At 48.0% G+C, this 57671-nt stretch carries 53 protein-coding genes, 2 tRNA genes and 1 rRNA gene (1 of these 56 running past the window's edge); 29 read left to right on the forward strand and 27 right to left on the reverse strand.

Translation table 11 applies throughout. The annotated features are described in order from the left end of the window. Positions 1 to 161: 161 nt before the first annotated feature. On the reverse strand, positions 162 to 2105 hold the full coding sequence (locus RIG61_07870; protein ID MEQ9619076.1) for a sigma 54-interacting transcriptional regulator: 1944 nt from the start codon (positions 2103 to 2105) through the stop codon (positions 162 to 164). Positions 2106 to 2226: 121 nt separating this feature from the next. Next, positions 2227 to 2310 (reverse strand) — tRNA-Leu (locus RIG61_07875). A 202-nt stretch (positions 2311 to 2512) separates the two neighbouring features. Between RIG61_07875 and aroF the strand changes: the two genes are divergently transcribed. Then, entirely contained in the window at positions 2513 to 3532 is a 1020-nt protein-coding gene (gene aroF / locus RIG61_07880; protein ID MEQ9619077.1) for a 3-deoxy-7-phosphoheptulonate synthase, read from the forward strand. A gap of 15 nt (positions 3533 to 3547) precedes the next feature. Here aroF and purN read toward each other — a convergent pair whose 3' ends face one another. Then, the gene (gene purN, locus RIG61_07885; protein ID MEQ9619078.1) at positions 3548 to 4150 is read right to left on the reverse strand and encodes a phosphoribosylglycinamide formyltransferase; all 603 of its coding nucleotides are present in this window, start codon (positions 4148 to 4150) and stop codon (positions 3548 to 3550) included. A 168-nt stretch (positions 4151 to 4318) separates the two neighbouring features. Continuing rightward, a 5S ribosomal RNA gene (gene rrf / locus RIG61_07890) occupies positions 4319 to 4435 on the reverse strand. Between the two features lie 86 nt (positions 4436 to 4521). On the opposite strand from rrf, the gene RIG61_07895 reads away from it, so the two are divergent. Together RIG61_07895 and RIG61_07900 are read left to right on the forward strand one after the other, a co-directional pair. Next, entirely contained in the window at positions 4522 to 5043 is a 522-nt protein-coding gene (locus RIG61_07895) for a phage integrase N-terminal SAM-like domain-containing protein (protein MEQ9619079.1), read from the forward strand. A gap of 144 nt (positions 5044 to 5187) precedes the next feature. After that, positions 5188 to 5379: a hypothetical protein gene (locus RIG61_07900; GenBank protein ID MEQ9619080.1), complete on the forward strand. Its 192-nt coding sequence runs from the start codon at positions 5188 to 5190 to the stop codon at positions 5377 to 5379. A 57-nt stretch (positions 5380 to 5436) separates the two neighbouring features. Here RIG61_07900 and rpoD read toward each other — a convergent pair whose 3' ends face one another. From rpoD to RIG61_07930, 6 genes are all read right to left on the reverse strand, one after another. Then, positions 5437 to 7029 (reverse strand): RNA polymerase sigma factor RpoD, encoded by a 1593-nt coding sequence (gene rpoD, locus RIG61_07905; GenBank protein MEQ9619081.1) that lies wholly within the window; start codon positions 7027 to 7029, stop codon positions 5437 to 5439. Continuing rightward, positions 7016 to 8791, reverse strand: a complete 1776-nt coding sequence (gene dnaG, locus RIG61_07910) for a DNA primase (protein MEQ9619082.1) — start codon at positions 8789 to 8791, stop codon at positions 7016 to 7018. Before dnaG ends, rpoD begins: the two co-directional genes overlap by 14 nt. Before the next feature lie 135 nt (positions 8792 to 8926). Then, entirely contained in the window at positions 8927 to 9118 is a 192-nt protein-coding gene (gene rpsU, locus RIG61_07915; GenBank protein ID MEQ9619083.1) for a 30S ribosomal protein S21, read from the reverse strand. A gap of 95 nt (positions 9119 to 9213) precedes the next feature. Continuing rightward, positions 9214 to 9390, reverse strand: a complete 177-nt coding sequence (locus RIG61_07920; GenBank protein MEQ9619084.1) for a hypothetical protein — start codon at positions 9388 to 9390, stop codon at positions 9214 to 9216. A gap of 32 nt (positions 9391 to 9422) precedes the next feature. Beyond that, the gene (locus RIG61_07925) at positions 9423 to 10736 is read right to left on the reverse strand and encodes a divergent polysaccharide deacetylase family protein (GenBank protein ID MEQ9619085.1); all 1314 of its coding nucleotides are present in this window, start codon (positions 10734 to 10736) and stop codon (positions 9423 to 9425) included. A gap of 14 nt (positions 10737 to 10750) precedes the next feature. Continuing rightward, a complete protein-coding gene (locus tag RIG61_07930) occupies positions 10751 to 11899 on the reverse strand; it encodes a S41 family peptidase (GenBank protein MEQ9619086.1) in 1149 nt (382 codons plus the stop codon). A 214-nt stretch (positions 11900 to 12113) separates the two neighbouring features. Here RIG61_07930 and RIG61_07935 point away from each other — a divergent pair, with 214 nt between their 5' ends. The 6 genes from RIG61_07935 (at position 12114) to RIG61_07960 (ending at position 17493) form a co-directional block, all read left to right on the forward strand. After that, on the forward strand, positions 12114 to 12338 hold the full coding sequence (locus tag RIG61_07935; protein MEQ9619087.1) for a hypothetical protein: 225 nt from the start codon (positions 12114 to 12116) through the stop codon (positions 12336 to 12338). A gap of 73 nt (positions 12339 to 12411) precedes the next feature. Further along, on the forward strand, positions 12412 to 13164 hold the full coding sequence (locus RIG61_07940) for an isoprenyl transferase (protein ID MEQ9619088.1): 753 nt from the start codon (positions 12412 to 12414) through the stop codon (positions 13162 to 13164). Continuing rightward, on the forward strand, positions 13161 to 14312 hold the full coding sequence (locus RIG61_07945) for a 1-deoxy-D-xylulose-5-phosphate reductoisomerase (GenBank protein MEQ9619089.1): 1152 nt from the start codon (positions 13161 to 13163) through the stop codon (positions 14310 to 14312). The genes RIG61_07940 and RIG61_07945 overlap by 4 nt, the downstream gene beginning before the upstream one ends. Positions 14313 to 14325: 13 nt before the next feature. Beyond that, positions 14326 to 15924 (forward strand): RIP metalloprotease RseP, encoded by a 1599-nt coding sequence (gene rseP / locus RIG61_07950; GenBank protein ID MEQ9619090.1) that lies wholly within the window; start codon positions 14326 to 14328, stop codon positions 15922 to 15924. Between the two features lie 90 nt (positions 15925 to 16014). Beyond that, the gene (locus RIG61_07955) at positions 16015 to 16923 is read left to right on the forward strand and encodes a DUF58 domain-containing protein (GenBank protein MEQ9619091.1); all 909 of its coding nucleotides are present in this window, start codon (positions 16015 to 16017) and stop codon (positions 16921 to 16923) included. 135 nt (positions 16924 to 17058) lie between these two features. After that, on the forward strand, positions 17059 to 17493 hold the full coding sequence (locus tag RIG61_07960; GenBank protein ID MEQ9619092.1) for a nuclear transport factor 2 family protein: 435 nt from the start codon (positions 17059 to 17061) through the stop codon (positions 17491 to 17493). Positions 17494 to 17694: 201 nt separating this feature from the next. On the opposite strand, the gene RIG61_07965 is transcribed toward RIG61_07960, so the two are convergent. Continuing rightward, a complete protein-coding gene (locus RIG61_07965) occupies positions 17695 to 18402 on the reverse strand; it encodes a phosphoadenylyl-sulfate reductase (protein MEQ9619093.1) in 708 nt (235 codons plus the stop codon). Positions 18403 to 18524: 122 nt separating this feature from the next. Beyond that, positions 18525 to 19538, reverse strand: coding sequence for an anion permease (locus RIG61_07970; GenBank protein ID MEQ9619094.1), 1014 nt, complete (start codon positions 19536 to 19538; stop codon positions 18525 to 18527). A gap of 186 nt (positions 19539 to 19724) precedes the next feature. On the opposite strand from RIG61_07970, the gene RIG61_07975 reads away from it, so the two are divergent. Beyond that, a complete protein-coding gene (locus tag RIG61_07975) occupies positions 19725 to 21131 on the forward strand; it encodes a sigma-54 dependent transcriptional regulator (protein ID MEQ9619095.1) in 1407 nt (468 codons plus the stop codon). A 17-nt stretch (positions 21132 to 21148) separates the two neighbouring features. Here the strand turns inward: RIG61_07975 and pyrE are convergent, their stop codons facing one another. Then, entirely contained in the window at positions 21149 to 21694 is a 546-nt protein-coding gene (gene pyrE, locus RIG61_07980; GenBank protein ID MEQ9619096.1) for an orotate phosphoribosyltransferase, read from the reverse strand. A gap of 123 nt (positions 21695 to 21817) precedes the next feature. Further along, a complete protein-coding gene (locus tag RIG61_07985; GenBank protein ID MEQ9619097.1) occupies positions 21818 to 24283 on the reverse strand; it encodes a glycogen/starch/alpha-glucan phosphorylase in 2466 nt (821 codons plus the stop codon). Positions 24284 to 24500: 217 nt separating this feature from the next. Between RIG61_07985 and glgB the strand changes: the two genes are divergently transcribed. The 7 genes from glgB to RIG61_08020 all read left to right on the forward strand — a co-directional run bounded on the left by glgB (position 24501) and on the right by RIG61_08020 (position 36334). Next, on the forward strand, positions 24501 to 26399 hold the full coding sequence (gene glgB, locus RIG61_07990) for a 1,4-alpha-glucan branching protein GlgB (GenBank protein MEQ9619098.1): 1899 nt from the start codon (positions 24501 to 24503) through the stop codon (positions 26397 to 26399). A gap of 50 nt (positions 26400 to 26449) precedes the next feature. Beyond that, positions 26450 to 28612: a glycogen debranching protein GlgX gene (gene glgX, locus RIG61_07995; GenBank protein MEQ9619099.1), complete on the forward strand. Its 2163-nt coding sequence runs from the start codon at positions 26450 to 26452 to the stop codon at positions 28610 to 28612. A gap of 37 nt (positions 28613 to 28649) precedes the next feature. Beyond that, entirely contained in the window at positions 28650 to 30149 is a 1500-nt protein-coding gene (gene malQ / locus RIG61_08000; protein ID MEQ9619100.1) for a 4-alpha-glucanotransferase, read from the forward strand. 107 nt (positions 30150 to 30256) lie between these two features. Further along, positions 30257 to 31729 carry a glycogen synthase GlgA gene (glgA, locus tag RIG61_08005; GenBank protein ID MEQ9619101.1) on the forward strand — a complete coding sequence of 491 codons (1473 nt, stop codon included), beginning with the start codon at positions 30257 to 30259 and terminating at the stop codon, positions 31727 to 31729. A 223-nt stretch (positions 31730 to 31952) separates the two neighbouring features. Beyond that, positions 31953 to 33206, forward strand: coding sequence for a glycosyltransferase (locus tag RIG61_08010; GenBank protein ID MEQ9619102.1), 1254 nt, complete (start codon positions 31953 to 31955; stop codon positions 33204 to 33206). A gap of 309 nt (positions 33207 to 33515) precedes the next feature. Continuing rightward, a complete protein-coding gene (locus RIG61_08015; protein ID MEQ9619103.1) occupies positions 33516 to 35741 on the forward strand; it encodes an amino acid permease in 2226 nt (741 codons plus the stop codon). Positions 35742 to 35920: 179 nt separating this feature from the next. Then, positions 35921 to 36334 carry a nuclear transport factor 2 family protein gene (locus RIG61_08020; protein MEQ9619104.1) on the forward strand — a complete coding sequence of 138 codons (414 nt, stop codon included), beginning with the start codon at positions 35921 to 35923 and terminating at the stop codon, positions 36332 to 36334. Positions 36335 to 36378: 44 nt separating this feature from the next. Here the strand turns inward: RIG61_08020 and RIG61_08025 are convergent. Beyond that, a tRNA-Ala gene (locus tag RIG61_08025) sits at positions 36379 to 36454 on the reverse strand. Positions 36455 to 36561: 107 nt separating this feature from the next. Between RIG61_08025 and RIG61_08030 the strand changes: the two genes are divergently transcribed. From RIG61_08030 to RIG61_08040, 3 genes are all read left to right on the forward strand, one after another. Further along, entirely contained in the window at positions 36562 to 37863 is a 1302-nt protein-coding gene (locus RIG61_08030; protein MEQ9619105.1) for a homoserine dehydrogenase, read from the forward strand. Positions 37864 to 38015: 152 nt separating this feature from the next. Next, positions 38016 to 39074: an ATP-binding protein gene (locus RIG61_08035; GenBank protein MEQ9619106.1), complete on the forward strand. Its 1059-nt coding sequence runs from the start codon at positions 38016 to 38018 to the stop codon at positions 39072 to 39074. Positions 39075 to 39150: 76 nt separating this feature from the next. Continuing rightward, the gene (locus RIG61_08040) at positions 39151 to 40587 is read left to right on the forward strand and encodes a sigma-54 dependent transcriptional regulator (GenBank protein MEQ9619107.1); all 1437 of its coding nucleotides are present in this window, start codon (positions 39151 to 39153) and stop codon (positions 40585 to 40587) included. A gap of 14 nt (positions 40588 to 40601) precedes the next feature. Here RIG61_08040 and rnc read toward each other — a convergent pair whose 3' ends face one another. Further along, positions 40602 to 41267, reverse strand: coding sequence for a ribonuclease III (gene rnc, locus RIG61_08045; GenBank protein MEQ9619108.1), 666 nt, complete (start codon positions 41265 to 41267; stop codon positions 40602 to 40604). 288 nt (positions 41268 to 41555) lie between these two features. Here rnc and RIG61_08050 point away from each other — a divergent pair, with 288 nt between their 5' ends. Next, positions 41556 to 42275, forward strand: coding sequence for an SIMPL domain-containing protein (locus tag RIG61_08050; protein ID MEQ9619109.1), 720 nt, complete (start codon positions 41556 to 41558; stop codon positions 42273 to 42275). Between the two features lie 4 nt (positions 42276 to 42279). Here RIG61_08050 and RIG61_08055 read toward each other — a convergent pair whose 3' ends face one another. Further along, positions 42280 to 42621, reverse strand: a complete 342-nt coding sequence (locus tag RIG61_08055; GenBank protein MEQ9619110.1) for a DUF971 domain-containing protein — start codon at positions 42619 to 42621, stop codon at positions 42280 to 42282. Between the two features lie 158 nt (positions 42622 to 42779). On the opposite strand from RIG61_08055, the gene RIG61_08060 reads away from it, so the two are divergent. The 5 genes from RIG61_08060 to xseA all read left to right on the forward strand — a co-directional run bounded on the left by RIG61_08060 (position 42780) and on the right by xseA (position 47032). Continuing rightward, positions 42780 to 43532 carry an NAD-dependent deacetylase gene (locus RIG61_08060; GenBank protein MEQ9619111.1) on the forward strand — a complete coding sequence of 251 codons (753 nt, stop codon included), beginning with the start codon at positions 42780 to 42782 and terminating at the stop codon, positions 43530 to 43532. A gap of 71 nt (positions 43533 to 43603) precedes the next feature. Then, on the forward strand, positions 43604 to 45088 hold the full coding sequence (locus RIG61_08065) for an FAD-dependent thymidylate synthase (protein ID MEQ9619112.1): 1485 nt from the start codon (positions 43604 to 43606) through the stop codon (positions 45086 to 45088). A gap of 8 nt (positions 45089 to 45096) precedes the next feature. Further along, on the forward strand, positions 45097 to 45279 hold the full coding sequence (locus tag RIG61_08070; protein MEQ9619113.1) for a hypothetical protein: 183 nt from the start codon (positions 45097 to 45099) through the stop codon (positions 45277 to 45279). Between the two features lie 34 nt (positions 45280 to 45313). Then, complete coding sequence (locus tag RIG61_08075) at positions 45314 to 45811, forward strand: pentapeptide repeat-containing protein (protein MEQ9619114.1); 498 nt, start codon at positions 45314 to 45316, stop codon at positions 45809 to 45811. A gap of 51 nt (positions 45812 to 45862) precedes the next feature. After that, entirely contained in the window at positions 45863 to 47032 is a 1170-nt protein-coding gene (gene xseA, locus RIG61_08080; GenBank protein ID MEQ9619115.1) for an exodeoxyribonuclease VII large subunit, read from the forward strand. Here the strand turns inward: xseA and RIG61_08085 are convergent. Beyond that, entirely contained in the window at positions 47029 to 48042 is a 1014-nt protein-coding gene (locus RIG61_08085) for an AMP-binding protein (GenBank protein MEQ9619116.1), read from the reverse strand. The genes xseA and RIG61_08085 overlap by 4 nt on opposite strands. Before the next feature lie 82 nt (positions 48043 to 48124). Between RIG61_08085 and RIG61_08090 the strand changes: the two genes are divergently transcribed. Then, positions 48125 to 49498 (forward strand): CCA tRNA nucleotidyltransferase, encoded by a 1374-nt coding sequence (locus RIG61_08090; protein MEQ9619117.1) that lies wholly within the window; start codon positions 48125 to 48127, stop codon positions 49496 to 49498. Between the two features lie 13 nt (positions 49499 to 49511). On the opposite strand, the gene RIG61_08095 is transcribed toward RIG61_08090, so the two are convergent. The 8 genes from RIG61_08095 to RIG61_08130 form a co-directional block, all read right to left on the reverse strand. Then, entirely contained in the window at positions 49512 to 49958 is a 447-nt protein-coding gene (locus tag RIG61_08095) for a hypothetical protein (GenBank protein MEQ9619118.1), read from the reverse strand. Positions 49959 to 50063: 105 nt separating this feature from the next. Next, positions 50064 to 50387 carry an ATP synthase F0 subunit C gene (locus RIG61_08100; protein MEQ9619119.1) on the reverse strand — a complete coding sequence of 108 codons (324 nt, stop codon included), beginning with the start codon at positions 50385 to 50387 and terminating at the stop codon, positions 50064 to 50066. A gap of 53 nt (positions 50388 to 50440) precedes the next feature. After that, entirely contained in the window at positions 50441 to 51139 is a 699-nt protein-coding gene (gene atpB / locus RIG61_08105; GenBank protein MEQ9619120.1) for a F0F1 ATP synthase subunit A, read from the reverse strand. Continuing rightward, complete coding sequence (locus RIG61_08110; GenBank protein MEQ9619121.1) at positions 51126 to 51515, reverse strand: ATP synthase subunit I; 390 nt, start codon at positions 51513 to 51515, stop codon at positions 51126 to 51128. Before RIG61_08110 ends, atpB begins: the two co-directional genes overlap by 14 nt. Before the next feature lie 217 nt (positions 51516 to 51732). Next, the gene (gene hemL, locus RIG61_08115; protein ID MEQ9619122.1) at positions 51733 to 53025 is read right to left on the reverse strand and encodes a glutamate-1-semialdehyde 2,1-aminomutase; all 1293 of its coding nucleotides are present in this window, start codon (positions 53023 to 53025) and stop codon (positions 51733 to 51735) included. A 212-nt stretch (positions 53026 to 53237) separates the two neighbouring features. Continuing rightward, a complete protein-coding gene (locus RIG61_08120) occupies positions 53238 to 54008 on the reverse strand; it encodes an OmpA family protein (protein MEQ9619123.1) in 771 nt (256 codons plus the stop codon). Between the two features lie 59 nt (positions 54009 to 54067). Then, on the reverse strand, positions 54068 to 54802 hold the full coding sequence (gene ybgF, locus RIG61_08125; GenBank protein MEQ9619124.1) for a tol-pal system protein YbgF: 735 nt from the start codon (positions 54800 to 54802) through the stop codon (positions 54068 to 54070). A 13-nt stretch (positions 54803 to 54815) separates the two neighbouring features. After that, entirely contained in the window at positions 54816 to 55526 is a 711-nt protein-coding gene (locus RIG61_08130) for an OmpA family protein (protein MEQ9619125.1), read from the reverse strand. 308 nt (positions 55527 to 55834) lie between these two features. Between RIG61_08130 and RIG61_08135 the strand changes: the two genes are divergently transcribed. Continuing rightward, entirely contained in the window at positions 55835 to 56497 is a 663-nt protein-coding gene (locus RIG61_08135) for a DUF3943 domain-containing protein (GenBank protein MEQ9619126.1), read from the forward strand. A 67-nt stretch (positions 56498 to 56564) separates the two neighbouring features. Continuing rightward, positions 56565 to 57146, forward strand: coding sequence for a flavin reductase family protein (locus tag RIG61_08140; protein ID MEQ9619127.1), 582 nt, complete (start codon positions 56565 to 56567; stop codon positions 57144 to 57146). Between the two features lie 100 nt (positions 57147 to 57246). On the opposite strand, the gene RIG61_08145 is transcribed toward RIG61_08140, so the two are convergent. Continuing rightward, positions 57247 to 57671: the final stretch of a M28 family peptidase gene (locus tag RIG61_08145; protein ID MEQ9619128.1), read on the reverse strand. The gene runs 1384 nt beyond the window's last position; 425 of the gene's 1809 nt are visible here — the last part of the coding sequence; its start codon lies off the right edge, out of view; the stop codon is at positions 57247 to 57249.

Genomic DNA, 57671 nt, shown 5'->3' on the forward strand with positions numbered 1-57671 from the left:
GCGCAAGGGGCGTGCCATCTCCCTTGAATTTATAAAATATCAATAGCAACAGTGTGTTATATACAAAGAAGTAAAGACTGAATGGTAGCGGTATCCCGCTAGTAGCGACTTGTCGCTAGTCTGTCCGGTGAAATCTCGATAGTAAGGTGGAATTTATCTTATCAGGAGGGAGGTTTTATTCCGAAAGATTTAATTTTTGAATTGAGGGTTGATGTCGGAAGGCCCAGAAGCGAAGCCGCGCCGTTTTTACCTGCCACTTTCCATCCTGTCCGCTGGAGAGCCCTTAGAATGTTATTTTTCTCAAGCTCTTTTAATTCTCTGTCTGACAGAACTGTATCTTTCGCCTCCATTGACTGTGATGTTTTGCCCGAATCCGCATCGTTTGCGCTACCGGGAAGCGGCCCTTCCAGATTCAAGTGCCCGTCGGTCGAAGTAATTACGGCGCGCTCGATAACGTTTTGAAGCTCCCTGATATTCCCGGGCCAGTTGTAAGATTTGAGACGGGAGACATCTTCATCCCTTAGCGGGCTTAATGCAATACCGTTCCTCTTTGAGAATTTATCAATGAAGGAGCGCGCAAGTTTTTCTATATCATCGGCGCGTTCTCTGAGCGGAGGAAGCTCCAGCTGAAAGACATTAAGCCTGTAGTAAAGGTCTTCCCGGAACCTGCCCTCTTTTATCTCTCTTAAAAGATCACGGTTTGTAGCCGCAATTACCCTGACATCGACTTTAACTGTCTTCGAGCTTCCCACAGGCTCGAACTCCCCTTCCTGAAGCACCCTGAGGAGTTTGGATTGAAGGTCAACAGGAAGCTCCCCTATCTCGTCCAGGAATATTGTCCCGCGGTCGGCTACGGAGAAACGTCCTTCGCGTTTTCTTGTCGCTCCCGTGAAAGCGCCCTGCTCGTGGCCGAAGAACTCGCTCTCTATTAGGTTGGATGGAATTGCCGGGCAGTTCACCTTTATGAAAGGTTTATCAGAGCGGCGGCTTGAGGAGTGTATGGACCTGGCGATAAGCTCTTTTCCCGTCCCTGTCTCACCCTGTATCAAGACCGTGGCTTCGGTACCCGCCACTTTCCTCACGTCCCCCAAAACCCTGAGCAAAGATTTACTGTCCCCTATTATGCCGTCCGACTCGGTCAGCGATTTAAGTTCTTCCTTCAAATATTCCGATTCTATTGTAAGAGACCGTATTTTTTGTTCAGCCTGAAGCCTCTCATTCACGTTTCTCAATATGAGCGTGTAAAAGCGTTCTTTCCCCATCTGAAAACTCGACAGTGTGGCTTCGGCGGGGAATTCAGCGCCCTTTTCGCTTACTGCCCTCAATCCCTCGGGTATCCAGATAAATTTCTCCCCCTCCGGTTTTGCGTCCAGAAACTCTGAAAGCTGAAGGAGCTTTCCGCTGCTCTCTTTAGTGAGCAGGCGATTAAAGAGCCTTCCCGTCACTTTTTCGCTTGCCGAGCCGAATAATTTGGATGCCGCGGGGTTCAGACGAGTTACTTTAAAATCCTTATCGAGCTCGATTATTGCATCCATTGCGCTGTCGAAAAGTCTTCTCAGCTTCTCTTCCCTTTCGAGAGTATCCCTCTCGGCACGCAAGCGTCTCATCTCGGCGCTCGCCCTGTTTGCGAAAATGCGGAATATGTTTACCACTTCCTGGTCTTCGGGAATCGGCTCCCGATCGATTACCGAAAGGTGTCCGAGAACCCTTCCATCCGTGTCCTCAAAGGGGATGCCGAGGTAGCTTACGGCGTTTGTCTGACGAAAGTCCTTCAGCTCCGGATTTCCTTTAAACTTACTGAACAGCTCGTCACGCACATGGACGAGTCTCTTTTCCTCTACAACCAATTCACAGGGCGTGCCGATAAGCGGATACTCAAAGTCCTTTATCCAGTGGTCGCCGAGATAAAAGGCCATGGAACGGAGACGCTTCGTCTCTTCCAGATACTCTGTCACCCATGCGCCGTAGGTATGGAGCACTTTAGAAAGGTTCTCGACAAGGGAAGCGAAGAATGCCTCTCCTATCGCTGTCGATGTGCCTTCCAGAATCGACCGTATAGCCTCGTTTTCCTCTACACCCTTAAAAGGGACTCTTCCTTTTTGCATTTTTAAATCTCAGCCCCGACTATTAAGTGCAGTGTGAAACCGCCCACGTGTCTATATTACAATAAAACAGGAGAAAATTACAAAGAGAGTGCCGGTGACTACAAGAAAGAAAATAAGGGACTGGGCAGGGGGGGAGTCGAACCCCCACGGGCGTGAGCCCAACGACTTTTGAGGCCGTCGCGTCTGCCGATTTCGCCACCTGCCCTCTGGAGTAGGAACATTATTATTCTATGCAATACAGAAAGAATCAATAGTATAAGGACAAATACCGCTTAGACATAATACATTCGGTGGAATATTAACGGTTTTCCGGTACTTTCAGGGCTGTTGACAACATTAGCCCTTCATGTAACATAAGCTTTTTATTCAACGTTATCGGGCTTTGAAAAGCCGAGGAGAATTTAGAAATGATAGTTGTAATGAAAAGCGGCGCTTCGAAGGATCAGATTGAAAAGGCCGTCGCCACACTCGACGAGCTTGGCTACCAGGCTCATCTTATCGAGGGAATGCTGAGAACCGTTATCGGAGCCGTAGGGGACGAAAGGGGTAAACCCCAGGATATAGAAACACTGAGCGTGCTCGAAGGCGTCGAGAAGGTTGTCCCGATTCTTCAACCCTACAAACTGGCAAGCCGCGAATACAAACCTGAAAACACTCATATTAACATCGGCAATACGGTAGTCGGCAACAATAAATTAACTGTAATCGCGGGACCCTGCTCTGTTGAAAACGAAGACCAGATTATGCAGGTAGCGCGGGCCGTGAAGGAAGCGGGGGCAAGCATGCTTAGGGGCGGAGCGTATAAACCCAGGACTTCACCGTATACTTTTCAGGGATTAGGAGTCGAAGGACTCAAGCTTCTCGCAAAAGCAAAGGAAGAGACCGGACTGCCAATAGTTACGGAGATACTCGACCCTCATGATCTCGACGACGTAATCGAGTATGCGGATGTATTGCAGGTCGGAGCCAGAAACTCTCAAAACTACTCATTACTAAAGCAGATCGGTAAATCGCGTAAGCCCGTTCTTCTGAAAAGAGGCATGTCCACTACCATAAAAGAGTTCTTGATGAGCGCAGAGTACATACTATCCGAAGGGAATGAAGATGTAATGCTCTGCGAGAGGGGAATCAGGACGTTCGAGACCGCAACCAGAAATACATTTGACCTGAACGCGATTCCTGTGCTCAAGGAAAAAACCCATCTTCCCATAATAGCCGACCCCAGCCACGGCACGGGGTACTGGCAGTATGTCACCCCTATGGCTCTGGCCGCGATAGCCGCAGGAGCTGACGGGCTTATTATAGAGGTTCATAATAATCCTGAAATCGCTATAAGCGACGGGGGGCAATCACTCAAGCCCAAGAAGTTCTCAATTTTGATGGAAAAGGCGGCCCCTGTCGCCCGCGCTGTAGGAAAGGAAATATAAAAAGCCCTCTGAATCCTAAGTCTTTTTGAGTACCCTTCGGCCTTCGATACTAATCATCCCTCCGGCGACAAGCCTTATTGCTTCGGGATAGATCCTGTGCTCCTCCTCATGAATCCTTTCAAGAAGAGCGTCTTCCGTATCGTCTTCGTGTACCGGCACCACTGACTGGAGTATTATGGGCCCGGTATCGACTCCTTCGTCTACGAAATGAACCGTTACGCCTGTGTACTTCACACCATACTCGAGCGCCTGCCCGGCAGCGTTTATTCCGGGAAACGAGGGGAGAAGCGCGGGGTGCAGATTTATAATCCTGTTCTTATAAGCCCTCACGAAAACGGGGGAAAATATTCTCATAAAACCCGCAAGCGCTATCAGCTCGATTCCGTAGGGTTCGATCGCGCTTAAAACGTCCCTGTCGTACTCCTCCCTGTTCTTATAACCCCTGTGGTCGATCACCTCACACTGAATTCCATGCTTTTTAGCCCGCTCCAGGGCATAGGCGCCGGGGTTGTTACTGAAAACAAGCGCAATTTCTACACAAGGAATATCGGCATCGATTATCGCCTGAAGATTTGTGCCGCTTCCGGAAACAAAAACGGCGAGTCTGGTCTTTTTCACCTGCAGGGCCTCATTGATAAAAGAATTAAAACGAGAAAGATACTACACAACAGCCTGGGACAAAACAAACAATCATTAAATTTTGAGGAGGCCGGTTCGGTATAATGAATCGAGTATGTTATGGAAAGTCTCGAGCAGGGAATCAAAAACGGCAAAAAAAAAAAAGAACCAAGGCAGCTACCTACTTTCCCACTCCCGTACAGGAGCAGTATCATCGGCCTTGAAGAGCTTAACTTCCGGGTTCGGAATGGGACCGGGTGTTCCCTCTTCAGCATTGCCACCCAGATTCTGCGATATAAATTACATCAGATATCAAATATGTCAATACTCGAATTTGAATAAAAACAATAAAAATGCTTTAATTTTTATGAATGGATAAACTTGTTGACAGCTTCATAGAATCGCTCAGGAGAAGAGAGACAACAAAGGAAACATACAGAAAGGCGCTGCGCGAGTTTTCAAAGTGGCTTGGCAATGTTTCCCCTGCGGGTCTCAACTCAAACGACATACAGCGCTACAAGGACTACCTAATCTCTAAAGATTTATCCCCGACGTCGATGTCCGCATATTTAACCGCGGTGAGGAGATTCTATGAATATTTAGTCTCGACGGGAAAAATAAACGAGAATCCGGCCAGAAGCGTCAAGGGAAGCTCGCGTCCCCAAAGGCATCTCACCGATTCGATTTCGCGCGAAGACATCGCAAAACTATTCAGCGTGATCGACCTTAATTCGCCTCTGGGGGTAAGGGACGGGGCTATATTAAATCTGATGGCGAGGTCCGGATTGAGCGAAATTGAAATAGTGAGGGCGAACCTCCAGGATCTTAAATCAAGAGACGGCACCAAAGTGATATACGTACAGGGCAAGAACAAGGATAAAAAAGATGAATAAGTAAGTCTCAGTCCGGGTGTAGAGCAGTCGGTTGAGAGTTATCTGGAGCAAAGAGGAGACTCGGGCGGGGAGGAACCGCTCTTCTGGGGGATCGGAAACAGGTCGATCAAGGAGAGAATTACGACCCGCGGGATCAGGGCGCGCGTGAATCATTACTTCGAGCTTTCGGGAATCAAAAAGGAGGGGATAAAACCGGTAAGCCTGAGGCACACAGCGGCAATGCTTGCGATCGAAGAAGGCGCTACCGTTTCGGAAATAAAACAGATGCTAAGGCTGAAGACTACCGAATCCGCTCTTGTCTATTTTGAAGAAGCAAAAGAGCTGATGAGAAAGTAAAAGATTCCTTGTAAACTATCAGGCAAAAAGAGCGCCGCCGGCTGTAAAAATCTGACGTCAAGCCTTTTCAAGATAGCTTTTTATCGGATAGACCCTGCCCGCGCGCTTTAATTTCTTTATAGCCTTTACCTCTATCTGCCTTATCCTCTCACGCGTAACGTTAAACTCATGGCCCACCTCTTCAAGCGTGTGCTCTTTTTCATCGTCTATCCCGAACCTGAGCCTCACAATGCTTTCTTCTCTCGTGTTGAGCACGGAAGAAAGGGCGTTGCTTATTATCTCCTTAAGCTCGCTCATTTCGAGCACCTTGACCGGAGAAGTGGTGTTTGAGTCCTCTATAAGATCAACGAGCTTACTGTCCTCTTCGTCCCCTATAGGAGTCTCAAGCGAAATGGGGTCTTTTGAAATTTTAAGCACGCGCGCGACCTTATCAGCGTGTATACCGACCTTTTCAGCTATCTCTTCAGGCAGCGGCTCTCTTCCAAGCTCCTGCACAAGGAGCCTCGAAGTCCTGACAATCCTGTTAATAGTCTCAGTCATATGGACCGGGATCCTAATTATTCTGGACTGATCAGCAAGGGCTCTGGTTATCGCCTGCCTTATCCACCACGTGGCATAGGTTGAAAATTTGTATCCTCTGTTATGTTCGAACTTTTCAACCGCTCTCATGAGTCCCATATTCCCTTCCTGTATCAAATCGAGAAACGGAAGGCCGCGGTTTATGTACCGCCTGGCGATACTGACTACAAGACGCAAATTTGACTCTATCAGCTTCCGCCTCGCACTTTGGGTCATATGCTCCCCCAGATCGATTCTTCTAAGAGACTTCTTGAGCATTAGGGTATTCGCTTCCGCTTCGGCAAGTAAATCCTGCATATTGTCCTGTAATTCCTTTTTTGCCCTCGAAGCCGGGGAGAGCTTCTTTTTACGGGGTCCTGCATACTGGTTCTTTACCCCTTCCAGCTTGTCTATGTGACTGCGGGCTACCGAGACAATTCTTTCCATCTGAAATCCGTTCAGGTTTATTTCTTCCATATAAGCCAGCATTTTGTTGTTATTTCTCTTTATTCTCTGGAGGAGGACTTTTTTCTTCTTTTCGCTAACGCTTTCCAGTTCCTTTCTGAATTGCTCGTTCTCTTCAAAGAGCCTGGTTATAGAGTTTATGGAGTTTCTTATGCCAAGATCCACCTCTTCCTCGACGGAATTATCGGCATCGTCGAGTGAACTCGTGATATCCCTTATATCCAAACTCCCTTTTTCGAGCTCTTCCGCAAGACTTATTATTTCCTTCAACAAAAGAGACGAACTCAATATCGCTCTTGCGACGATTCTCCTGCCGGTCTCAATTTCTTTGGCAATACGTATTTCCTGCTCCCTGGTCAGAAGGGAATGGTCGGCTATTTCATGGAGATAAAACCTTATTAAGTCATATTCGTTAGCGTTTTCCCTGGCGTTCTTTAAGTTAAAAACGTATTTATTCCCCTTCTCACTTATTTCCTCATCTTCGTCCGCGTTTTCATTCTCACTGTCCTTAAGGTAAACATTATCGCCCTTTAGCTTTTCGTCCTCTGAAGGTTCGACCGCCGAATCGGATAGCCTGTCCTCCGTGACGCTATCGATTTGAAAGTCGTTCTTTTTATTCTTTCCCATTAGGCTCTCCCTTCTTCCGGTTTTTTTGTTTCATTAAGTCCGAGTATTCCTTCAGAAGCTCTTTCTCAAGTAAAGAGTCTTTATTTTTCACCGCTTCATCCATCTTAAGACGTAGACCTTTTAACCCCTCTTCGAGCTTTAGCAGTTTTAATTTGCCTATGCATGAATCGATCATTTTGCCCGCCGTTTTCTCATCGGATATTCCCGAAGATGAAAACAGCGCTTCCGAAATAAGACTCTGCGCAGGATTGCCCTGAAAATTTTGTAAAAGTGACGACGGGTCGTGCACGCCTTTTTCGACAATTTCATCCAGTACGGACTTTACTTCAACGTTGGAAATCAAACCGTGCCAATCATATCCGGCGATTATCGAAGACAGTTGAGGAAACTTCAAGAGGATGGTAAGCAGCAATCTTTCATGGTTATTCGCTGCGCTGACGGCCCTGGCGTCCCCTATCCCGCCGGGCGCTTTTTTCCGCTTAATAAGCGAAGAAACCTCGTTTTCCCTGAGCCCGAGCCTTTCGGCTGTTTTTTTAATATAGCTGCTTTTGAGGAGAGGATCATTCACCATCATAAGTATAGCTGCAATTTCTCCTACACCGCTTTTTAAAGACATATTGCCGTTTCTGCATTCTCTTATTGTATTTTCTATGTAGAAATCAAGAAGACTCGGCGAGTTTTCCACCAGGCGAATAAATTCGTCCCCGCCATCCTCGGATAGGAAGGAATCAGGGTCTTTTCCCCCGGGCAATAAAACCACATTAGGCAACAGACCTTCTTCAAGAAAAATATCAAGCGACCTTACCGCGGCCTTAGTGCCGGATTCGTCCCCGTCGAACACAACAACAAATCTATCGGTATAACGCCTCAAAATCACCACATGATCGCGCGTGAGCGCAGTTCCCAGCGTGGCAACCGCATTTTTTATTCCTGCCGAGTAAAGAGACAAAAAGTCCGTATAACCCTCGACTATTATTGCCCTATTGTTTTTCCTTATGTGGTCTCTCGACTTATCCAGTCCGTAGAAATTCCTTCTTTTGTGATAGATTTCGGATTCGGGAGAATTTATGTACTTCGGCTGGTCGCCTTCGCCTTCCACAGTACGGCCGCCAAAACCTATAACCCTGCCTTCGACATTACCGATAGGGAACATTATTCTGTCTCGGAACCTGTCATAATAACCCTCGCCGTTATTCTTCTTTACGACAAGACCTGTCTTTTCGGCAAGCGTTAGCGGAATGTTGTGCTTTTGCAAATATTTTACAAGATGGTCCCAGCCCTCGGGTGCATAGCCGAGATTAAATTCTTCTATAGTTTCCGACGGGATTTTTCTGGATTTCAAATAATCCCTCGCAGCCCCGGCTTTCCCGCTTTTCAGTAAAACCCTTTTATAGAATCCGGAAACCACGGAATTAATTTTTAATAAGGCGCCGGCCTGGGATTTACGCTTGGGACCGACAGTGGGCTTTTCAACTTTTATATTCGCACGCTTTGCGAGCTCTGATACCGCTTCGGGAAATGTGATGGAGTTATATCTCATGTAAAATGCCAAAATATCTCCGCCGGCTCCGCAGCTGAAACAATGGAAAAAACCTTTTTCTTCATCCACATGCATAGAAGGATTGTGGTCGTCGTGGAAAGGACAAAGCCCTACGTAACCCTTTCCCACCTTTTTAATAGATGTGTAATTTTCTATGAGGTCTAAAATGCTCAACCTCCTTTTTATCTCTTTAACAACACCGTCATTGTTAAAATTTACCATCTATAAGTAATGCGGTTTCTTTCGTGATGTTCGGATTCTCAAAGGAAAGGGCCCCGGCCCTGATCTCGTGGAATATTGCATACAAAGTAGTGTCCCCCCTACCGGTATTGATCTGTATGTATATTTATTAAGATGCTAGTTTCTTCTCGAGCGTTTTACAATGCGCTTTTTCGCGGCGAAAAGCTTTTTCTTTTTCTTCTCGCTCGGCTTTTCATAGAACTCCCGTCTTCTGACCTCGGACAGAACACCTCCTTTTTCAACCTGCTTTTTAAATCTTTTAAGCGCACTGTCTATGCTCTCATTGTTTCCGACCACAATTCCTGGCATTAATAAATCCCTCCTGATATTCGAAACTCTAACTAAAACAAGCTAAAGGATTAGCGCTAAATTGTCAAGTGCGCTAGACGCAGAATCTGATCCGTTCAGTCGTCCTGATCCTTTTTGGGAAAGACCCCGACTTTTCTCCGGTTTTCCATGATCCTTTTCTCTTCCTTTTCCGGGTCCGTGTTACTGTCTGTCTCATATTCTTCCTGACGGTGTTCCTCGAATCTCTTTATCCAGGAATCCCGTCTCTTTCTTACATCGTCAACAAGTCCCATTGTTATTATCCCTCCGGGGAGAATATATTGTTCTATCTTTCACTGACCTCTCTCCTGTCGTCTAAAATATTGGAAACTGTCGTTAATTCAACCTTGTTTTTAATTTGGGGAAGCATCTCGGAAAGCGCTTTTATCGTATCCGGATACGGGTGACAAATTCCGATCGCGTAACCCTTTTTTTCGGAAATCTTTACCAGTTTCTCAATCTGGGATTTAACGTAACCGGACCCCTTGGATGAATCATCCAGGAACAGGTCTCTTTTTGTGGTTTTCATCCCCATTTTTGCCGCTGTTTCGTAACCCACGCTGTCGCTCGAAGTCATACTGTCCACAAAAAACAGCCCCTTGCCCTTTATTTCCTTCAGAACCAGCTTCATGAGTTCTTCACTTTGCATGAACTTTGACCCCATATGGTTATTGACTCCTCTGACATAAGGCACGGATGACAGATTCTCATTGAGCTTTGCCAGAATATCCTTCTTTGAGACACCAACAAGCAGAACGCTCTCCCCGGCGTCTGCTGCGACGTAACCGGAAGACTCCTTTGGCTCCATGGGCAAATGAAGAATCACTTCCCAACCCTCGTTCCTGGCCATTTCCGCCGCATAATCCGAATAAGAGAGATTGGGCAGAACGGCAAACGTGACGGGTCCCGGCAATTCGAGAAGCGCGTCGATCTGCTTTTTGTTTACACCGATATCATCAACTATAATTACGACCTTGGGCCTGATTGACGTACTGTATGGCAGCACTTTCGAGCTATCCGGGGTCTCCCCGACGTCCGCACTTTTCGGCTCGGGAATCGCCCCGTCTTTTACAATCTTTTCCGGTGCAGGTTTCTGCGCGGGAAACGCAAATGTGATTCGGTGGGTGTCGTAATCATTAATTTTTATTTCGGCAGTCAGCGAATTTCCGGCACTGCCGAACTTCTGCTGCAAAGCAGGCGTCTTCGATAGATATTTACTGAAAACTGATTTTAATTCCTCTTCGGAAGGCCCCTGCGGAACCCCTACTCTAATTTCTTTATATTCCCAGCTGACCCCTTCCTTCTCTTTTTTATAAACCTTTTTGGATTTGACGTCTTTGAGGGAAATCCCCAAATCGAAAAAAGCTCCGGCTATGTTGTCGTCGGCATCGCCTATAAGTCCGCTGATTTGTGAAGCGGAAGGCCCTCCGGGATCGGAGGACGTATTATTTTTTAGATAATAAAACCCGTATAAGCTGAGCGAGATCAGGACGATAAATCCGAATGTGAGCGCGAATATTCTTCCGGTTCGGCTACCCTTGCTTCTTCTCCTTTTGTACGGTCTTGTTGTCTTATTCTTCTTTTTGGGCGTTTTAGGCAATATAGGGGAGCTCCCTATCCCTTGGGAATCGCTGTATTTACACCGGAGGTTTTTAAAATATTGACCGCGCGCTCAAGCTGCTTGTCGTGGTCGTTGTCATTCTGGACGGTGATATCGGGCGTAACTCCCACTTCATTTATCGATCTACCGCTCGGCGCGTAAAACTTAGCCGTCGTGAGTTTAAGTCCCGAGCCGTCTTCGAGCTTGATTATCGTCTGAACGGACCCTTTCCCGAATGTTTTGGTGCCGAGGATTACCGCCCTTTTGCTGTCCTGAAGGGCTTCAGCGACAACTTCGGATGCGCTCGCGCTGCCTTCGTTTACGATGACGACAATCGGAAACCGCTGGAAACTGCCGTTTTTAGTCGCAAAGTATTCTCTTGACTGATTCTCATCCCTTCCTTTAACGCTAACTATAAGGCCCTTGTCTATGAATTCATCAACTACGTCAATTGCTTCTGCAAGCAGTCCTCCGGGATTGTTCCTGAGGTCAAGTATTATACCGTTTAAATCCCCGCCGTTCCGAGCTTGAAGCTCATCGATCGCAGACTTCAATTCCTGTGATGTATTCTCCTGAAACTGAGTAAGCTTTATATAGCCGATGTTGTTCTCGAGAAGCTCGGGCTTTACACTCTTAACCGTAATTTTGTCCCTTACAAGGGTGACAACCCTCGGCTCGGGTTCCCCTTCCCTTCTTATGGTAACGTTGACCGGGGTTCCCTTTGGCCCTCTGAGCAGCTTTACCGCCTCCTGAACGACCATACCCTCTGTAGGCTTGCCTTCGATTTCTATTATCTGATCCCTGGGCTTTATACCCGCCCTTTCGGCAGGGGTTCCCTCTATGGGGGCGATTACGGTAAGCACGCCATTCTCGACCGATACCTCCATTCCCACTCCGCCGAACTCACCGGAAGTGCCTATTTCAAGCTCTCTGTAACGCTCCGGACTCAGATAAGCGGAATAAGGGTCGAGTGTCTTCAGCATACCGTCGATGGCGCTGTTTGTAAGCTCCTCGGAACCGACTTCCTCGACGTAGTTTCTCTGGATCAGGTCCAGAACCCTTGTGAAGTTTGAAAGTCCTTTATACGTTGCGTCATCCGCAAAAGCCCCGGTATAGCCAAAGACGAGCAAGAGCAGAACAATTATGATTCTGTTTATTTTCACTCTATTTATTCCTCTTATATTTAGAGATTAACCAAACATATAATAAGTGGCAACTTGCGGTTAGGGAATCGCCGACTGTTTTGAGTTTCGGTATAATTAGCCCGCCGCCTGGTTGTTGTGGTTGAGACGATTAACCGGCCCAAACAAATATTGCCGTTTTTCAATAATTTGAACTGAGGATAGGAATTGTATAAATTAGTTGCGGGGATCAAAAATGTTTGAAATGGTATTCACGGTTTTGAGCAGGTTTATCCAAAGTTACAGCTCGGTTGTTCTCCAGCTCTCAAAGGACTGGTTTATCCTGTATAAAATTGTATTTATTCCCGTTTCATTTTTTATCTACTGTCTAACTTTTCTGGTTATATCCACGGTGCTGCTGATAGTAGTTTTTATCGCGTTCCCTCTATCCTACCTTTCAAAATTAATGTTTAAACAGTGAGTTTTCGACCCGAATTCCCGCATAAGTATTTCCACTTTTTTAATGAACCTGAAGTGTTATAATTACATACCTTATGAAGGGGAAGCTCGAATCATCCATCGATGAAGATAAACTCCCGTCACATATCGCCGTAATAATGGACGGCAACGGGAGGTGGGCGGAAAAAAAGAATCTCGACCGCATAAGCGGGCACAGAGAGGGCATGAAATCGGTGCGCTCGGTAGTAAAAGCGGCCAGGGATCTGGGTATCGGACATATTACACTCTATGCGTTTTCAGCCCAGAACTGGAAAAGGCCCCGCGCGGAAGTAAACGCTCTTATGGAGCTTCTGAAACATTACCTTCTAAACGAGTGCGGAAAGCTTGTTGAAAACGGGATAAGACTAAAAGCCATCGGAAGGCTATGGGAGCTTCCACGCGACGTGCACGAAGTGCTCACGGATACGATTGAAAAAACGCGGGCATGCCGGGATTTGACATTAACTCTCGCACTGAGCTACGGCGGGAGGGAAGAGATTGTGGACGCGGTCAAACAGATTGCATCGAGCGACAAAGTCAACCCTGAAAATATAAATCAGTCTAATTTCTCCCAATTTCTCTCTACTGTGGACTTACCCGAGCCTGATCTTCTTATCCGTACGAGCGGCGAAATGAGGCTCTCCAACTTTATGCTTTGGCAGATCGCCTATACGGAAATCTATGTCACAAAAACGCTCTGGCCCAACTTCAGGAAAAGGCATTTTATAAAAGCGATACTTAACTACCAGGCAAGAGAGAGGAGATTCGGTCTCACGGGAGACCAGGTAAAAAAAAGGGAAGTGATTTGAAAAACATCTCCGTGCTCGGCTCCACAGGCTCCATAGGAAGACAAACCCTCGAAGTAATTTCCCGGCATCCCGAGAAATTTAACGTACTGGCGCTTTCAGCCGGAGAAAATATAGATACGCTCGGCGAACAGATTCTGAAATTCAAGCCCGAGGCGGTTTCAGTCAAAGAGAAAAAACTTGCCGACACTTTATATCGCAATCTGAGCAATCAAAAGGTGGAAATACTTTACGGTGAGAAGGGAGCCTGCGATATAGCGGCGTGGGAGGGGACGGAGCAGGTAGTCTCAGCCATGGTCGGGGCCTCAGGGCTTATGCCTACTTTATCGGCCATAAAAGCCGGGAAAGACGTAGCGCTCGCGAATAAAGAGACTCTGGTTGTCGCGGGGGAAATCATAACAAACGCGGCTCAGGAAAAAGGGGTGAGGTTAATTCCTGTCGACAGCGAGCACAGCGCCATCTTTCAGGCGCTCGAGTGCGGCGGAACCAAATATGTAAAAAGGCTTATAATTACCGCGTCGGGCGGGCCTTTCCTCGATACCCCCATAGAAAAATTAAAAAATGTTACGGTTGAAGTGGCCCTCAATCACCCCACATGGAAAATGGGGGACAAAATCACTATAGATTCGGCTACACTAATGAACAAGGGATTTGAGATCATAGAGGCCAAATGGCTCTTCGGATTTAACCCCGGGCAGATAACAGTATGGATACATCCGCAAAGTATAATACACTCTATGGTAGAATATATAGACGGTTCCATTATCTCGCAGATGAGCGAGCCGGACATGAAAATACCAATCGCGTATGCACTTTCATATCCGGAGAGAATCTCGATTAACGGGGATAAAGTAAGGCCGGAGAGCTTCGGGGAGCTTACCTTCCGTGAAGTCGATTACGAGAAATTCCCTTCGATCCGAATGGCATTCAGAGCGCTCGACGAAGGGGGTACGCTGCCTGCGGTAATGAACGGGGCTAACGAAGTGGCGGTTCGCGCCTTTCTATCCCAGGAAATCGGTTTCACCGATATAGTAAAAAATGTGCAAAAGGTAATGGACCTTCATAAGAACCAGGCGGCTGACTCACTCGACAGCGTGCTCGAAAGCGACGCCTGGGCAAGAGAAACGACCTTATCATTAATCAGAAACTAGGAGAATTGAATAGATGACGGCAATAATTGCTTTTATTTTTGTTATAGGAATTCTGGTATTCATACACGAGCTCGGACACTTTCTCCTCGCTAAATGGAGCGGAGTAAGAGTGGAGAAGTTCTCTCTCGGCTTCGGCAAGAAGCTGTTCGGCTTCAAGCGCGGGGAAACGGAGTACCTCGTATGCGCGCTGCCTCTCGGCGGATACGTAAAAATGTACGGTGAAGGATCGGAGGGCAATTTTATTGTGGATAGGGTGATGCCCGGCTCGGAAGCTGAAAAAGCGGGATTCAGATCAGGAGACAGAATTGTTAAAATTGACGGAGAAGAGCTCACGTCCTACCCGAAGTGGAAACAGCTGGAAGCCAGCCTTGAAAAGCAGCCGGAGAAAGAATATACCTTCGAGATTGAAAGAGAGGACAAGAAAATCGAACTTAATTCCAGGGCTGCGAATCTCGAGGGCACTGAAACGTATTCCGAGAAGGAATACCCCAGGGGGTTCTCGAATCAACCCATACTTAACAGGCTGTTGATAGTGGTTGCGGGTCCTTTTATGAATTTCCTGCTCCCGTTCGTATTTCTGCCTATTGTTTTCATGATCGGTATTACGGTCCCGGCATATCTCGAAAAAGCCCCCGTTATCGGCTATGTCAGGCCGGACTCCGCGGCTGCCGAGGCCGGATTTGAAAAGGGTGATAAAATCCTTGAGATCGAGGGCAAAGAGGTTTCGAACTGGAAAGACGTGAACATACAGTTACAGACAAATCCCGACGCTACGCTGAACATCAAGGTAGAACAGAACGGTCAGACAAAGACAATTCCGGTAAAGGCGGAAGCCTCGCCCGAAGGAATAGTGGCCATAGGGTTCGGTGAGCCAATCAAGGCTAAAGTGGGATCGGTGCTCGGCGGGACCCCCGCAGACAAGGCAGACCTTCAGAGGGGCGATGAAATACTGGAGATAGACGGCGTAAGCGTAACGGATTGGGACCAAATGGCATCGACAATAAAAGAGAATTCCGGCAAAGAGATAACTCTCCTAATCGAGAGACAGGGAAATGAGCTTACAAAAAATATAACCCCCGAGGAATCAGCCGAAACGGGAAAGGGAGCCATCGGAATATCCCCCTATCAGGAGGAGATCGTAAAAAAATACGGGTTCTTCGAGGCGATAATAAATGGAATAACGGAAGCCGCGAAAATGATAGTGGAAGTCGTGGTACTGCTGTTCGGTTTCCTCTATAAACTCATCACAGGAAAAATCGCGCTGGGTACGGCGGGCAAGAGCCTTGCGGGCCCCATACTGATAGCCAAGGTATCGGGGGCGGCAGCGGAAAGCGGCATTGCGCAGCTTCTTCAGTTCACATGTTTTATCAGCATCAATCTGGCGGTTATCAATCTGTTTCCCATTCCGATGCTCGATGGCGGGCATGTGGTCTATCTCACAATTGAGGGTATCAAGAGAAAGCCCCTAAGCCCGAGGAGTCTCGAAATAAGTCAGCGGATAGGACTCACGATTCTCATCTTTATAATGTTTCTCGCAATCTACAACGACATATCCAGGGTCAAGGGGGATATCATAAACTCCCTCGGCCGGTTACTGGATATGTTCAAATAACGGAAGAAATACTCCGGTTAGAGCTATATAATTAATGCATGCGGCGGGCGGAGATATAAAGAAGATGCCTCCGTCTTTCCGTCCCTCATTATGAGTCTTCTTAAACTGGGTAAAGACAATTGGGCGAGAACCAGTCCGACGAGGGAAGGAGTGACCTTCATCGGCCTGAGCCTGTTCGTGGGTTTTGCGGCCATTAATACGGGTAACAATCTGCTCTACCTGACCTTCGGGACAATGATGAGCTTCGTCGTGGCTTCAGGAATAATCTCGATGGCAAACCTGTCGCGGATTGAGGTCAATCTGCTGCCCCCCCGAGACGCGTTCGCCTTAACGCCTGCCCCGCTAAAATTCTCGCTCAGTAACCGAAAATTCCTTATACCCTCCTATTCCCTGACAGTAGAGATAGAGGGGAAGAAGGGATATATACCCTATCTGCCGACCGGCACTGTAAAGACAGCGACTGTGAGATATCTTTTCAGAGAGAGGGGATGGAACAGGATTCCGGAAGCAAGACTTTCGACCAGATTCCCGTTCGGCTTTTTCAAAAAATGGATAAAAGTAGACATCGGAGACGACGAAATACTTGTATTCCCAAAGATTGACGATGCAGTCGCGGGGGCGGAAACGCGTGAGGACAGATCAGGCGAAAGGGAGCCGGAGAAAACAGGATTCGGGGACGACCTGAGGTCAATCAAAGAATACAGCGAAGGGGATAATCCGAGGCTCATTCACTGGAAAACGACCGCCAAAACCGGGAGGCTGATGGTGAGGGAGATGCAGGGCGACGACGAGATGACAGGGGCGGTAATTGAGTTTACCCCGGACAGTGACAAGAATAGACTGGAGCATCAGATTAGCGGGATTGCGGCCCTTCTTGTGGACCTTCTCGGAAAGGGGGTCCGGGTTGAATTCATCGCGCCCGACAGGAAATTTTCTCCGTCTCAAATCGGCGGTTCGCCCAGGCCCGTCCTCACCTATCTCGCGCTTTTTGACAGATAAGAAAAGTGTTTCTCCGGGAACGCCTCGAATACAGTAAAGTCTCAACACGCAGCCTGCGATTTAAACCCTGAAAAAACAGAATCGAAGAGCAAAAGAAATCTTTTCAATTTTCAGGTATAAAATAGCTGGAATAAAATGACTGAAAGCTCCGACAAAGAAAAAGTACTCGAAGTTAACAAAAGGTTTTACGAGGCTCTGGGATCGAGAGACCTTCAGCTGATGAGCACAGTATTCGTCCATGACGAAAGGGCCGGATGCACTCATCCGGGCTGGATAATGCTTCAGGGCTGGGAAGCGATCAGACAGAGCTGGGAGAATGTATTTGATCCTGAAGACAAGCTCGGCATCAAACTCCACAATGTAACTGTAGACATATACGGCGACGCCGCGTGTGTCACATGTATTCAGGAACTGACCTATATAAGAAGGGACCCAGTTATGATGAACGTTTCCGTATCGACCAATATATTTGAAAAAACCGAAGACGGCTGGAGGATGGTGATTCACCACGCCTCGCCGATACCCTTTAAGATACAGGAAGAAGAGATAGAGGAAGAGAATATTCAGTAAGCCGTTGTAAAAATATCTTCTTTTCAAACCGCCGGGCATAAATCACGGACCAGGCTGCGAATGACAAGTTATTTCCTGCCTATCATAGAGAAATACACCATGCCTAAGCACGCCATAAGAATGAAAACTCATCCATGTTTATAGACGATAGATGCTTGAGATGCTGATAATGGGCTTTATTAGTTGCGGACGGCAAACGCATCATGAATTTTCTTCATGGTTAAAGTGAAGACCGCACTCCTTGTCCGAGTCGTTTTCCCACCACCAGCGCCCTGCCCTCGGGTCTTCTCCGGGTTTTACGGCTCGCGTACACGGCTCGCAGCCGATGCTCGGATAACCCATGTCGTGGAGCTTGTTATAGGGAACTTTATATTCACGTATATAGTCCCAGATCTGCTCGCTCGTCCAGTCGACCAGGGGATTTACCTTTAGTATCCCTCCGTGAAGCTCGTCAAGCTCGAATCTCATCGCCCCCGCCCTGTTCTCAGTCTGGTCCCGCCTGATGGACGTAATCCAGCCGTCGAGACCCGCGAGATAGCGTTTAAGCGGCCTTACCTTCCTTATATCACAGCAGAGGAGCCTGTTGTCTCTCCCCTTATAGAACAAATTGACCCCGCGCTCACGCACCATTTCCTCGACCTCGTTTTTATCGGGGAAAACCACCTCTATTTTCGTTCCGTACTTATTCCTTATAGCGTCCATAACATCGTAGGTTTCTTGATTAAGCCTTCCGGTATCGAGAGTAAATACCCTGGCTTCTCTGTTAATCTTCATCAGCATGTCGATAGCCACGACTCCCTGGGCCTGGAAGCTCGACGCAAGAGCCAAGCCGGGGTGCAAATTATCGACAGCCCACTCAAGCACGTCCTGTGCGCTTTTGTCCGCGAACTCAAGGTTGAGTTTTCTCACCTCTTCAGGGTCGAATCTCCTTTTCCCGACCCCGCGTTCCTCAGGCCCCCTGGTTACTGAAGATGAAGTAGTTATTGCTAATTACCTCCCGTATAAGTCAATCGGCATTGCGGCACGTTATTTTAGTAACCGAAACTCTTTGTAATAATAGCCGCCACGTCGTATCTGAAATAAAGCGAAGACATCGCATACCCCATTCCCACTGCAACAAACGGTATTACAAACCAGAAGAAAGCTATACGAACCACGTGCCTGTTCCGCGCTGTCACCGTGAAACCCTGCTGCGCGATAGAAAAACCTATTATACCTGATGTCACTATCTCGGCTAAAGAGACAGGCACTCCGAAGAAAGAAGCTACCAGAATCAATACGGCGGCTATGAATTCAACCGATATTGCCCTCAATATACAGATTTCGGTTATTTCCTTGCCTACGCTCTCCAGTACCCTGCCCCCGAGCAGCAGCGCGCCGGCCCCCATCGCAACGCCCGCCATAACTGCACCGATACCCGGAGACATGAGACCAAGCCCGACCAGAGGTCCCACAGCATTCGCCGAATTGTTAGCCCCGGCGGAAAAGGCTATAAAAATACCGGATACGGTAATTAAAACAGACAATATCGTATTAATCCGCCCTTCGGAGAAATGATCGGTTAAAAAACTCAGTGTCCTGATGTATAAAAATCTCGCTATCATGTAATTTAATACGAGAGCCACAAGCGGGGTCAACACCCACCAAATGACAATCTCGAAGAACTTCTCAGCGTTCAAGGACCTTGAATAAAGACCTACGCCTACTATAGCGCATACAATCGCGTGAGTCGTTGCCACCGGAACGCGGGCAATATTCGCCCAGGACACGAAAAAAGTCGCAATTATGAAAATTATTAATACGAGACCTATATGGGAAGAAAGTATCTCGCCCGGCACGAGTCCATTGCCAAGCGTCTTTACAACCGGAGCGCCTGCCAGCACAGCCCCCAGCAACGCAAATATAGCTATGATTACGGTCGCTTCCCTCTTGGTCCTTACCCCCGCCCCATAGGCGGTGGCCATCGACGCGGCTGAATTGTTTGCGCCGATGTTCAGAGCGAGAAAAGCCGATAGTACAATAGATAACGGAAGAATTAAATCCAAAAATTATCTCCTGAAAAATATGGATATAACGGTTTTGATTATAAAAGTAGTGGCTATGATGCAATTAAAATGCCAGGATACTATTTACAGGGTTTTAAGCACTTTAATCGGGTTTTTTGGCTACCTGTTGATTATTATATAATCAACCCGTATATTTTTGTTACAGCATTCGGAGATAATATACGTATGAAAGGAAAAGTTGCAATACTTACAAAAGATTCCGACTTAATCGAGGAGGTCGGCAATGTACTCGGCAGAAAAGAGATTCTAGTCTGCGCCGAGCCGGACGAAGTAGTCGAAGTAAAAGATATAGACGTGTTACTGCTTGACATAGACAGCTCCGGTATAAGCAATCTCGGCAAGTTAAGAGATAAATGTTTCGTGATAGTTATCACCTCCGAAAAAGGGACGAGGTATTTGATAGAATCAATGACTTTCGGCGCGTTCGACTGCGTCTTCAGGCCGCTTGAGAGCTCGAACCTCGCCGAATCGGTAAACCGGGCTCTCGGAATAAAGTCCGAAATCAGCGGGCACCTTATAAATTTCCCCGGAGAATCCGTGGGAAGCAGCGTCACCTGCGCAATCGTCGGAGACTCGCCTATGCTTCAGGAGGTATGCAAGCTCATCGGACAGGTGGGACGTGTCGATGTCCCCGTCCTGATCACAGGCGAGAGCGGCACCGGCAAGGAGCTTGTAGCTGAATCTGTATGGAAGGTCAGCACCAGATGGGAGAGACCTTTCGTGGTGCTCAACTGCGCGGCAATCCCGGAGAATCTTCTCGAAGCCGAGCTGTTTGGGTACGAAAAGGGCGCGTTTACGGGCGCCGTTTCGTCTCGGACGGGGAAATTCGAGGAAGCGGACGGGGGTATTATCTTCCTCGACGAAATCGGGGATATGTCGCTGCCGCTTCAGGCAAAGGTCCTCAGGGTGCTGCAAAGCGGCACATTTCACAGGTTAGGCTCTAACAAGGAGATATCCGTCGATGTCCGAATAATCACCGCTACGAACATGGACCTCGACAGGATGGTTCAGGAGGGGAAATTCAGGGAGGACCTTTTTTTCCGTATCAACGTCGTGAGGATTCATCTCCCGGCGCTTAAGGAGAGAAAAGAGGACGTTCCGCTCCTGTCCGAGTGCTTTACGCGCAGGCACAGCAGTCAGATCGGGAAAGGGATAAGAGGGGTCACGAGCAAGTTTCAAAACAGGCTCATAGAGTACGATTGGCCCGGAAATGTAAGAGAGCTTGAAAACGTTATTAGAAAAGCGATTGCGTTCACAAAAACCCCTTATTTAACCTCCTACGATCTGGAATTGGGAAACAAGCGGCGCTCGAGTGGGGAAGAGGAAAACACATCCCTCGAGCAAGCGCTCAGAAGCTCCGTTAGAGATCTTCTTAACTCGAGCGAAGATGAGAATATATACGGCAGAATAGTCAGAGAGGCTGAAATTATTCTGTTGCAGGAGGCCCTCGATGCAAGCGGCTGGAATCGCTCGCAGGCGGCTAGAACGCTGGGTATCAACAGGCTGACATTGAGAAGGAAGCTCGAAGAATACGGCCTCGGCATAAAAGATCCGAATAATCAGGCGAAATAGGTTGATCTACTCAGAGCCTATAGAAGCTCCGATATTTTGAAAATGGAGTAAAAATCGATTCCCATATCCGAAAACTTTCTGTCCGCTCCTTCCTCTCTGTCAACTATTACCATAACCTTTGAAACCTCTGCCCCCATTTCCCTCACGGCGTCTATGGCCTTAAGCACGGACCCCCCTGTAGTAACCACGTCCTCGACTATAGCCGCTTTGTCTCCGGATTTCAGATTCCCCTCTATGAGCTTGCCCGTTCCGTGACTCTTCTCCCGCTTGCGAACGAGAAACCCTCTCAGGGGATAATCATTAAGGTGGCTGGCACAGAGTAAAGACCCGACAATCGGGTCCGCCCCCATAGTGGGGCCTCCAACCGCGTTTATCCCGGAATACTTTTTAATCTCTCCGAGCAAAATTTCCCCGATCAGATATACGCCTTCGGGATGGAGCGTTGTAAGCCTCGCATCTATGTAGTAATCGCTCTCTTTTCCCGACGCGAGCGTGAATTTTCCCCGAAGAATCGAGTTCTGTCTCAGGATTGTATTTAATCTTTCCCTAGCGTCCCCTGTCATTGCGAGAGAATCTAACCTCACCCGCGTGCGGTTGTCAATCCGAAAACGCAAGAGAAGAGGGGATTGCAGGAAGCGGCCTGTCATTGATATAAAAGACAGGAAGTGAGCGGCGACAGTTTTAGATCAGGTACGAAAACCCTTTACGTTCCAGATGTCAGCGGCATATTCCGAGATAGTCCTGTCACTCGAGAACTTGCCTATACGGGCGACGTTTAATATGGCCTTTCTGGCCCACTCATCAGTATTTTTATACTCGCTGCCGACCGTTTCCTGAGTCCTGACGTAGGACTCGAAATCCGCTATATGGAAATACGTATCGCCGTTTAAAATTAAGGCCTCGTAAATCCACTTGAACAACCCCGGCTCATCCTTGCAAAAAACATCCGATTCGAAAGAATCTATTACACGCCTTACAATAGTACTCGTGTCATATATTTCCTTTGGATTATAGCTGTGGGATTTTTTCATCTCCATTATTTCTTCCGCCCGGAGTCCGAAAATGAATATGTTCTCTTCCCCGACTTCCTCTCTTATTTCAATATTCGCTCCATCCATCGTGCCGATCGTGAGGGCGCCGTTAAGCGCGAGCTTCATGTTGCCGGTACCGGAGGCCTCTTTCCCCGCCGTCGAGATCTGTTCGCTCAGATCGGCTGCGGGAATTATTCTTTCCGCAAGCGTGACTTTATAATCCGGTATAAAGACCACCTTGAGCTGATCGCCGACCCTCGGGTCGTGATTTACGACATTGGCGATATTATTTATGAGCTTGATAATCTGCTTCGCGGCCCAGTATCCGGGAGCGGCTTTCCCGGCGAATATGTACGTTCTCGGTACCTCCAGCTCTACTCGGTCTTCGACTATACTCAGGTATTGATGAATAATATGCATTATATTGAGCAATTGACGTTTGTACTCGTGAATACGCTTTATCTGGACATCGAACAGGCTTTCGGGGTCCACCACGATGCGATTCGTCTTGTGAATCAGCTCCGCAAGCTCTTCCTTGTTTTCCCTTTTGACCTTTATGAACTCATGCTGAAAATGCTTGTCTTCCGAGTAAGGCTCGAGTAATTTGAGCTTGTAGAGATCAGTAACCCATTCCCCGCCGACTGTACCGTTTATTAATTCCGTGAGTCCCTTGTTGCAGTCAAGCAGCCACCTTCTCTGTGTAATGCCGTTGGTTTTATTGTTGAATTTCCCGGGCCAGAGCTCGTAAAAGTCCGGGACCAGGGTCTTCTTTATAAGCTCTGAATGAAGCTCGGCTACGCCGTTTACGGAATGACTTCCCACTATCGACAGATGAGCCATGCGGATATGTTTTGGATGCCCCTCCTCCACGAGCGACATTCTTCTAACGCGGTCGGAGTCCCCGGTCCATTTCGACTTGATCTTTTTAAGGAACCTGTCGTTTATGTCGTATATTATCTCCAGGTGTCGGGGTATGACGCGTTCGAGCAATGATACAGGCCATTTCTCCATCGCTTCCGGAAGTAGTGTATGGTTAGTAAAACCGAAAGTGGATTCGGTGATTTTCCAGGCCCGGTTCCAGGCAAATCCGTTTTCATCCACGAGTATCCTCATAAGCTCTGCTATTGCCAGCGCGGGGTGAGTATCATTTAGCTGTATGGCCACTTTGGAAGCGAAATTCCCCAGACCGCCGTGCTTTCGCACAAAGCGTCTTACAATATCCCTCAGCGCGCACGATACAAGAAAATACTCCTGAATGACCCTCAACTCCTTGCCCTGCTCGACAGTATCCGAAGGATAAAGCACCTTGGATATTGTTTCCGAGGTCATCTTCTTCTCCACCGCCTTCATGTAATCTCCGCTGTTAAATATCCTCATATCGAACTCATTCGATGACCTGGCCGAATAAAGCCTTAAAAAATTCACAGTCCTTGTGCCGTAACCTACAATCGGCATATCGTACGGAACTCCGTAAAGGAATTTCCAATCCCTCCAGAACGGTCTGTAATTCCCGTCCACGTCCTTCTCGATCTTAACCTGGCCGTAAATAGGAACGACGCAAATATCATCAGTCCTCTCAATGAGCCAGGGCGATTCTTCCCCGAGCCAATGGTCGGGCTGCTCAACCTGATAGCCGTTTACGATATTTTGTTTGAATATTCCGAAATCATAATTTATGCCGTAGCCGAATCCCGGAATGCCGAGCGTCGCTATTGAATCCAGAAAGCACGCCGCAAGCCTGCCGAGGCCTCCGTTCCCGAGCGCCGGGTCCGATTCCGCCTCGACTATTTCCGTAAAATCGACGCCTATCGATTGAAGCGCCCTCAGGCAGAGATCGTAGATCCCCAGGTTAAGGAGATTATTTGTAAGAGACCGTCCGATAAGATATTCCAGGGAAAGATAAAAAACCTTCTTCGGGTCCTTTTTATCGTAAAATTCCTCTGTCTCGAACATTCTGTCTATTATCAGCTCTCGTATGGCAAGAGAGATGGAGTAAAAAAAGTCGTGACCTGAGGCCTCGGAAACCTTTTTGCCCATCGAGTATCTGAGGTGATAGAGAATCCTGCCTGCGAAGGCCTGAGGATCGTCCGATTTTTTTAACGAAGAATTTAGATCAACCACTATATGAGGTTCCTTCCACAATAACCGGGCGCGCAGATCCCGAATGAAAACTATCCGTAATGCTTCGATATTCTTTAAGCATGAACATTATAATTATACTCGAACCGGACTGCTCGGATAAATATTGCCTGTAATCTTTTTATTCCAAGAGTGTATAATAAAAATCGGAACAGTGACAGACAAATTTCTTAAGAATCCTATGACGAAAAATGAGACAATGAATGAGAGCTCGAAAACCATAAGCGATTACGACATTTATCTTTTTAAACAGGGCGCTCATGCGAAAATGTATAAAAAACTCGGGTCACATGTCACGGAGAAAGATGGGGAAAAGGGAGTCCGTTTTGCCGTATGGGCCCCAAACGCCGAGTTTGTATCGGTGATAGGAGATTTCAACGGCTGGAACGACGGAGCCAACCCGTTAACTCCGAGAGCGGACGAGTCCGGCATATGGGAAACTTTCCTCCCGGAAATAGGGAAAGGCACCGTCTACAAATATCACATAGCCTCACGATACAAGGGATACCGGGCTAACAAAAGCGACCCTTACGCGTTCAGGGCGGAAACCCCTCCTAAAACGGCATCCATAGTCTGGGAGCAGGATTACAGGTGGAATGACGGCTCATGGATGGAAAAAAGGCGCGAATTCAACTCGCTCGACTCCCCGATTTCCGTATATGAAGTGCATATCGGCTCATGGATGAGGGTGCCGGGGGAAAACAACAGACCGCTAAAATACACGGAATTGGCAGAGAAGCTCGCCGCGTATGTGAAGGACACGGGTTTTACGCATGTAGAGTTTCTTCCCGTTATGGAGCATCCGTTTTACGGCTCATGGGGGTATCAGACAACGGGATATTTCTGCCCCACCGGGCGTTACGGGAGCCCGGAGGAGTTCATGTATCTTATCGACACCCTCCATCAATACGACATCGGCGTTATACTCGACTGGGTGCCTTCCCATTTCCCGACCGATGAGCACGGACCGGGGTTTTTCGACGGCACTCACCTCTACGAGCACGCGGACCCGAAAAAGGGTTTTCATCCCGACTGGAGCTCTTTTATATTTAATTACTCCAGAAACGAGGTCAGGTCATTTCTTAAAAGCAGCGCAATGTTCTGGTTCGATAAATATCACATAGACGGCATCAGGGTGGACGCGGTCGCATCCATGCTTTACCTCGATTACAGCAGGAAAAACGGGGAATGGATACCGAACGAATATGGAGGAAACGAGAATATCGAAGCGATAAGCTTCATAAAGGAAATGAACCAGTCCATATATTCCGGTTATCCAGATGTTCAGACAACGGCGGAAGAATCCACCGCGTGGCCGATGGTTTCGAGACCCACTTACGTGGGAGGCCTGGGCTTCGGAATGAAATGGAACATGGGGTGGATGCACGATACGCTTGAGTATTTCTCTCAAGAGCCCGTGCACCGGAAATACGACCACAACAAGCTCACATTCAGCATTATTTACGCCTTCACCGAGAACTTTATGCTTCCGTTTTCCCACGACGAAGTGGTTCACGGAAAGGGCTCCCTTCTGAACAAAATGCCGGGCGACGTATGGCAGAAGTTCGCAAACCTTAGGGCGCTCCTCGGATATATGTTCGGGCACCCGGGCAAGAAGCTGCTCTTCATGGGAGGGGAAATCGGCCAGTGGAACGAGTGGAATCATGAGAACAGTATCGATTGGCACCTTCTCGACAATTCACTGAACCGCGGAGTGAGAAACTGGGTCGCCGATCTGAATAAATTTTACAAAAACGAACGCGCCCTCTATGAAATCGATTTTTCTTACGAAGGTTTTGAGTGGGTCGACTTCAAGGATTATGAGCAGAGCGTAATAATTTTCCTACGGAAAGACAGGAAGCAAAAAGAACCTGTGCTCGTAGTATGCAATCTTACCCCTGTGCCGAGGATGAACTATAGAATCAGGGTGCCGCTCGGCGGACATTGGGGCGAGTGTTTGAACAGTGATGCGGAAATTTACGGCGGAAGCGGCGTCGGAAATTACGGCGGCGCGAGGTCTAAGAAAGACGGAAACTTTGAAGCTATCGACCTTAATCTCCCTCCGTTAGGAGTGCTTTTCTTAAAATTCGAGGGGTAAAATATAATTAATTTTCATTCTGAACAGGGATTTTTCGTTAAATTAGCATCTTGAATACATCCGCGACAGAATCCGGTAGAACGATAAAGACTTTACCCGGCAGTCCGGACCCCCTCGGCGCAACCTGGGACGGGAAGGGAGTGCATTTTGCCATCTATTCGGAAAATGCCGAGCGCGTGGAGTTATGCCTTTTCGGAAGGGGTAAGCCCGAGCCGGAGGTGGCAAGGATACCGGTTTACTCTAAGACGGGGAACATCTGGCATGTATACGTTCCGGGTTTGGAACCCGGGCAGTTGTACGGCTACAGAGTGCACGGCCCTTACGATCCGGAGAGGGGCCTCAGGTTTAATCACAACAAATTACTCCTTGACCCTTACTCAAAGGCAATCGCGGGAATAGTAAGACTGAATGAAATTCATCTTGACTACAGTCCCGGTCAAGATACCGCTCCCGATTCGAGGGACAGCGCGGCCTATATGCCCAAATCTATCGTCACCGATACGTCATTCGACTGGGGAGACGACTCCCATCCGAGGATTCCATGGGGCGAAACAGTCATTTACGAGCTGCACGTAAAAGGATTCACCGCGCTTCACCCTGAAGTGCCTGAAGAGCTCCGGGGCACCTATTCCGGTCTTACGGCTCCGGCTGTTCTCGATTACCTCCATACCCTCGGCGTCACCTCCATAGAGCTGATGCCGGTACACCAAAGCGTGTCCGAAAGGAGACTGTTAGAGTACGGGCTCAGCAATTACTGGGGTTATAACACAATCGGATTTTTCGCCCCTGACCCCCGATTTTCCGGCGCGGGCGTAGAGGGCGAGCAGGTGAGGGAATTTAAAAATATGGTAAAGGCCCTCCACAGGGAAGGCTTCGAGATAATACTGGATGTCGTATATAATCACACCGCCGAGGGAGGAGGGAGAGGGTCTACACTCTCGTTCAGAGGCATAGACAATCCCTCATACTACCGTCTGGACGGTAAAAATAAAGCCCGTTATATAAACTACACCGGCTGCGGCAATACCGTTAATTCTACCAATCCGGCTGTGAAGAGGCTTATTATAGACAGCCTTAAGTACTGGGTATCTGAAATGCACGTCGACGGATTCAGATTCGACCTCGCGACAGCGCTTTTCCGGGAAGACCCTGACTACCACAGGTTAAGCCCACTCTTTGAAGCCATTAACAACGAGCCCGAATTATCCGAAACCAAATTCATAGCCGAGCCCTGGGACCTCGGACCCGGAGGTTACCAGCTGGGCAATTTTCACGATCCCTGGTCGGAATGGAACGACAAGTACCGTAACACTACGAGGCGCTTCTGGCGGGGAGACGAGATGCAGGTAGCCGATATGGCGTACCGTATCAGCGGATCGAGCGATCTATACGAACTGAGGGACAAAGGCTCTTTTACCAGTATTAACTATTTCGCGTCCCATGACGGTTTTACGCTTGAGGACATGGTTACGTATGAAAAAAAACATAATCAGGCGAATATGGAAAAAAATATGGACGGTAACAATTACAATTTTAGTTTTAACCTGGGCACGGAAGGCCCTACCAATAATCCGAATATAATCGAAAAGAGGGAAAGGCAGAAAAGGAACTTTATTGCGACGCTATTTGTGTCCCAGGGAGTTCCTATGCTTCTTTCGGGAGATGAATTCGGAAGAACACAGAAAGGGAACAACAACTCCTACTGTCAGGATAACCCGATTTCATGGATTGATTGGGGACTGGACAAGCCGCAAACCGGGCAGCTCGAATTCACCCGCTTCCTAATACAACTGCGGAAGCAGTACCCCGTACTGAGACAGGGGAAGTTTTTTCACGGACATCCGATCAACGGTAACGGATACAAAGACCTAACCTGGCTCAGAGCGGACGGAGGCGAAATGACCGAAGACGACTGGAAAAACCCGAAGCTCCGCTCTCTCGGATTTGTCAAGTCAGGCGACAATATAAAGGCCATAAAAACAAGAAAGAATCCCGAATTTGAAAATACGGTCATGATCCTGCTTAACGCGGGCCCCGAGCCGCTTGATTTTAATATCCCGGCCACAGCGATCTCGACCACGTGGCGGATAATTCTCGATACCGCATACAGGGATACCTCGGGAAACCTGGGAGAGAGAAGCTCCGGCGAAAAATACAGTATGGCCGACAGGTCGCTCGCAATCTTAAAGCCTGTATATACCGGACAATTATGAAGGGGCAAAATATTTTTGATCAGCACCGCGGGAAAAAATGAACGAGAGAAAAAGCGGCATACTGCTGCATATAACGTCGTTACCTTCAAAGTTCGGAATCGGTGATTTCGGGCCCGCCGCCCGGGAGTTCATTGACTTTCTCTCCCGGACGGGGCAGAGATACTGGCAGGTGCTGCCGCTTAACCCGACCGAGCTTATATACGGGAATTCACCCTACAGCGGCCCGTCGTCGTTTGCCGGCAATCCCATTCTTATAAGCCCCGAACTGATGATAGACAAGGGATACTTGTCCTTTGAAGAGCCGGGAGAAAAGCCCAGATTTGAAAACAACCGGGTTCATTACGAATCCGTTTACAAGCACAAATCATTGCTGTTAAAAAAAGCTTTCCATAACGTGAGGGACAGGATGGAGCTCGATCCGGATTTCAAAAAGTTTTGCACCCGGAACGAATTCTGGCTTGAGGATTATTCCCTTTACAGCTCGGTGAAAACGAATTTAAAATGCGGCACATGGAAAGATTTCCCTGAGGATTTGAAAAACAGAGACCGTAATGCCCTTGATAAATGGCGCGAGAAGATCGCTTCCGAAATTCTCTACACTCAGTTCACGCAGTACGTATTCTTCGAGCAGTGGTATTCGCTTAAGTCTTACGCGAACGAGCGGGGGATTGAAATAATAGGGGACATTCCCTATTACATTAATTACGACAGCTCGGATGTCTGGACTAACCCCGGTATGTTCAAGCTCGACGATGAAAAAAATCCCAAATTCGTCGCCGGCGTCCCCCCGGATTATTTCAGTGAGACGGGCCAGCTATGGGGTAATCCCGTTTATGACTGGAAGAAATTGAAAGAAACGGGGTATGAATGGTGGATCAAACGCATAGGGCATAATTTATCCATGTTCGACATACTCAGGCTCGATCATTTCAGGGGGTTCGTATCTTACTGGGAAGTCAGAGCGGGCGAGAAAACAGCCCTCAACGGCAAATGGGTTGACCCGGGCGCGGAAGACTTTTTTGATACCCTGTTCAACCGCTACGATACATCAAATTTTATAGCGGAGGACCTGGGCTATATAACCCCCGACGTTAAGGAAATAATCAGACGATACGGCCTTCCGGGGATGAAGATACTGCTGTTCGCATTCGGGGAAGATTTCCCCTACGGCGACTACCTGCCAGAGAATTTCGGCGAGAACTGTGTCGTCTACACGGGAACTCACGATAACAATACAGTCACGGGCTGGTGGAATACCGAGGCCGGGAATGTGGAGAAGGAGCGGTTCCGTAAATACATCGACAGGGAAATAGAGGGGAGGGAAATTCATTGGGAATTTATCAGGCTTGCGATGGAGTCTCCCGCCCGGACCGCGATAATACCCATGCAGGACGTTCTGGGACTGGGCGCGGGGGCCAGGATGAACAAACCCTCTACATCAAGAGGCAACTGGGAATGGAGGCTGAAACCAGGATATATAACGCCTGAGATAAAAAGCAGGTTGAAAGAAATTACGGAAATAAACCGCAGGGATTAAAATCTGGTAAGTTTATCATTCAAAATCCAGTATTATTCCATCATGAATATAAAACAGCCGAATAATCATCTAATTACAAGCTTCTACAAACGAAAAGGAGATGCCACTTGATAAAAGTTCTTTTCATAGCATCTGAAATGGAGCCCCTCGCAAAGACAGGCGGGCTTGCCGATGTAATCGGGGTGCTCCCCAAGAAATTACGGGAAACAGGATGCGACGCGAGAGTGGTTCTACCCTACTACGGCGAGGTCAGAAAAAACCTCGAACGCCTTAAATACAATACCGTTAACACGGGAAAAGAGGTAACAGTTGTAATCGACTGGCTCCCCTACAAAGCAAATATAAAAGAGACCGAGGTCGAAGGGGTGCCGGTTTATCTCCTCTGTAACGACGAACTTTTTGAGCGTGAATACGTGTATACGACCCCTGCCGGGGATTATAAGGATAACGACGTCAGATTCGGGTTTTATTCTCTGGGGGCGTTGGAAACGGCAAAAGCGCTAAATTTCAAGCCGGACATTATCCACTGTAACGACTGGCAGGCTGCAATGGCGCCGATTTCCCTCAAGTGGAAAAGGCACTACAACGATGACCCGTTTTTTCAAAGCTCGAAGCTTGTCTTTACGATTCACAATATTTCGTATCAGGGGCTATTCGGACAGGGGTTTCTGGACAGATTCGGGCTTGACAGATCCCTTTTCAATCCCGAGCAGCTAGAATTTTACGGCATGGTCAATCTCTTGAAAGGCGGAATAATCACATCCGATCTGGTAACCACGGTGAGCCCGACATACGCAGAGGAGATACAAACTCCCGCGTACGGCTACGGTCTCGACGGCGTCCTCCAGGCTGTTTCGAGCCAGGGGAAATTGAAAGGGATAATAAACGGAATCGATTATGACGACTGGGACCCGGAGACGGATAATGCGCTTTTTGCAAACTACAACCGGGACGACCCCGGAGGAAAAATTGAGAATAAAGCTAAACTAAAGGGTCTTCTCGGATTAAACGGTAACGGGAGAAGCCCGCTGATCGGTGTTGTCGCCAGGCTCGCACAGCAAAAAGGCATTGACCTGGTGGTCGACTCCCTTGACCGGTTGATGGCCCTGGATGTCGAACTCGTGGTGCTTGGAGCAGGGGATAAAACCTACGAGAAATTACTTACTGCCGCGCTTCAGAAATATGGCGGCAATTTCAAAGCGATTATAGGCTACGACGAGACAAAAGCCAGAAGGATATACGCGGGCTGTGATATGTTTTTGATGCCCTCAAGGTTCGAGCCATGCGGATTGGGACAGTTAATTTCGCTCAGATACGGCACGATCCCCATTGTGAGGGGAACCGGGGGACTCCTCGATACAATCGTCGACTACAGCGCGGATAAGAAATACGGGAACGGCTTTGTGTTCAACGAGTTCGATGAAGACGAGTTAATCAGCACGGTCAAAAGGGCAATTTCAATCTATAAAAACACGCGGGAATGGAACAACCTGGTGAAAACCGTAATGAAAATAGATTTTTCATGGCGCAAATCGAGCAGGGAGTATTTAAAAAGTTATCAAGATTTGCTTGAAGACTGACAGCCCGGGAAAGTTATAAAGTATCCGGGGCTTACGAACTACGGTCTTGTTATGAGCTTAATCCGGGGCGAGCGGGCAATTATTAATCTTGAATCCGGATCCAACGAGTGTAATTCTGTCTTATGTGAAAAGAATTATCCCGCATTTTAAGCAAATTTAATTTTCCAATACCGGTTTCGATGTTATATTAATACCTTTTACTCACTAAAAGGAAGGATTTAATATGAGAAAATACGAATCTGCAGTCAGGGGAAACGTGCACTGGTGGGTCGACGAGATAAAATCCGTAGATATTCTTGTGGGCATACCATGTTACAATTGCGAGGACTCAATCGGGTTTGTAGTCGAACAAGTTGCAAAAGGATTATCACAATACTTCCCCCAGCATAAATCCGCTATATTTATAAGCGACGGCGGGTCTCTCGATGATACGCGTGAACACGCATACGAAGCAAAGATCCCGGAAAATATTCACAGAAGGGTGACTATTTACAGAGGTTTTCCGGGGAAAGGAACGTCTTTCAGGGCTGTTTTCGAGCTTGCTTTAATGCTTAAAGTCAAGGCAATAGCCGTCTTTGACGCCGACCTCAGGAGTATCACCCCGGAATGGGTAAAGTTCATAGTCGAGCCTATTCTGGACGGTTCCGCGGGATTCGTAGCCCCTTTTTACAGAAGACATAAATTCGACGGGACCATCACGAACCAGATCGTGTATCCCTTAACGCGCGCCCTTTACGGCGTTGACGTGAGACAGCCTATAGGCGGGGATTTCGGTTTTTGCCCCGAGCTTGCCGCTTTTTATGTAAAAGAAGACGTATGGGAAACAGATGTCTCGAGGTTCGGCATAGACATATGGATGACCACGTGCGCTGTAAACGAAGGCTTCAAAGTGGTGCAAACCTACCTCGGCACCAAGATACACGGGGCCAAAGACCCTGCTTCCGATCTGGGCCCTATGTTCCGTCAGGTAGTCAGCACGGTTTTTTACCTGATGAGCAAATATGAGCGCAACTGGCACAGGGAGAACCCTTTCCAGGCAATACAAATAAACAATAAAATTGATGAAGAGCCCAAGCTAGAGGCGATATCGGTAAGCATGAACGATCTTCATGAAGAATTCGTTGACGGCTTTCCTCATTTCAGACCTATGTACGATGAAATTCTGAACGGCGATAATCTTTCCAGGCTCGATGAAATATATGAACTATGGAAGTCGAACAAAGAGGCCGAATTCGATACCGAGCTCTGGTGCAGGATTCTCTATGATTTCGCTTATGTCTACCAGCAGTGGGAAAGAAACAAGAGAAGGCTTGTGGATATAATAACTCCTCTTTATTTCGGAAGAACCAAGAGCTACTGTCAGCAGGTAATGAACATGTCGAGCGATGAAGCGGAGCAGGTAGTTCAGGATCAGGCAAAAACATTCGAACAGAACAAGTCCTACTTATTGAAAAGATTCGACATCTGGAATGATTGATTAAATCGAACGAAGGAAGCCCTGAGCCCGGCGCACCGCGCCCGGGTCTTTTTGTGGCTTTAACAATTCACAAAATCGCCCGCTACAGGCCAGATTACGGGAAAGCTTATACAAAAGACTGTTAGAGAAACTCTGCTGAGAAGAGCAATAATTTCGTTCAAAATCTCCAGAAACTTTATCGGTATTCATTTTCAATTGACAATTCCATCATTCTTAACATACTTCAAATTAGCGAAATATCCTTTGTCACCCTAATAATATATATGGTATATATAGAATATTATATTATACAACTGAGTACAGGTAGCAATGGAAAATAAAACAGAACGGACTATGGGCCTCTTCGGCGCGGTAGGAGTCGGGGTAGGGGCAATTGTAGGAGGCGGGATACTGGCTCTGGCCGGCGTTGCCTTCGCAACCACAGGCCCGAGCGCCATACTGGCCTTCACGCTAAACGGTATAATCGCTTTAATAACCGCACTCAGCTTTGCCGAGCTATCAGCCGCATTCCCCGAATCGGGAGGCACGTATGTCTTCTCGAAAAAGGTTTTATCCATAAGGGCCGCTTTCGCAGTGGGATGGGTCGTATGGTTCGCCTCCATCGTGGCCGCTGTCCTTTACGCGCTCGGTGCCGGGCTTTTTATAACAATACTTCTGGAGGGCGTGGCGGAGCAATTGCCCTGGGAATTCGTTAATTGGGACAAGGCGGAATGGCCGGCTCTAGCAATAGCCATAATATCAATAGTTGTTTACACCGCGAGCCTTGTGAGAAGACCGGGCGGGGGGGGCAGTTTTGCAAATATCGGAAAGATTACCGCTTTCGCCATATTGATTATCGGCGGCCTGTGGGCGCTTCCCGAGGAGTCCCTGTCGAGCATCAGAACGGACTATTCACCGTTCTTCGCTTTAGGTGCTCTGGGCCTGATACAGGCTATGGGATATACGTTTATTGCGTTTCAGGGATTCGATCTGATCGCGGCAGTAGCGGGAGAGGTGAAAGATCCGGGGAAAACCATCCCCAGAGCAATGATAATTTCTCTCCTGATTGCGCTTTCCATATATATCCCGCTCATATTTATAATAACCGTAGCCGGAACAGACATAGGGGAGTCGATCACTGCTTTGAGTAAGGAGGATCCCGAGGCAATCATCGCGGTTACTGCAGAGAACTATCTGGGAAAATTCGGATTCTGGCTCGTTGTGGCGGCTGCGATTCTTTCCATGCTTTCCGCACTCTACGCGAATATACTCGCAGCATCCCGTATAGCCCAGAGCATGGCAAGGGACAGAACCCTGCCCAGGTCCCTCGGGAGTATATATGAGAAACGGGGAACACCCGCGGCGGCCATTATCGTAACCGCGGCGATAATTGCGGCTACACTGCTCGTGATACCCGATGTGGGCTCCGCCGGCGCAGCGGCGAGTTTGATTTTCCTTCTGACATTCGCACTTGCCCAATGGATGACACTACTTGCCAGAAAGAGAAGAAGCAGCACCTCAAAATCATTCCGCACCCCGTTATTCCCGTATATCACGATTCTGGGTATCGCAGCCTGTATCGGACTCGCAATGTTTCAAGGCATAAAGGTCCCGGCCGCGGGGCTTATCGCTCTGGTCTGGCTGCTCATAGGCGGGGTATTGTATTTAATCCTGTTCGCGAGGAGCGCCCGAATCTTCGACGCGTCCTCGGAAGGGTTCGACCCGGAGCTTGTCAGGTTAAGGGGAAGAAGCCCGCTCGTGCTAGTCCCGATTGCCAATCCGACGAACGCGGCGCCCATGGTGGCCGTAGCCAACACGCTCGCTCCGCCCCATTACGGTAAAGTGCTACTTCTATCGGTTGTCACTACCGATGAGGAGTGGAATCAGGACCGGCACACCGGACTTGTAATTAACGCCCAGGAAGTGCTGAGGGAGGCGGTAACCGCCTCGCTCGATATCGGGCTATCTCCCGAAGCCCTGATTACAATAGCGAAAAGGCCGTGGCCCGAGATCATTCGTGTGGCCGAGACCCACCGGTGCGAGAGTCTCCTGGTGGGACTTACCGAATTTACGGACAAGGAGACAGAAAAAAATCTCGAAAAGCTCATAAACAGCGTCAATTGCGACGTCGTAATACTGCGCGCCCCCCATGAGTGGCACATCTATGAAGCCGAGCGGATACTGGTTCCCGTAGGGGGAAGAGGCGTCCACGGCGAGCTATTGGCCAGGGTTCTCGGAAGCATAAGCCGCGCCGGAAACGCGGAGATTACCTTCTTAAGGGTCCTGCCGGAAAAAACCGACTGGAAAACCCTGGACAGAGCCAGGAAAGAACTTTTTCTATTCGCGGCGGACCAGGCAGTCAAAGGCAACCTGAAAATCAAAGTGGAAAAAGCGGATGACATAGCGAATCAGATTATGAGCCACGTAGTCGAAAGCGATCTCGTGATTCTGGGGATTCAGAGCAGGGGAAGATATAAAAAATCCTTCGGGGAGCTGACCCTCCGAATCGCGCGTGAAACGAATTGTCCGATTCTGATGATTAGCAGGCAGAGTTAACGCCCCCTATATTTTGTATCAAATCAATTACGGCTCATCGTGTTTCCAGCCCTCGGAACCGAGGACAAAAACTTTCTACGGCAATTGACCTGAATTCCGGTCCGGAATTCGAATTCAATTAAGCTTAGTATTTTTTTCTAATCTGCTACACTCACTCTAAAAAACCGTGAGAGGCAGTAATGAGAAACGGAAATCTGGCTGGAATACAGATATTGGATTCCGGAAAAACCGAGCTGAGCGGGCGCAACATACAAATTACAACCTCCGCTTTCCATGAGCTGATTGAAAAGAAAAACATCTCGCTGTTTTCCAGACTTATGAGCCCCGAGCTTAAAATTCGCAAAAACAACGAGCTATGGAATTATGACCAGACGCTCGGTTACATAGAGAGGTTAAATTCCGTGTATAAAAAGGTCACATTCCTTCCCTTCGAAATGATTATCGCCACCGGAGATTACGTCACGGTTAAATACACGGAGAGACTGTATCCTGACGACGGACCGGTGGAGTCACACAAGTTCATCTCCATCTTTGAAATCAAAGACGGCAGGATTCGTAATATTTGGGAGCTGGCCGTTCCGGAAGAGGAATAACATCCAGGCTGAAACAACGCAAACTAGATTCTAAATTGTGATAGTGGTGGAGCCGAAGGGATTCGAACCCTCGACCTCATGAATGCCATTCATGCGCTCTCCCAACTGAGCTACGGCCCCGCGGAACGGTATTAATTTAAGGCCTCCTTCGTTTAAAGTCAAATAAAATAATGTATAATTCCTAGCTTAAACTTGCTATAGCTTCCAAGGGTTAAGGAGAAATATTTATGAGCGTTATAAATGTCGGTCTGATCGGAGCGGGCACCGTGGGATGCGGGGTCATCAAGGTAATTAATCAAAATAAAAGTCTAATAGAGAAGAGGACCGGTATAAGTCTAAATTTAAAGAAGATAGCGGACGTGGACCCCGGGAGGAAAAGACCCGTAAGAATCCCGAAGAGTAAACTTACGACGGACGCTCTCGAGCTGATAGACGACGACTCGATACAGATAGTGATCGAGCTTATAGGGGGCACTACCGCGGCAAAGGATTTTGTGCTCCGCGCGATAAAAAACGGGAAGCACGTAGTTACGGCGAACAAGGCCCTTCTCGCGCACCACGGCAAGGAAATTTTCGGCAGCGCAAGCCGAAAAGGGGTTGATATAGGATTCGAGGCAAGCGTCGGTGGGGGAATTCCGATAATAAAATCCACTCAGGAGAGTTATGCCGCAAACAACATACTCTCTATTCACGGGATTATGAACGGCACTTCAAACTACATACTCTCAAAGATGACCGAGGAAGGATCCGAGTTCGAGGATGTGCTCAAACAGGCCCAGAAAGAGGGATACGCGGAAGCCGACCCCTCGTTTGACGTCGATGGCGTCGATGCGGCCCACAAGCTGTCCATATTGATTATGCTCTCGTTCGGCACTTTTATAAAATTCAAGAAAATCCATGTCGAGGGGATAAGGGGAATTACCCCACTCGACATTGCCTTCGCAGACGAGCTCGGATACAAGATAAAACTGCTGGCAATAGCGAAATCAAGGGAAAACGGCCTCGAAGCGGGAGTTTATCCCACGCTTGTGAAAAAGGGCACCCAGATGGCGGATGTCTCAGGCGCCTTTAACGCAATTTACGTTGTCGGGGACGCAGTGGGTCCGACTATGCTCTACGGTATGGGAGCTGGAATGATGCCGACGGCAAGCGCCGTTGTAAGCGACGTAATTCAAATCTCAAAACACCTTTGTCTCGGGAACACGCATTCATCCCCTCCGAGGCTCTACGATGAAAAAATATCCCCGAAACTCATACAGTTGACCGACACTACGAATAAATATTACTTAAGATTCGAGGCCGAAGACAAACCCGGGGTCCTCGGGAAAATCACGGGCAGCCTGGGAAAACACGGTATAAGTATCGAGTCGGTGATTCAGAAAGGAAGGCATCTCGGGGGAGGAGACGTGCCTGTAGTGATTATGACCCATGAGGCGAAAGAAAAGAACCTGGTTTCGGCGCTTAGAGAAATAGGAAGATTCTCAACGGTCAGCTCCAAAACGAATTTTATCAGGATAGAAGAACTTTGATGTCGATCACGGGCAAGCGGAATCTTAAGCGCGGCGAGGGGGTAGAATAAATAAACGCGCCTTACGCGTGAAATAAATCATGGCTCCCCAGACTAAAAATAACCGGTTGAATTCCATTCTTTTCTTGAGAATTGATTGATATTTATACGCATATGGCTAAAAAGGTTAACTTCAAAGAGATATTCGACTCCCTTCCCGAGTGCATAATAATTATCGACAAAAAATTCACCGTACTGGATATGAACGACAATGCGGAGTCAACATTCAGGATTGCAAGACAGAATGCACGGGGAAAATATTCCAGGCAATTTTTACCCGAAGAGGTCGAGCATGTAGCCGTTATGGCTATGGATGAGGGAAGGACGATATTCGGTGAAGAGGTTAACCCGGTTCTCAGAAGCGGTGAAAAAATCTCCATTCAGACCGTGGCTTCTCCCATATTCACCAAAAATGGAAACCTCAAAGGGGCCATATTGCAGATAAAAGACCTTTCCGGAACAAAATTTCTTAACAGCAAAAGCATACAGGAAATATCGGCATCGAAATTCGAGCATCTTATTCTCGGGCTCGCGCATGAGCTCAAGAATCCCCTCAGCGGAATACGGGGAGCCGCGCAGCTGCTGGCAGGAGATACGACTAATAAAGAGACTATCAAATGCGCGGAAATTATTACCAAGGAAGCCGACAGACTGAGATCACTGCTCGACACACTGAAGCAGCTTGAGCCCTTTCCCAGGGAAGTTTTCGAGCACATAGACATACACGAGATTCTCATGGAAATCATTTTCCTTGAATCAATGTCTAAACCGGAAAAGCGCGTTCAGATAAAACAGAACTACGATGTGACGATCCCCCCTTTGAGCGGCAACAGGGACGCTCTTAAACAAGCATTATTGAACCTGATAAAAAACGCGTCTGAGGCAGCAGGGGATAATGGCACCGTGGAAATCTCCACACGATGGATAACCGAACACAAACTCAAGGGCCAGAAGTCAATGTCGGTCGAGATAAAAGACGACGGGGACGGCATTCCGCGGGGATCTGTGGAAAAAGTATTCAGCCCCTTTTATACTACCAAGAAGAAAGGCTCGGGACTGGGATTATTCCTGGCTTATCAGATCGTAGCAAAGCACGGAGGGGCAATCATCGTCGATAGCGAACCCGGACAAGGCGCGACCTTCAAGGTTTACCTCCCGATTTTAGATGTTTAATATTAATCGGAATTACGTGTATCATTATACATCCTGCCGATATGCGGATTCTCGCGCAAGAAACCACAGAAGATAAATGAAAAGAAAAATATTAATAGCGGACGACGAAGAAAGCATCAGATGGGTACTCGGCAAATGCCTTGAAAAAGCCGGTTATTCAACGGAGTATGCCGAAAACGGGAAAGAGGCAATCGATAAAGCCCTGTCAAAAGATTTTTCCTCAATAATACTTGATATTACCATGCCTGATACAAGCGGGTTTGAAGCCCTCAAGGAACTCCGAGCCCGGGGCATAGACCCGCCGGTAATAATAATAACCGCTCAGAACACCGTCAAAAACGCTATAGACGCGATGAAACAGGGGGCTTATGACTACATTGCCAAGCCCTTTGACCTGGACGAAGTAAAGATAACCGTCCAGAGAGCAATCGACAGCTATGAGAATTCCAAGAAGCTCGAGATACTCAGGTCAGATACCGGGGAAACGGAAACCCTGCAGGATATAGTCGGGAGCTCTCAGGCGATGCTCAACATATACAAAATGATAGGCAGAGTGGCCGAGCGCGACATAACGGTTTTGGTCGTGGGAGAAAGCGGGACGGGAAAAGAGCTTGTTTCCAGAGCCATACACTCGAACAGCATGAGAAGGGATGGAAAGCTCGTAGCCGTTAACATAGCGGCAATTCCGAAGGAGCTCCTCGAAAGCGAGCTTTTCGGGTACGAGAAAGGCGCATTTACAGGCGCGTCTCTACCCAAGCAGGGACGGTTCGAGGAGGCGCACAAGGGCACTCTCCATCTGGACGAAATAGGAGACATGCCGGCCGAGCTTCAGACAAAGCTCCTCCGCATACTGGAGGAGAGGAAATTTTACCGACTGGGAAGCGAAAAACCCACCCCTGTGGATGTGAGAATTATCGCATCGACAAATAAGGACCTGGAGAAAGAGGTCGGCGAAGGCAGATTCAGGGAAGACCTTTACTACAGACTCAACGCGATTACGATTCAAATACCCCCTCTCAGGAAGAGAATCGAGGATGTTGTGCCGTTGATGGAGCACTTTCTCGATAAGTACTCCAGAGAGCTCGGCGTGGGTAAGAGAACAATATCCGATGAGGCAAAAGAGATGGTTTGCGGCTACGACTGGCCGGGAAATGTAAGGGAGCTGGAAAATATAATAAAACGCTTACTGGTACTGACGTCGGACAGTGTGATTACCAAAGAGACACTGACAGAAGCCGCCCCTAACCTCGAAGGTAAAACCAGGAGGGGTGACGGATCATTGGAGCAATTTGTAGCAAATGAATTGAAATACATGCTCGAAGCCACAGGCGACAGTCCTTCCGGTAAAATCTATGACGAAATAATCAAGAAGGTCGAAAAACCTCTTATAGAATCCGTTCTTCTTCTCACAGGGGGAAATAAGAAGAAAGCGGCGCAGCTACTGGGAATCAACAGAAACACGCTCTCTAAAAAAATCGAGGATTTAGGCCTTCGGGAAAAAGGTAATGATTAGTTTGATCATACAGACTAAATGTTGAGTTCGACACTCTTAAGCCCCTCTTTGGCCGCAGCCTGTTCTGCCTGCTTTTTATTTCGGCCGATTCCCTTACCCAGAGATTTTCTGCCCAGCTTCACCTCTACGTGAAAGCACTTGTCGTGAGGAGGCCCTTCCTCCAAAACCACCTTGTACTTGGGAACCTTTTTAAACTGCCTTTGTGCGACTTCCTGGAGCGTGGTTTTATAATCCTTAAATATCTCCTCTTTACCGTTAAGACAATTCTTAAGCAGCTTTGATACTATGGAATAAACCTTTTTGTAACCGCCGTCTATGAATATCGCCCCTATGACAGCCTCAAAAGCGCCTGCCAGATTGGATTGTCTCTTCCTCCCTCCGGTATTCTCCTCGCCCTTCCCCAAAAGTAACTGCTTGTCTATTTTAAGCTCCCTGGCGAAATGCGCGAAATTCATCCTGCTTACAATAGAGCTTCGCATTTTTGAAAGCTTTCCCTCCGCGGCGTCCGGGAAAAGGTCGTAAAGTACCCGTGCGACTATAAACCCCAGAACGGCGTCACCCAGAAATTCGAGTCTCTCGTTACTCTCAACAGAAGTTTCGTTCGCAAAAGAACTGTGAGTAAGCGCGGTTTTAAGAATCTTGCGGTCTTTGAATTTATATTCTAGCTTCTTCTCGATCATCAATCAAAAAATTATCATCAAGGAAATTGAAAATCAATAATGGATATGGTTGTAAGGTTTCTAATTATATGCAATTTCAGGGTTTTTTTCAAAGTACCCGGATAAATTGAACGAACGGCCAGAGCCGTACCGGGACTCTACGGGAGGCCGCGCTTATAAATAGAAGGCACCAGGCATGAAAGAGGCATTTGTAAATAGAAATAAATCTTTTCCTGAAATTGATCGTAAAGGTAAGTATAATACCAAAAAAATCATATTTGACGGCGAGAAACAAAAAAGAGGTGAATTATGAAAATGAAATCTGTAATAGCGGTCGCGTTTTTAGCGCTCATATTCGGAGCGCTTTCCGTTAGCCGGGCCCAGGACGGCGGGGATCAGAAAAGGACGCTGAGCGTAAACGGAAGGGGCGAGGCAAGCGCAGAGGCTGACGTTGCGTATTTGAGACTTTCAGTCGAAACCATGGCAAAAAGCGCCTCCCAGGCGGTAAAAGAAAACGCAGAGAAGACGAACAAAGTGATGGAAACAATAAAAGCCCGGCTTGGCGAGGACGACAAAGTCTCAACCGCCGGATACAGCCTGTCCCCAGTATATGAGTACAATAATCAAGCCAATAAATCGGAATTCAAAGGATACATGGCCGGCAATCAGATAGTAGTCGAGGCGCATAACCTGAAGGAGATAGGAAAAATAATCGATTCGACCACGGAAGCGGGCTTGAACAAAATCGAAAGTTTATCATTCGATACCACGAAAAGAGCAAATTACAGGAGAGAGGCGCTCCGCGCGGCAGTAGAGGACGCCAGGGCGACGGCGGAAACGGTCGCAAAGGCGGCGGGCGTAAGCATAACAAAAATAGTTCAGCTATCACCCTCTTACGATTACCCTACTCCCGTATACAGGGATTACGCCTTGAGTAAAACAGCGGTCGAGGAATCCGCACCAACACCTATCGAGCCCGGAGATATCACCGTGAGTGCCTCGGTTAATATGGTATTTGAAATAGAGTAACGGATTAATCAGCTGTACGGCAGTCCTCGCAGCTGCATAATCCCCTTAAAAACTCAAAGGTGTAAATCCCTGTATCGTGTTTATCGTTCCAGCCGAACCTGTAGGCGTACTTCCCCACAGGCTCAATCCGGAGCGGTTTTATGCCCCGGGGCTTAACCTGTAACGGAATGGTTTTCTTGAAAGGAATTTTGCCTGTCTTGCTTGTTTTTCTCTGCTGTCTGCATGTTGCGCAGGGACATTCGTGCCTCAGGTCCTCATACAGATAAATGCTTTCATGACCGTCGTCCCATACCACCATCAAAGCGGTGTCGCTGAATTCCGTTATTTCTACAGGTTTATATTTCAAGTTGTTTCCCCTTTCTGTACTTCTATCAGTCTGTCCCTAGTATTGTACCTAAAACTATCGGCACTCAGGGCCGCCTTCTATACCAACCGGTAAAACAATTTCGCGGAGGCGCCGTTTCGTTGACACGGTTCAGATGAAAATTGTATAATCCATAGCGTATGAAAAACGACGCGGCGGGGACGGTTGCAGAGTGGCTAAAAGAGGCCCAAAAGATTGTAGTGCTCACGGGCGCCGAACTATCGGCGGAAAGCGGACTCCCGGATTTTTCGGATCCCAGACTCAATCCGCATATCAGGAACTTCAGGGAGAACAGAGACGTCAGGGCCGACTACTGGAGGAAAATCAGGGAGGTTTACCCCGCACTCGCCAATGCGGAACCCGGCCCCTCGCACATAGCGTTGGCAGAGCTTGAATTCCTCGGAAACCTCGACTGCATATTTACACAGACGACGGACGGGCTTCACCACCGTGCGGGAAGCTCGACCGTGATAGAGCTTAACAGCAGCGTGCTCTGGGTTACCTGCACAAGCTGCGGGAAGGACTATTCGCTCGATGAAATAATAAACAGCCTTGAAAAAGGGGCTGAAATACCCGTATGCATGCAATGCGGGAGCGACCAGTTAAAACCTCCTGTCTCCTTTCCCGGACAGCCTCCTCCTCATTGGGAGGCCAGGGAGGCCTGGATAAGACTCCATAACGCCGACCTCTTCCTTATTGCCGGAGCGTCCCTAGAGAACGAACCTGTCGCTTCTTTTCCGTTCCTGGCCAAGGAGAGAAACGCCAGGGTTGTCGTCATAAGCGAGAAGGAAAGCCCCGCAGATGACTATGTAGACGCGGTAATATACGGCAAGCCGGGACGGGTATTGACATACATTTTAAAAAAGATGAAAGAAAGCATTACCATTACCTAGCTCATAACGGTATAATAAAAAACCCTGAATCCCCTATTGGTATTTTATAGCCTGAATTCCGAGGAGAGCCCATGGCTGAGGAAAAATCGCTCCAGACTGAAGTTGAAAAATACGTATCCAACGTGGATAGGGACATATACACGGTAAGCAATATTCCGGAAGAGGTAATCGCCGTGATCTTCGCCTACGTCAGCAGAAGCCCCAAGAGCTTCAGGGATAACATTGGTGTGGTTATACAGGAAGAACAGCTCGGGCAGGAAAGAGCGTCCAAGTTCCACGAAAAATGGGTTCTCAACTACGGACACGCCTCGGTGGCCGAGCACGCAGCGGTCCATGTGGGCATCGAGAGGGTCTCCCGGCTTTTTTCGTCCCTTCTTGAGCTCTCAAACGAGTACATATCCTTTACGGAATACTCACAGCGTTATCAGAAGCCACGGAAGGGAGATTTTTACATGCCGGGCGAGCTTGACGGTCTACCTTCACTAAAAAAAGAATACATATCGTTAAACGAGTATCAGTACGACATCTATGCAGAGCTTAACGACAAACTGTTCGCGTTTTTAAAAGAGACCGTACCGGTCCCGGACGGCATGGAGGAAAAAACACATTACAGGGCGCTTGAGAAGATCGCATTTGAAGACGCCCGGTACGCGCTCAATCTGGCTACATTCACCAACCTCGGCATGACGGCAAACGCAAGGGCCATAGAGGACTCCCTGACCGGGCTTCTTTCCAGCAAATACGCGGAGGTAAGACAGAGGGCTCAGGAAATAAAAGACGAGGTGAGGTTTTCGGTTCCCACCCTCGTAAAATACGCGAACGAAAACGAATACATCACCGGGACACGCCGGAGGCTCGTTTCCGCGGCAAGCTCAATCTTCGGCGAGAACGCGGGAAAACCATCTGAAACGGGCTGCGGCGTAAAGCTTCTCGACTGGACGGGTAAAGATTCCCCTGACCCGGAAGAAGCAGCCATCGATAAGATGATAGGCGCGATACTTTTCGAGCACTCGGATGCAGCTTACGACGACGTAGACAGGGAATTGAGCAAATCCGATTTAACCGGCAAGCTTGATATATTAAAAAACTCTCTAGAAAGACTGGGCAAATACGACAATCCGATAAACGCGCTTAAGCTCGTGAGTTACGAAGCCGAGTTTGTAATAAGCGAGGCATGCTGGCATCAGCTTCTCCGACACAGGAGAACCAACTGGATATACAAGGACCCCTCCGTCTCACACGGGATAACGATTCCGCCCAATATAGAAAAATCCGGTGGAGCCGACCTGCTCTTGAAAGCAACCGAGAAAAGCGAGGAACTTTACGTGAAGCTCATGAACGAAAAATTACCCGGGACCGCGAGTTATGTGGTGACGAACGCTCATAACAGGCGGGTTCTCGGGAGCTTTGACCTGTGGGAGCTATATCATCTGATTAATTTAAGGATGTCAGAAGGGGCGCAGTGGGACATTAAAAATATTACGGGGATGCTGGCGGACAAAATCGGCAAGTATCACCCGAATCTTGTAGCTCCTGCCCTGAAAAGGATAAAATAGAATAAATAATGAAAACAACGAAATGTGAACATTGTGGTTATGAAATCGGCATGAAGATCGACAGGTGCCCTAACTGTGGTGAGCGGATAGGAATAAGTGTCGGCGGGGTCAAGAGACTTCTGACGAGGATTATCCTCCTGCTGATCGCTCTTTACATCATCTACTCCGCTGTGAAAGTTTTCGACCAATAAAAAAATCAATCGAGCTTCCGGGAAAACTGTACGCATGGCGAATCAGGAACATGTGGCATTAATAAAGAAGGGTGTGGACGGGTGGAACAGGTGGAGAGAAGAAAATCCGGATGTGAAGCCGGACCTGGCCTGGGCGAACCTCGTCGGAACGGACCTTCAGGGGGCAAACCTCCAAAACGTAAACATGAAGCTTGCCTTCTGCAGGGGCTGCAATATGAAAGGGGCGAATTTGAAGCAGGCTACTCTCTACGGGACAAATTGTGAAGGCGCCAACCTGGAAGACGCTAATCTTGAGGGCGCGACGCTAGAGGGGGCGCACTTGATCGGCGCGAATCTTGCGCGCGCCACTCTAAGGCAAGTTAACTTTAGACTGGCGAACCTTCAGAACGCCGACCTCGAAGGCGCGGATTTAACGGACTGCGCGAAGCTCACCCCGGAGCAGATATCATCTGTAAAGACTCTCGGCAATGCAAAACTGGACCCTCGGATTAAAGAGCAGATTTCCAACAGCCACCCGAACCTGACCGAATAACCGGACCATAATCCTTGACTAATGAACCCCTATCCAAAATACTTCTAGGATATGGAAGAAACCCCGTCTTTTCAGGACATTCTTAAAAGCCGGATTTATACCGTTTCCGAGCTCAACACTAGGATCAAGGAGACGATCGAGGAGGAAATCGGGTTCGAATACGTCTGGGTCACGGGCGAAATCTCCAATTTCAGAGGCAACTACGCAAGCGGGCACTGGTACTTTTCCATAAAGGACGAAAATAGCCAGATATCCGCCGTTTGCTTTAAATGGTCCAATCAACACATAAAATTCCTGCCTGAGAACGGTATGGAGGTCATTTGCTGCGGGCAGATAGGGGTCTATGAAAGGCAGGGCGTCTATCAGATAAACGTCAGGGACATGGAGCCCAAGGGCGTGGGAGCTCAGGCAATCGCGCTAGAGCAGTTAAAGGAGAAGCTGCTCAAAGAGGGGCTCTTCAATGAGGACAGGAAACGCCCTCTTCCATTCCTGCCGGGAAAAATTGGCATAGTGACCTCGCCCACAGGGGCCGCAATCAAGGACATACTCAAGGTTCTGGACAGGAGATTCCCCAATCTCGAGATACTGATTTCCCCCGCTAGGGTTCAGGGAGACTTCGCGCCCCGAGAAATTATCGCCGCGCTCGATAGACTGTACCGGATTGAGAATCTGGATATGATCATACTCGCGAGGGGCGGAGGGTCGAAGGAAGACCTCTGGGCTTTCAACGACGAGGCGCTCGCGAGGAAAATCGCCGAATCACCCGTCCCTCTGGTATCCGCGGTGGGGCACGAAATTGACTTTACAATCGCCGACCTGGTAGCCGACATGAGGGCCGCAACGCCTTCCATGGCCGGAGAGATAGCGGTCAGGGAAAAAGCCGAGCTGCTTCAGTACATAGCTGAGCTTAAAGCCAAGATCGCGCTTGCGCTCCAGAACCGCATCGAGATACACGCAAGGGAGGTAGATCAGATACAGTCAGACCTTATAAGACTTTTCCGGACAAAGCTCGATACGGCGGAATCCGAGATGGCCGCTCTCTCCGGAAAACTGGATGCGCTCAGCCCTCTTAAGGTTCTTGGCCGCGGTTACTGTATTACCTATAAGCTCCCTTCGATGAAGATCGTCAAAGACTCCGGTGAGCTTAAGCGAGGGGAGGAGATACTGATAAATTTCAACAGGGGAAAAGCAACGTGTTCGGTGAATGAAACTGAAGATTAGGGGACAAGCCCGGTCAATTCGGGAATCTCTGCCAAATTAACGCCTGCTTTTCTCAGAAGAATCTCAAAATCACTTCCTGGCATATAATCAACGAATATATGGTTTATCCTGCCTCCCAGCTCCGCCCTGATCATCTTCTCCGGGGACTGGCCGTTGAGTTCTGAAAGGACGTTTTCGCATATCTTCTCCAACCCCCCCTTCGTCTCGAACAGTATGGTAGGCATTACCTCCGGCATGTCCTCGTAAAAATCCTTTCTGGTCTCAGCCACAGCCGCCCTGTTGGCATTATACAAGGTCAAATAATTGATGAATTTGGCAAAGGGGCTCGCTGCCGTCAGGCAGGAAAAAGACTGGTCTTCAGCCTTCAAATAGGAGTGTTTATTCGAGGTCTTCTCAAGAGCGGTCAATATTTCGTTTTGGGATATCTCTTTTACCCCTGTTTTATCGGAGCCGGGCAGGACAAAGAAAGCGGCGGCAGCGTCGGGATCGATATTATTCGATACCTGCGTGAGCTCATCCTGAAGTTTTTTCCTATGCATAAGGCCGAATTTGAGAATATTTTTAAAATTGATAATACGCTCGTTCTTGATTCTGGCATCCGGGAAAACCGCGATCCTCTCCACGTTCGGTATTCGGTCGAGAGAACCTAATAGGCCCTCGAGAGCATCCCCCTGCTCGATAAAAATAAGTTTTACATTCAGCTCATTGGCCACCTGAGTTATTTTTTCGACGCTTTCGTCGATTGAAAGAGGCACGATTACGCCCCCCAGATGGAATATAGCCATCTCCGCCGAAATGGCTTCGAGACGGCCCGAGGATACGATTAACGCTCTGTCGCCCCTCCCCAGACCGAGATGCATCAGGAAGGACGCTATATTCTTTACTTTACGGTCAAAGTCGAGCCAGGTAATTTGTTTCCAGCTCCAGCCGTCGCGTCGCTGGAAGAGTAACCTCGTTCCGTGTTCTTTTACCCGCTTATGAAGGAGTTCCGGTATAGTTTTTTCGCTCATATGCAAACACCGTCTTTATCATTTAGGATATCCTTTGCAGGATAGTGTGTAAAATATACAATAAAAGTTACACATTAAAACAATGAAAAAAGTTATAAAAGTCAAACCGTTTCTTAGCGAGCTGTTTTATCTGGCCAAAAACGTGGTTACCCGGCTGAGGGATTCGGGTCATAAGGCGTTTTGCGTGGGCGGCTGCACAAGGGACATGATCATGAACATCGCGCCCGTGGAATACGATATAACCACGAGCGCAACCCCTGAAGAAGTTTCCGGAATATTCGAGCATACGGTGCCAGTAGGCGCGAGCTTCGGCGTAATACTGGTTCTGGTAGGCCACTGTAAGTTCGAGGTGGCTACGTTCAGAAAAGAGGAGAGTTATTCGGACAGCCGCCACCCCGATACGGTCACATACAGCATGGACGAAGAGGAAGACGTCCTCAGGCGCGACTTCACCATAAACGGAATGCTCTACGACCCCCTGAGCGAGGAAGCAATCGACTATGTGGGGGGAATGGATGATATAACCAATGGAATAATAAGGGCTATAGGAGACCCGTACGAGCGTTTTAACGAAGACAAGCTGAGATTGATGCGCGCCGTTAGATTCGCGTCGAGATACGGCTTCAAACTCGAGGAGAAAGCCCTGGACGCCCTGACAAAACTCGCTCCGGAAATAACCCGGGTAAGCGAAGAGAGAATAAGGGACGAACTCCTAAAAATAATATCACAGAACAACCCCGGAGCAGGTCTCGCGCTCCTTAGAGAAAGCGGTCTACTTAAATACATACTGCCCGAAGTCGATGAAATGCACGGTGTCGAGCAGCCCCCGGAGTTTCACCCCGAAGGGGACGTATTCACTCACACATGCATGGTGCTGGACAACATCTACGAAAAAACCTCAGGCATTGTGTCGCCGGAGCTCGCCATGGGAGGTCTCCTGCACGACGTCGGCAAACCCCCCACTTTCTCGGTTTCCGACAGGATAAGGTTCAACGGCCATGACAAGGTGGGAGCCGAGATGTCTAAAAAAATCTGCAGAAGGCTCAAATTTTCAAATAAACAGATCGATATAGTTTATCAGCTGGTGAGAGAGCATCTTAAATTCAAAGACGTTTTTAATATGAAGAAAAGCACGCTTAAAAGATTTATCGGAATGCCGAATTTTGAGGAACACCTGGTCCTCCACCTATCCGACTGTCTCGCGAGTCACGGCTCCACCGACGCCTACGACTTCATTATGAAGAAGTTCGATGAATTCGAGGACGAGGAGATAAAACCCGCGCCGCTCATAGGAGGAAAAGAGCTTATAGAGATGGGCTATAAACCGGGCCCATTGTTTTCCGAAATTCTCAACTTTGTGGAAGAGGCGCAGCTTGAGGGGGAAATAACAAACGGCAAGCAAGCGAAAGAAATAGTATCAAAAAAATACCCGCTCGAAAGCCTAATCGATAGCTAACTATAAAAGCGAATTACTCGAATGTTCCTTTTTCGTAATCGGAAGAAACATACCAAATTTTACCGTTCCGCACCCAATTATCCTGGACCATCACGCTCTTTTCCGAGACTGAGGGATATTTGTAGTAGGTGTACGATACCCTCACCAGACACTCTTTGGATTCCTTCCCGGTGCCTGTTCCCTCCGGCTCGCCGTCAACGAGATACACGATTTCCTTAATCTGGTAACTCGTTATATTCAGATCCTTCTCGTTTCTCAGCACGAAGCCTTCGTAATCCTTTAATTTCGCAGGATCTACGAACCGGGCGGCCTTGTCATAATACTTCCACATTATGAGTTTGTAATAAAGGTCGGTGGATTTGGACAGGGATTCCTGGTCGTCCTTCTGCATTATTCCCGAGGCCGCCCCGCACCCCGAAAGCAGAAAGCCCAGCAGAAGAGCTATAACTATATTCTTCATGTTAGAAGGGTAATGCCGTCTTTATATTATATCAAATTCTGGATATAAGCGGCGGCATAACTGCCATGCAGGGAGTTATAGGAAACTCCCCGCATGCGTTATAGATTAAATTTTTCCCTGTAGCAGGAATGCTATAAGAAGAGCATAAATAACGAGAGATTCGATAAGAGCAAGACCGATAATCATCGGTGTGAGAATCTTCGAGCTTGCGCCGGGATTTCTGGCAATACCGCTTAAAGCAGCCGCGGTCGCACGCCCCTGACCCAAACCTGCTATACCTGCCGCAATCCCTATTCCCAATCCGGCTCCCAGAGCAAGACCGAGCTTTGTCAACTCTCCTCCGCCCTCAACCGCAAAAGCCGTATCAGGCACAAAAAGAGCAAGCACTGCCACTGCGAATACTGACAGAATCGAAACAGCCTTATTCATTTGTTTACCTCCTTTAGTAGAGTAGGTCATTGTTTTATTCATTTTTGTTTATTCTATTCAATTTCAGCTTCATGCGCCGTCGCGAGGGAAATATAGATCGCAGACAGCACGGTAAAAATAAACGCCTGAAGAAAAGATACAAAGATCCCGAGTCCTATGAATATCGCGGGTATTATGTAATGCACAAGGTTTGTAAAAACACCCAGAACCATGTGATCCCCTGTAATATTCATGAAAAGCCTGAGCGATAGAGATACGGGACGTACGAAATGGCTTATTATCTCTATTATGAACATCAGCGGCGCCAGGAATAATACGGGTCCGGCGAAATGTTTCAGATACGAAATGCCGTTTTCTTTGAACCCATAATAGTTGTACATTACGAAAATAACCAGAGCGCAGGCAACCGGCACGTTGAAATTCCCGGTGGGGGGCAGGAATCCCGGAATAATCCCAAGAAAATTAGCAAATAAAATAAAGAAGAAAGACGCGCCAAGCAGCGGGAAATATTTTTTGGCCTGTTCCCTTGAGCCGAGCATATTCGTGAACAGATCGAAAAGGAAGTCAATTGTAAGGATTTCAAATATAGTCCTCAGGGAAAACTTCTCGTCCGGCATTACCGAATCTTCTTTTGACAGGGTTTGTTTAATCTTGTACCCGGCAAAAGCTAAAAAGAGCAATACCAGAATCGAGCCCAGAATGTAATCATATTTACCCAATCCTATGAGCGTAAACCAGCTAAAGTGTTCCATCTTTGCTCCCTCTTAAACTTTCTCCGATAATTACCACCACAACCCCCGTAACACCGATAAAAAATCCGTACAAATCTACTTTAGCAAATAAAAATATAGAAATGACTATAGCGATAAAAACAGCCATCTTGATAACAAAAGCGAAAATTGCGAAAGCCTTGGGAGCAGATTTGGAAACCAGCGCATTTACGAGAAATCTGATTGCCATGAAATTAGCGACAAATAAAATGCCGCCCGCAGCCGTACCCAGCGCAAATTCTCTTGATCCCAAAAAATAATTCACCGCGAACAAAATCGCGGTAACTACAAGACCGCTTTTCTCTACACGCCCTATAGTCGGTATGCTAAACAGACTTGCTGTCCTTTCCGTTATCAATTCTTTTAATCATCCTTAGAAGCAAACTAAATCCGGTAAATACACCCGCTACCAGCCCTAACATCGTAAACCAGGGTGTAGAGGTTCCAACCCACTTGTCTACATATTGCCCGAGCATTATTCCGGCTATGACAGAAAATCCAAGCTCAAAGCCGATGGCAATAAACATCAACCATTTATATTTTTGTTGCTTTCTAAACGCTTAGCCCTCTATTATTTACTGGATCTTTTTTAGAGATCCGTATACCGCATCAAGCGTCCTCTTGATGTCCCTTTCAGTATGAGCGAGTGAAAGAAAAACCGCCTCAAACTGAGAAGGCGGAAACATAATACCAGCCCTGAGCAAATTTTCAAAAAATTTGGAGTACTTTTTTGTATCACTCATCAGCGCCGACCGGTAATCAACCGGTTTTACATCTGTAAAGAAAAGCGTGAACATGGATCCGATCGAATTTATTTGCGCCTTGACCCCGAGTTTCTCGATTATTTCTGTGATCCCCTGAACCAGCTCAACCGTCAGGCTTTCGAGCTTTTGGTAGTTCCCTTTTTCAAAAAGTTTAGTCAGAGTCGCGCGCCCCGCGGCCATAGCAAGGGGGTTTCCGGAAAGTGTTCCGGCCTGGTACACCGGACCGACCGGCGCGACCATTTTCATTATTTCCTTACTTGCGCCGAACGCGCCCACCGGCAGACCTCCTCCTATTATCTTTCCCAGGCATGTGATATCCGGCACAACTCCGAAAGTCCCCTGAGCGCCGCCTCTTCCCAGTCTGAACCCGGATATTACCTCGTCAAATACAAGCAGCGCGCCTGAATCGCGTGTTATCTCTCTCAGGCCCTCAAGAAACCCCTGTTGCGGGGGCACCACTCCCATATTGCCCGCAACGGGCTCAAGAATTACCGCTGCTATCTTGTCCCCCTTCTTTTTGAAAAGTTTTTCAACCGATCCCAGATCGTTATATCCGGCCAGTAATGTCCTATCAGTGAAAGCCTTTGGCACACCGGGGCTGCTGGGAGTGCCGAACGTCGTTGCTCCGGAGCCCGCCTGTACCAGAAGATAATCGGCATGTCCGTGATAACACCCCTCGAACTTGACTATATAGTCCCTTTTCGTATAAGCGCGGGCCAGACGCACGCCGCTCATCGTCGCTTCAGTGCCGGAACTCGTCATTCTCACCATTTCTATGGAAGGAAAAGATTTTACGATTAGCTTGGCAACCTCGATTTCATTTTCACAGGGGGCCCCGTAGCTTGTGCCCCTTCCCGCCGCTTTCTTTACCGCAGCTACTACATCGGGCGCCGCATGTCCCAGTATGAGAGGTCCCCAGGAGGACATGTAATCAATATATTTATTCCCGTCCTCATCATAAACGTACGCTCCTTTTGCTTTGGAAACAAAAACAGGGGTGCCGGATACGGCATTGAACGACCTTACGGGGCTATTAACCCCTCCCGGCATAAGGCGCTCCGCTATTCTATAAAGTCTTTTCGAGTTCGTAAACCGGATATTCATTTACTTGACAAGGTGGAGATCAATAAGTCAGGGAGTATTAAACATGGATGATAAAAAGCTGTCAAGTGCCGAGAAGATCGGACTTGTCTCTATTATAAAAAAGGAGAGAAACCCCGTAAGGAGTTTCTCTCCATGATTTAATTTCTCATCTACACTTAATTCTTAAAATCGATGAGATAATTATCTATATGCAATCAGGACAAAACTTATAATTAGTTAGCGTACTGAAATATAAGTCTTGCGCCCACTTTTGCTGTCGGCGATGTAACGATGAAGTGAGCCCTTCTGTTAAGCTGATAGGCTTCTTCGGTTGTTCCCGCGCCGAACTGCGTTGTTTCACCACCGCTTGCAGTCGTGATCCTAGCCGGGTCTATTCCCATCTGGACCAAGAAGGCCTTTGTTGAATCAGCCCTTCTCTGTGCAAGTCTCAGGTTGTATGCAGGAGTACCTCTAATATCTGCATAACCTTCAATCAACACTGTCAGATTAGGATCTGCCTGTAAGGTCCCCGCGTTTTCTTCCAATACCGCGGCAGCATCAGGCCTAATGTTGAACTTGTCAAAGTCAAAGAATATATCCTTCAACTCCGGTGCCGGTGCCGGTGGCGGTGGCGGTGGTGGGGGTGGGGGTACCGCACATTTTAACTTAGCTTCGTCTGCCTTTGCTTTGGCATCGATAAGCATTCTGCGAGCTTCAAGCTCACTGCAAAATTCGCCTGCAAGGGCCTTACCTTTGGCCAAAGCTGACTCAGCAGCTGCCAACTCTGCCTCACCACAAGGAGCTCCACAATAATCTCCTGTTGTGGGATCATCACCACATACTCTTTGCTTACACTGCTCACAGGTAGCTTTCGCTTCAGCTGTTGCCGATTCAGCAGCCGCTAGCTCTTGCGTCGGCGGGGGTGTCGCGCAGCTTGCCAAATAGAGCAATGCAACAACTAATAAGGGGATACCCAAAAACACAACTTGCTTATCCCTTTTCATTCTACTGCACCTCCTTTAAGAGTTTTTTAGTACTCAACGAGTACATAATAATAAACAGTTTAACGCTCAACTGCAAGTTCCGTAATTTTTTCTTTCGCTGTCTTGGCCTCATCCGAATTCGGATACTTGTCAATCAGTGTCTGGAAGAACAATGTCGCTTCTTCCTGTTTCCCGATTTCAACAAGAGAAAGCCCCTGTTTTAAATATCCGAGAGGCACCCTGTCATCCTTGGGATATGTATCGATGAATCTCTGATATTCCAGAATAGCTTCCTCGAATTCGCCTTCCCTGTAATAGGACTCCGCAATCCAGTACATCGCGTCATTTGCTTTCGAGGATTTGGGGTATTTAGACAAAAACTTCCTGAATTGAATCCTGGAAGCCTCGAAATCACCCTCACCGAGTTCCGTGTAGCCCTGATTAAATATCGAGGCTTCGTCATCCACCGGGGCTGTGCCAACCGAGGCAACATCCATAGGTTCGGATTCCGGTGTAATCGGGGCAGTCCCCAGACTGAGCTGATTAACCCTGGACTCCAGTTTCGAATAGGATTGGTTAAGCTCTCTCATAGCGGCTTCAAGCTGATAAACCTTTTCCCTTAGCTCAACGTCGGTTGAAGACGAGCCCGGAGTAGTTTTCAGTGTCTGCACCTCTCTTGAAAGACGGTCCATCTTGCCCTCAAGCCTCGTCTGTCTTGCATACACACTACTTACATCCCCCTGGGTAGCCACGCATCCTAACGACATAAGACAACTTACAGCCAGTACAAAATTGATTACGACTTTAGCATTCATAGATCATTCCTGATTAAAAGCTGGGAGAAGATACCGCCGGAACGAAATGGGCTCTTCTGTTCTGCTGATAGTCATATTCCGACGTACCTACCGCGAATTGCTCGGTTTCTCCCTTACTAACAGCCTGAACCATAGATGGCGGAACTCCGCGTCCGATAAGGTAATTCACAGCGGACTCAGCTCTCCTTTGACCCAATGCCAAGTTATATTCCTCCGTACCTCTCACATCGCAGTACCCTTCGACGACGACAACCTGGAATTTATTTGCGCCCCCTCTGATTATATTCGCATTCTGATCAAGAACGGGTTTGGAGTCGAAAGTAATGGCAGACTGGTCAAAATCAAAGAATACGTCTACAAGACCGTAATTCGACCCTGCCGGGCTCAAGCCCTGCAAACTTTCCTCCATGGCTTCAACATCAACACTCGAAGCGAAGGCCTGGTTTTTAGCTTTTCCCTCCGCCTCTATAGCTTTAAACCTGGCTTCCTCAAGCAGCTGACGAGCAGCAGCCGTGTTGCCTGCCGCCATCATTTCCCTGGCTCTTTCGATCAACTCTTCGGCGGCCTGATACTCAGGAAGACCCTCAGCGCCTGCATCCTTCGCAGCCTGTAAAGCCGCTTCGGCATCAGCCATTTCTTTGTCGACATTAGACCCGCAACCTGCGGCAATCAGCAGTGTAAAAACTAAACATATACCTATAGCAATAAACCAAGGCCTGTGCATTAAGCTCCTCCTGAATTAAATGAAACTTCTACCTGAGATAATTACATTATTTTAATTGTGAAGTCAAGGGATTTTAATCTAAGACTCACTAACGTACACGTAAGAAAAGAGAAAAATTTTGAGGACAATAAACTCTATTCAAATCCCTGTATGAGTGTTATCATTAAAGTGAATGCATTTGAGCGGCGTATCCTATGAATATTTCAACATTTATTAGCGTTTTTGTCATTCACCTGACCCTCTCCTTATTACTATTGAGCCCAAATTCATACTCTCAGACCATATACGGCGAAGATCCTCCGATATTGATGAGTCCGGTAAACGACTCCGTATTTATAGACATAAGGGAATACAGAAAACCCGATATCGTATTGGAAAAAGAAGCCAATGACAAGTCCCTTGCCGACTTTAACGATTTTCTCCGCAATACCAGAAACGTCTATTTCACCCTTTGGCTCGTACGCATCGTACAGGTCAATATGCTTGATATAAACAGAAAGGAAGACCAGGTTTTTATTAATCCTTTTACGTGGTGGAAAAACTTCTTCGGATTCCAGAACAAGGGAAAAAGAAGAGGGGATTTCGAATGGAAAGACGGCGACAGGTTTAAAACGAACTGGGTCGCTCACCCGGCGTTTGGCGCATATTCATATCTATATTATCGGGCAAAAGGCTATAACAGGTACACATCGGCCCTCGGCTCGGTTATTCAGAGCACTCTATTCGAATATACGATTGAGGGAGTAATTCAGTCTCCGTCCATTCACGATTTGGTTATTACGCCCGGAATCGGCGTCCCGCTGGGAATAGTTCTTGAAGAGACCTCCGACTGGCTCGAGTCGAGAGATAACGGATTTCTGCACGCTGCAAGTTATATTGTAAACCCATTGAAGATAATAGTTCCCGATGAAGAGAACGTGAATCTGAGCCCGATAGTGAGCGGTCAGGTCGTGATCGGATTTCAGTGGTGATCACTATTACATAAAATTAGATGCCCTAAGGATCAAATAAATTTTCTCGAACCGAGGGATATGAAAAATGAGCAAGGAAGAAGGATCGGCTGTAGCCGGCATATTCTGGTCTCTATCGCCTGTGGTTGCGATAACGAGTTCCTGGGACGGAGAAGTGAACGGGCAAATCGCGGTAACGGCGGTTACGTCCTCGATAGTTCATACCGTGCCAAGGCTTCTGGTCGGCATATGGAAAGGCAATTATACGCACGGATTCATAATAAACAGCAGGGCTTTTACGATACACCTTTTAAGAAAAGATCAGTTGAGCCTCGTTAAAAACTTCGGTTTTTATACTGGCAGGGAGAGGGACAAATTCAAGGATATCGGTTATAAGACCGGCGTTACCGGAAGCCCCGTGCTCGAGGACGCCCATTCATACGCTGAGTGTGAGGTGCTGAACGCAATGGACGGGGGGGATATGACAGCGTTTCTGGTAAGAGTCGTGGACGGACGAATAATCTCAAGGGGAGAATGGATGACCCTTAACGACTTTTATTCCGAGGCCCCTCCCGACTGGATCGCCGAGTACGGTGAAAAGCTTTCACGGTCGGTCGCTTATTCGCTTGATCAAATCCATAAAATCGACTATAGCCCCTGGAAACCCTGACGGATGCATTCGCTTCTTCTCACATTTTCTATAGAGCGGAATCACGGATACACGATTTGCGGCATAATAAAAAATTCAGATATTTGCAAGATAAAAATAATCACCGCTTCTCCGGTACGGCGTTGAGCTTTATACGTTTCCCTTCCCTGATAATTACAATTTCCGCAGGGACACCGGGCGTGAGGCTTTCAAGCGCACGGCCAAAATCATATATGCTCTCTACTTCAATCCCGGCCAATCCGACAATCCTGTCACCGGCCTCAAGACCCGCCCCGGCGGCTGGGCTGCCCGCCCTTACGCCTCTTATGCTCACCCCCTTTCCCGCCCCGGCGTAATCCGGAATAGTGCCGAGATACACCGAAAACCCGGAAGCAGCAACCCCTGGGATTTTTAATCCGGAGAAAGTTATTTTATCCTTGCGGTCACCCAGCTCCATAATCAGATTTGAAATCAGAGCCAGAACCCGCTTCTCACCCTCAGAGTTAATCAATTGCCAGTCGTCACCCGGGGTGTGGTATTCATCGT

This window comes from Deltaproteobacteria bacterium, assembly GCA_040223695.1.
GTDB lineage: Bacteria > Desulfobacterota_D > UBA1144 > Nemesobacterales > UBA2774 > JAVKFU01.

What these genes read in the sequence shown, in the direction of transcription:
- aroF (MEQ9619077.1), top strand. Translation starts at nt 2,513, where the DNA reads ATGATAGTTGTAATGAAAAGCGGCGCTTCGAAGGATCAGATTGAAAAG.
- RIG61_08020 (MEQ9619104.1), top strand. Translation starts at nt 35,921, where the DNA reads ATGAGAAACGGAAATCTGGCTGGAATACAGATATTGGATTCCGGAAAA.
- RIG61_08075 (MEQ9619114.1), top strand. Translation starts at nt 45,314, where the DNA reads ATGGCGAATCAGGAACATGTGGCATTAATAAAGAAGGGTGTGGACGGG.
- RIG61_07870 (MEQ9619076.1), bottom strand. Translation starts at nt 2,105, where the DNA reads ATGCAAAAAGGAAGAGTCCCTTTTAAGGGTGTAGAGGAAAACGAGGCT.
- rnc (MEQ9619108.1), bottom strand. Translation starts at nt 41,267, where the DNA reads ATGATCGAGAAGAAGCTAGAATATAAATTCAAAGACCGCAAGATTCTT.
- RIG61_07960 (MEQ9619092.1), top strand. Translation starts at nt 17,059, where the DNA reads ATGACTGAAAGCTCCGACAAAGAAAAAGTACTCGAAGTTAACAAAAGG.
- malQ (MEQ9619100.1), top strand. Translation starts at nt 28,650, where the DNA reads ATGAACGAGAGAAAAAGCGGCATACTGCTGCATATAACGTCGTTACCT.
- rseP (MEQ9619090.1), top strand. Translation starts at nt 14,326, where the DNA reads ATGACGGCAATAATTGCTTTTATTTTTGTTATAGGAATTCTGGTATTC.
- RIG61_08085 (MEQ9619116.1), bottom strand. Translation starts at nt 48,042, where the DNA reads ATGAGCGAAAAAACTATACCGGAACTCCTTCATAAGCGGGTAAAAGAA.
- RIG61_07895 (MEQ9619079.1), top strand. Translation starts at nt 4,522, where the DNA reads ATGGATAAACTTGTTGACAGCTTCATAGAATCGCTCAGGAGAAGAGAG.
- RIG61_08090 (MEQ9619117.1), top strand. Translation starts at nt 48,125, where the DNA reads ATGAAAAAAGTTATAAAAGTCAAACCGTTTCTTAGCGAGCTGTTTTAT.
- RIG61_08120 (MEQ9619123.1), bottom strand. Translation starts at nt 54,008, where the DNA reads ATGAAAAGGGATAAGCAAGTTGTGTTTTTGGGTATCCCCTTATTAGTT.
- hemL (MEQ9619122.1), bottom strand. Translation starts at nt 53,025, where the DNA reads ATGAATATCCGGTTTACGAACTCGAAAAGACTTTATAGAATAGCGGAG.
- pyrE (MEQ9619096.1), bottom strand. Translation starts at nt 21,694, where the DNA reads ATGACAGGGGACGCTAGGGAAAGATTAAATACAATCCTGAGACAGAAC.
- RIG61_08135 (MEQ9619126.1), top strand. Translation starts at nt 55,835, where the DNA reads ATGAGTCCGGTAAACGACTCCGTATTTATAGACATAAGGGAATACAGA.
- RIG61_08065 (MEQ9619112.1), top strand. Translation starts at nt 43,604, where the DNA reads ATGGCTGAGGAAAAATCGCTCCAGACTGAAGTTGAAAAATACGTATCC.
- RIG61_08100 (MEQ9619119.1), bottom strand. Translation starts at nt 50,387, where the DNA reads ATGAATAAGGCTGTTTCGATTCTGTCAGTATTCGCAGTGGCAGTGCTT.
- atpB (MEQ9619120.1), bottom strand. Translation starts at nt 51,139, where the DNA reads ATGGAACACTTTAGCTGGTTTACGCTCATAGGATTGGGTAAATATGAT.
- RIG61_07920 (MEQ9619084.1), bottom strand. Translation starts at nt 9,390, where the DNA reads ATGGGACTTGTTGACGATGTAAGAAAGAGACGGGATTCCTGGATAAAG.
- RIG61_08140 (MEQ9619127.1), top strand. Translation starts at nt 56,565, where the DNA reads ATGAGCAAGGAAGAAGGATCGGCTGTAGCCGGCATATTCTGGTCTCTA.
- RIG61_08035 (MEQ9619106.1), top strand. Translation starts at nt 38,016, where the DNA reads ATGGCTAAAAAGGTTAACTTCAAAGAGATATTCGACTCCCTTCCCGAG.
- RIG61_08095 (MEQ9619118.1), bottom strand. Translation starts at nt 49,958, where the DNA reads ATGAAGAATATAGTTATAGCTCTTCTGCTGGGCTTTCTGCTTTCGGGG.
- RIG61_08010 (MEQ9619102.1), top strand. Translation starts at nt 31,953, where the DNA reads ATGAGAAAATACGAATCTGCAGTCAGGGGAAACGTGCACTGGTGGGTC.
- RIG61_08060 (MEQ9619111.1), top strand. Translation starts at nt 42,780, where the DNA reads ATGAAAAACGACGCGGCGGGGACGGTTGCAGAGTGGCTAAAAGAGGCC.
- glgB (MEQ9619098.1), top strand. Translation starts at nt 24,501, where the DNA reads ATGAATGAGAGCTCGAAAACCATAAGCGATTACGACATTTATCTTTTT.
- xseA (MEQ9619115.1), top strand. Translation starts at nt 45,863, where the DNA reads ATGGAAGAAACCCCGTCTTTTCAGGACATTCTTAAAAGCCGGATTTAT.
- RIG61_08070 (MEQ9619113.1), top strand. Translation starts at nt 45,097, where the DNA reads ATGAAAACAACGAAATGTGAACATTGTGGTTATGAAATCGGCATGAAG.
- RIG61_07935 (MEQ9619087.1), top strand. Translation starts at nt 12,114, where the DNA reads ATGTTTGAAATGGTATTCACGGTTTTGAGCAGGTTTATCCAAAGTTAC.
- dnaG (MEQ9619082.1), bottom strand. Translation starts at nt 8,791, where the DNA reads ATGGTAAATTTTAACAATGACGGTGTTGTTAAAGAGATAAAAAGGAGG.
- RIG61_08030 (MEQ9619105.1), top strand. Translation starts at nt 36,562, where the DNA reads ATGAGCGTTATAAATGTCGGTCTGATCGGAGCGGGCACCGTGGGATGC.
- RIG61_08130 (MEQ9619125.1), bottom strand. Translation starts at nt 55,526, where the DNA reads ATGCACAGGCCTTGGTTTATTGCTATAGGTATATGTTTAGTTTTTACA.
- RIG61_07975 (MEQ9619095.1), top strand. Translation starts at nt 19,725, where the DNA reads ATGAAAGGAAAAGTTGCAATACTTACAAAAGATTCCGACTTAATCGAG.
- RIG61_08050 (MEQ9619109.1), top strand. Translation starts at nt 41,556, where the DNA reads ATGAAAATGAAATCTGTAATAGCGGTCGCGTTTTTAGCGCTCATATTC.
- ybgF (MEQ9619124.1), bottom strand. Translation starts at nt 54,802, where the DNA reads ATGAATGCTAAAGTCGTAATCAATTTTGTACTGGCTGTAAGTTGTCTT.
- rpoD (MEQ9619081.1), bottom strand. Translation starts at nt 7,029, where the DNA reads ATGGGAAAGAATAAAAAGAACGACTTTCAAATCGATAGCGTCACGGAG.
- RIG61_08015 (MEQ9619103.1), top strand. Translation starts at nt 33,516, where the DNA reads ATGGAAAATAAAACAGAACGGACTATGGGCCTCTTCGGCGCGGTAGGA.
- RIG61_07955 (MEQ9619091.1), top strand. Translation starts at nt 16,015, where the DNA reads ATGAGTCTTCTTAAACTGGGTAAAGACAATTGGGCGAGAACCAGTCCG.
- RIG61_08040 (MEQ9619107.1), top strand. Translation starts at nt 39,151, where the DNA reads ATGAAAAGAAAAATATTAATAGCGGACGACGAAGAAAGCATCAGATGG.
- rpsU (MEQ9619083.1), bottom strand. Translation starts at nt 9,118, where the DNA reads ATGCCAGGAATTGTGGTCGGAAACAATGAGAGCATAGACAGTGCGCTT.
- RIG61_07940 (MEQ9619088.1), top strand. Translation starts at nt 12,412, where the DNA reads ATGAAGGGGAAGCTCGAATCATCCATCGATGAAGATAAACTCCCGTCA.